Genomic DNA, 54,528 nt, shown 5'->3' on the forward strand with positions numbered 1-54,528 from the left:
GGCCGACGCGGCCAGGGTTGAAATCAAACGCCGCATTCTGGCTGCCGGTCGGCTTGCGACACGTGAATCGTCGCGCGCAAGTGGGCGAAGCACCATCTTCGCGTCCGCCATTGCCACGCCATTGGTAGCCTTCGCTCTGTATTCTCAAATCGGCTCGCCACAGATCGAAAGCCAGCCTCTGGCGTCTCGCGCATCTGAAACCCAGGAAGCCGCAAACCTCTCAGAGTTGACCCAGAGACTAAAAACCCGGCTTGAAGCAGACGAGTCTGGTGGACCAAGTGATGGTTGGGTTCTGCTCGGTCAGACCTATATGCGTATGGCTCGTTACGATGATGCCGCCGATGCATTCGAACGCGTCACTGTCCGCGACAATGCAGATATCTCAACCCTATTGCTATATGCCGAGGCCTTGATCGCAGCCGAGAACGGGATCGTGACGCCGCAAGCGGAAAGCGTGATCGAACGCGCATCGGAGATGGCCCCCGATGATCCAGGCCCAATTTTCTATAGAGCCCGGATCCTCGAACAGGACGGGGTTCCAGATGAAGCGAGGACGCTTTTGATCGAGCGCCTCAAGAGAGCGGATCGCGCCTATCCGTGGATGGAACTTTTCCTGTCTGTCGCCAACCGATTGGGGGAACAGGTTGGAGAGAGCCCTGTCACCCTAGCTGATTTCTTTCCGGACTCTCGGGACGCGCGTAGCCCCGGTGCGGCCGATATCGAGGCCGCTCAGGACATGTCGGTCGAGGAACGCAGCGCTTTCGTCCGCTCCATGGTTGACCGCTTGGCGGCGCGATTGTTGGATGACCAAGACAATCTTGAAGGATGGCTTCGGCTTGCGGAGGCGTACAGTGTATTGGGTGACTTTGATGCTGCCCAGAACGCCGCCGACAATGCGCGCACCTTGGCCGAAAGCCTTCCGGAAACCGACCCTATGCGTGCCGCCGCCACGGCCCGATTGGATCGGATCAACAAATAAATTGGGGCCGCGTGGTCTCAGATACATAACAGCTTTCCTTTCACCTGAAACTAAACCACTGTAGGTTCTGCCTCCCTTGAGCAATGCAACGGCACTATGTCATCGTTTTCGGACAGCGCTGAGATTGGCAGCCGACAGTGCTTCGAGAACGGCATCCGCAGATAGTAGTTCAGATAAAATGATACCTTCAGGAGCATCTGGACCGTAGACGATGTTGAGCGGAATTGCGTATCTGCCGTGCGCCTCGAGATAGGATTGGATTTTCGCGTCCGGTCGCGTCCAATCCGCGCGCATCGCAATCACGCCTTCCTCGCCAAGTGCTCCCAAAACTGGTTCACGATCCAGGACCAGGGTTTTGTTTGCTTTACAAGTGATGCACCAATCCGCAGTAACGTCCACGAAGACAGTTTTGCCCTGCGACACTTCACGCGCGATCCGGGACCGGTCGAACTCGACCCAGTAAGAAGTGATCGAGGCTGTTACATCATCGGAGCTTTTTGGCAGCAGTGCAGGGGCCGCCAACGTCATGCCCAAAACCGCAGTCATTCCCCACAGCAAACCGTTACGAGGCTGAACCTGATAGGCTCTCGCCGCCAGTACGATGAGCCCAAGACCCAGCAGCACCAGGCCTGTGAGAGTTGGCGACGTCACACCAATCAAGACCCAGCATAGCCATGCAACGGTTCCGGCAAGCAGCAATCCGAGAACGATCTTCACGCTTATCATCCAGGGTCCCGGTTTGGGCAGTCGAGACAGGAAACCAGGCCAAGCGGCAACCAGAATATATGGCAGTGCAAGCCCAATCCCCATCGCTGTGAAAACCGCAAGTATATCGCCTGTCGTGCCAGAAAGGGCGAAGGCAATGGCTGTCCCCAGCAACGGGGCTGAACAAGGCGTTGCAAGTATCGCAGCCAGAGCGCCGGTGGAGAAGTCTTCGGCATACCCCCGCCCAAAGCGGCCAGATAGCCTAACCATCCAGCTGCTGGGCAAAGAAATTTCAAAAACTCCAAACAAATTTGCCGCAAAGAGTCCGACAACGAGAATGAGTGCAATTAGGAAATATGCATTCTGAAACTGCACACCCCATCCAACGGCATATCCGAGCGTCTGCAGCGCTATGACCGCCAAGGCCAGCACCCACATAAAAGCAACAGTTCCCACAGCCGTAGCGAGAAATCCCGCGCGCAATTGTGAAAGGGAGCGATTCTTCATTCGGAGCGCCGACCCGAACTTAATCGATAGAACTGGCAAGACGCATGGCATTGCGTTCAGTATCAACCCTCCCAGGAAGGACAGCAAGAGAATCGGGAAAAACTGACCCCTATCTTGGCTGGTCTCGGATGCGTAAGGTGGCGCAGGTACAACGTCGGTAGTGTTCACATCATCGAATGTAACCGCGACACCCTCGTCTACGACCGTAATTCGAAGGGAGGTTTGTTCCTCGCTTAACGCGAGAATCGGGATACTTGCCCAGAGACCGGTGCGATCACTTGTAAGGCGGATGTCGGGTGCGCCGAATGCAGAGCCTGCACCAAACTCTGGAAAAAGATCGGGATTGTTCCAGCCAGAAGGCCGCGTCATTTGAACAACCAATGCCTGATCCTGCTTCAGCGATGCGCCCGAGACCGCTATTGCACTTTCTGGCCCTGCAACAGGTACGCGAGCGGCCCATGTCGCGATATCGGTCGCGGCTTTCGCATCGACGCCCGTTCCCAATGGCACAGGGAGTGTCAATTCAAACCTTTCCGGAATGCACACATTGGAGCAGATCAGCAGATCGACGAGTCCCTTCAGCTCGGCCGCTCTATCAGAGTTCGCAAGCCGCAACTGCAATGGAAATATTACTTGTTTGGCATAGCCGAAATTTTCAATTCCGAAGGCGCGGAAACGCGTGGGTGCGGGCCAAAGCATGTCGACGGATTCAAGGTTTGTGGACCCCTCCCAATCGATCTCTGGCGGCAGGCCAACCTCGCCTGGCGACCGCCAGTACGCTTTCCATCCTTCCTCCAGTTCAATCTTCAAACCCGCCGAAAGGAACTGCGATCCTGGGGCGATTCCTGCTTCCGCGACGATCAAACGTGCCGTCAGAACTTCGGAACGATACGCATTGGATTCCAAGGCGCGAACAGGGCTTGCCACAAAAACAAGAAAGAGTGCGAGACTGATAAGCAATCCCTGATACCCTGCCAAGGTTGTACGCATATTCTGACCTCTTTTTCTTCGCGCTCAGTCTCGGGAAGTTACAGCAACGTGCTAGTCCCGAACGCCTTTGTGACGGCGTCGACCCCTCAAACAGTGGGCAGAGCCAAGACTCCGACCAACTAGGCGACAGCGATGCTCGTCTGGGCTTCCTACAAAACAGTCGTTTTTCCGCGTCGAACGCAAGCTGGACCCGCTCTCCATGGTGTCGCGCTCTCAGGCTAGCGCCGTTTCAAGGTTAGTCCTTTTTTGTCTGTTCACGATACTTACGATAGTGCGCCCGTCGAGACCCGATGCTGGGCGACAAAATAGTCGCACCACAACAACGACCAGATGAAAACGAGCGCCGCCACACCCGCCAAAACCCGTAGTACTTTCTGAAGACCTGATAGCCGCACGCCGCTCCGCCCGAATTTGATTCTATATTTTAGGCGCGTTTACACCCTCTAGCTACTGTAGGTTCAAGACCTATTCTGGATGAAAGAGCGATGTTCACTGACCTGTGAGATGCCGAGCGGAACTTGTGCAAAAAAACGCTTAAAGCTACACGGGCTGTAGATAGTTTGGAGAGGTGATATGCTCACAATCGGCACTTTGGCAAAAAGGACCGGGACGAAGGTGCAGACGATCCGCTATTACGAGCAGATCGGACTCCTGCCCGAGCCCGGGCGATCGGCTGGCGGTCAGCGGCGCTATGGAGATAGTGAGCTTGACCGCTTGTCTTTCGTCCGGCATGCGCGGCAACTCGGGTTCTCGCTGGACGCAATCCGTGAGCTTCTTGATCTGAGCGATCATCCAGACAAGTCGTGCGCGGAGGCCGATGCCATCGCTCGCCGACAACTCAAGCAGGTTGAGCAACGTATGGCCCGACTTGAAGCCCTTCGGACAGAATTGCAGAGGATGGTGCACGAATGCAGCGGCGGGCACACGGCCGATTGCCGTGTGCTGGAGGTGTTGCGCGACCATTCCGAGTGCCTGACGGACCACGACGAGATCGGCGCCTGAGATGACCGCAGTGCTCGTCTATCCGCTCGCGGCCTTGGCTGAGATCGCCGGATGCTTTGCCATCTGGGCATGGTGGCGTCTTGGCGCGTCCCCACTTTGGCTTGTCCCCGGTGTGGCGGCGCTGGTGGCGTTCGGCTGGCTTCTGGCTCAGGTCGACACTGTGGCTGCGGGACGCGCCTTTGCCGCCTATGGTGGGATCTATATTGCCGCGTCCATTCTCTGGATGTGGCTCGCCGAAGGGCACCGGCCGGACAGGTGGGATCTGCTCGGCACCACTGTATGCTTGTTGGGTGCTGCCATCATCCTCGCGGCACCCCGCGGAGCGTAATAAAACGGCATTGCTCCTACAGTAGCTTTAGCTTTTACAACGGTGCGCGTTTCACAGGCTAAAGCAAGGCAGGAATTGAATGTTCGAAATCTCAGGTGTTGGAATCGTCGCGGCTTTTCTGGGTGGCGCTATATCCTTTCTGTCGCCTTGCGTCTTGCCTCTTGCACCTGGCTACGTCTCTTACATCGCGGGACAGCCCGCCGCGAAATCCGGGGCGGCGCGCAGCATTGCCGAACGGGCGCGCAGCGTGGTCCTGAGTTTGTGGTTCGTGCTCGGGTTTTCGACAGTCTTCGTGGCGCTCGGGGCCGGGGCAAGTCTTTTGGGCGGGATGCTCTTGCGCTGGAAATACGAACTCGGGCTTGCGGGTGGCTTCTTGATCGTCTTGTTCGGACTTGTCATGATGGGCGCGATCAAGATCCCCGCAATGATGCGTGACACGAGGCCCGACGTAAAAGTTGACGGCGGCAGCGCCGTTGGAGCCTACCTTTTGGGTCTTGCCTTTGCCTTTGGCTGGACGCCCTGCATAGGCCCTGTGCTTGGGTCGATCCTGGCAGTAAGCGCGACATCTGGAGCGGACGGGATGGCCTTGCTGGCAATCTACTCCGCAGGGCTTGGACTGCCGTTTCTAATCATAGCGCTCTTCACCAACGAGATTGCAGGCAGGCTAAAGCGGATCGGTGCGGCTGGTCGATGGCTCTATCGTATATCGGGCGGACTGATGGTGCTGATGGGTATCGGCGTGATGACAGGTCAGATCAGCCGCCTTGCCTTCTGGCTGCTCGAAACCTTCCCGGCCCTTGGCACTATCGGATAGAGCTGTGATCGAAAGTAACATTTGAGAAAAGGCTTGTCTCTCTAGTCACTGTAGAGATTAAGACTCCTCGTGAACGATTCGAGGAGAGACCCTGTGGCACCCACCGATTCCTATTTAACCGCAACAAGACTGCTGGATTTTGACTCGCCCTCAATCTCGAACCTGGTACGAGATCGTGGCTGGCATGACCTTGCCCGTGTCGACCGGATTGGCGCGGTTTATGACTTTGTCCGGAACGTGATTGCGTTCGGCTACAACCGCGTCGACGACATTCCCGCCTCTGCGGTGCTGACCGACGGCTACGGGCAGTGCAACACGAAAGGGACGCTTCTCATGGCACTGCTGCGCAGCGTAGGCATCCGCTGCCGACTGCACGGCTTCACCATCCACAAGGCCCTGCAGCGTGGCGTGGTGCCCGAATTGGTCTACCCCCTCGCACCGTCCGAAATTCTGCACTCGTGGGTCGAAGTCGAAACAGAAGAGGGCTGGATCAATCTCGAAGGCTTCATTCTGGACGCCCCCTTCCTGCAGTCGCTTCAGAAGGAATTCAGCGAAACAGAAAGCCTTTGCGGCTACGGCGCTGGAACGGATTGCCTGAGTGCGCCACCAGTCAGTTGGAACGGCGGCAGCACTTATATTCAGAAAACCGGTATCGTTCGTGATTTTGGAACCTTTGATGCGCCCGATGACTTTTATTTGAAATATAGTCAGAACTTCGGATTTGCGCGTGACTTTCTCTATCGCCACGTCATCCGTCACTGGATGAATGCCCGGGTTCGCCGCATCCGTCGTGGAATGTTGCCAAAGGTCCCTGGTCTCAGTCGACCGAACCACAGCCATGAGGAGAACAACCGTGCCGCATGATCATGGCCATACCCACATTGATCCTGAATCAGGTGATCGTAGGGTCTCCATCGCAATCTGGGCCAACGGGCTTCTGACCGTCGCGCAGATCGTTGGCGGCATCCTTTCCGGCAGCCTGGCGCTGATCGCAGATGCCCTACACAATTTTTCGGACATGGCGTCACTGGTGATCGCGTTCGTTGCGCGCAAAATCGCCAGACGACCCGCCGATGAACGCATGACATTCGGCTATGGTCGGATTGAAATCGTCGCGGCACTCATCAACTACACGACCCTGATCCTGATCGGTTTCTACCTGATCTATGAGGGTGGCATGCGGATGATCGACCCGCCCGAGGTCGCTGGTTGGACGGTGGTGATCCTGGGCGGTGTGGCACTCGTCGTCGACACGTTGACGGCGCTGCTCACCTATTCGATGCAGAAAGGCAGTGTGAACATCCGTGCGCTTTTCCTGCACAACCTGTCGGACGCTTTGGCCTCTGTGGCAGTCATCATTGGAGGGTCCCTGATCATCCTCTACGACATGCGATGGGTCGATCCCGCAATCACCATCGGCATTGCCCTTTACATCCTCTATCTGGCTTTCACTGAGATTGGCGGTCCGATCAGAACCCTGATGCTCGGCAGCCCACCCGACATCGACAATGCAGCCGTCGTTGAGGCGCTGCGGAGCGTCGATGGTGTAGCGGACGTTCACCACGTGCATCTGTGGCAGATGGAGGAGCACAAGGCGGCGCTGGACTGCCACGTGGTGCTGACAGCGGGCGGCTGGGGTAAAATCGAAAAGATCAAGGCAGCGATCAAGGACCGGCTGAAGGAGGACTTCAACATCGCCCATTCCAGCCTGGAGTTCGAACACGAAGACCGCGCACACGAAAACGCCGACCTCTACGGTCACGGCAAGCCTGAAGAGGAGGAGAACCGTTTTCACTGAGCTTGTGAGAGGTCATGAAGGTGTGATCGACGTCGATTGCGAGTGCAAGCTAAGCGACAGCGACCTGAAACGGGTGCACGGCCTGCTTCAAGCCAGCCTGGCCTGGTCCTCGAACTCACGAGGTTCGAAGCCTTCAAGGTTCCGTCTGCTTCTGAGCCGTTGCAGAACTGCTGAGAGCCCGAATGCGTCCTATTCGCCAAACAGATTTAGGTAGAACCGATTTAAGGGCAATTCGAGACTCATTTGACGATCGAGATGGCTCGGACGCTTTGACATGCCGTGGGATTGGCGCAGCGCGGAACGTGGCGGATGACGACGGGCGGCTCGGTCACCTCGCGATCTTGCTGACCGCCGCAACCGCAACACGCATCATCATTGTTGCAATAGTATATTTTCGTAGGTATGCTGGGTGAAGATTGTCAAGGGTCCTTGCCATGCGTTTCGAATTCAAAAACCTCCCTCTGGCGGCCTTTTTAGCTCTCGCCTTGACCGGCCCAACAGTTCCGACACAAGCACGCGCCCAAACCTATCAGATCGATTGTGCCATCCTGCTGTGTTTGTCCGGTGGATGGCCAGCTTCCGTGCCCTGCGCCCGCGCACGGGCCGAGTTCATCCGGCGCATAACTCCATGGCCGGTGGAGCCGCCGCTTCAGATTTGGCGCTGCCCGATGGGTGCGTCTTACGATGGACCTGCTAGATCGCGGCCCGCGGACCGGATCTTCGATGCCCTATATGGTGATTCAGGAACCCCTCCAAACTCTTCAACCCCGCTCTTCGATCAGGCAGCCAGGGCAGGCGGGATGCTTGGGCGCAAAGGCTCCAACGCGGCTTGGGACAACCTCGTAAGGGCTGATTACGCCCTCCAGCTCGTAAAAGACCGCGCCGACATCGATATCAGCGGGCCGGAATTCAACTTCGTGCGTTCCATCCGCGTCTTTGACGTTCGTTATGCCCGCCAGCACGAATCCGGGCGAGATGGCGACTGCAACCGCAGCGCCGCCGTTGTCCTCGGCACCTACGGGATCCAGGGCGATTTTTCTTGGAGGGTGTCGTCACCCGCAGCGCTTCCTGATGCGCATGCCGGTCTCGAGCGATGGGGCGAGCACTGCCCGAGCATTTATCACAGATCCGTCTTCGTTGAGTGGCGTGACTATAGCGGGAATTACGGTTTTGAGCAGGTCAATTACTGACTATTGAGCCGCAGCGAAGTCGCGCAGGGCCTTGTACGAAATCAAACCTGCAACGCAGGCACACTCACACAATCGAGGGCCATAAAGGCCATATTCTACCATGTCAGTCGTTGCGACAGGGCAGCTGCATGAGAGACGCGAAGTCAATTTCGGCTTTATCCGCATCGCAGAGCTCCGGGTAAATCTTTGAGACACGCTGCGGGCCATGGATGTCCCACCGGATTGCCAGAGCACCTGTGTTCCAGCGATATACCCAGCCGACAATGGTTTCTTCATCGGTTGCAATCAAATTGGCGATCGCGACGCCTTCGACCTCATTTTCGTTCACTGTTTACTGACTTCCTGCAATTTGGCGTTGCGGATAGCAGCTCAGATCCAAAGCGTTTGCTGCAACCGTGTGCCGGGCCTCGTTAAAATCGGTTACTGTTCGTCCTCGCGGTAACGAATTCACACCGGGAGAAGTCAGCTCCCGTGTTCTCGAAAGATGAAATGGATCAAATCCGGTGGTCGGGCTCCGTGGCGGCTTCAACGATCGCCAGAACCTTGAAGGGGTCAAAGCCAATGGCGCGCGCAAGGACGACCAGCTCGACGACGTCGACCCGGCGCTGGCCGCTTTCAATGCGCGCCACAAGTGATTGATGGCACTTGAGCTTGACCGCCAAGTCCTCCTGACCGAGGCCCGCCTTGATGCGGGCGTCGACCAATGCTTGGCAGAGTGCCACCTGTCCTGTGCTTCTGATTGTCTTTGCCACGCGTCACATACCTTTTGTGACGTCGCTAGCGGATGAAATCTGTTATCTAAAAAGTAGATATATGAGGGTGTTATCGGCGTCTGGTTTCCATGGGCTGCAAGTCTGATGCTCCCGAGGTTGCCCATCAATCCCCTGCCAATTGCAGAAATCGGCCATAGTCCTCGCTGACTTCGCGCGCTTCCTCGAAGGCGCGGGCGCGTTCGCTGTCGAGGCAACGGAAGTAGCTCTGGATATCCTGAATGTAATCTTCGAAATCGCCACGGATGATGTCTGCATAGTCCCGCGCTGCCTGCGAATCGCTTGGCAGGAAGGGACGGGCCGGGGCGAAGCAGGATTCCGCCAAAACTGGTCCGGGAACGCAGATCAGAAGGACCATAGCTTGCAATGGGAGCAGGCCTGTCAACCTTGGGTTTCTCAAACCTGTTATCTCCTTGATCGCAGACACTGGCCGTGACTAGTGTTTGCGTGACCAAACTACAGCTAAAGCACGATATTACATCTTGCGGTTGATAGTATACTATCGTAACTCTGGGCTTCAAGTGGGAATGCCTGGGGTCGCGCCATTGGAGAAAGCGTGAGCCGGGCCATGAACTGGGACATCGAAGCACCAAATGTGGTTACGGAAGCCAGGTTCCGCGAACTCGTGGAAAGCGGCTATAGCGCAGAAATCCTGTGCCAGGAGTCGGCACATAAGAAAGGCCCCAGCTATTACGGGGTCTGGATTATGCGCGTTGTCTCTGATGATGGCGTGGAAAAGCTCCTCGTCACCGCCCGCACGCGGACGACCTACAACGATATCAAGATCCGCGAGTTCAAGACGATCTCCGGCGTGGTGTCTTTCTTTATTGGCCTTGGCTTTGCACATGTCGACCTGCCGCTTGAGGCGGGGACAAGCCGTACGCATAAACTCGCCCCGCCAGACAAAGCGCCATCAGACAAGGGCGCTGGCAGCTAACCTCGTCTGTCTCTGGCTGGTCGCAGCACCTGCCTCAGCGCAAATGGTCCTGGTCATGGAGAGCGACGGCTCTCTGACCCCATCCCGGTCTCAGAGCAGTTTTGCCCGGAACTACAATGACGGCGTTGGTCAGGGATCGGCGTCCGATGGTTTGGCCATTCTTGGTGAGACTGAAGCAGCTTCCGAGCCTGAAGCGCTGAGGTTTGCAGCACTCTCTCGTCCCGCACCCTTGCCCCGCGCAGACGTTCTCTCGGGCATCGAGGCAACGGCCCTGCGTTATGCCGGCCATCCCGGTTTGCGCCGCGCAGGATTGTCCGTCACGGATTGGCTGGCTCTCTACCGGGCCCATATCGAAGTGGAGAGCGCCTACCGGCAGGATGCAATCTCGAGCGCGGGCGCCATCGGCCTCGGTCAATTGATGCCCGCAACCGCGCGCGACCTCGGCGTTGACCCGCGTGACCCGCTGCAAAACCTCGACGGTTCCGCCCGGTACCTCGCGATGATGCTGGAGCGCTTCGGCGATCCGCATCTGGCGCTGGCTGCCTACAACGCCGGTCCCGGCGCCGTGCGCCAACACGGTGGCATTCCCCCTTACCGAGAAACCCAGAACCACGTGGCCCGCGTCATGGCCGTCGTGAACCGATTGGAAGGATCAAATTCATGAGACAGATTTCAAACCTCTTTGTCGCCTCGCTGGCGCTATTCCTGCTGATTGCCGAACCCGCCCTTGCACAGAGCATTGATCTCTCCCCGATCCAGAGCCTGTTACAGGGCATCGTCGATGCGCTGACCGGCCCACTTGGCGTTGTCATCGCGACGCTAGCCGTTCTCGGCGTTTTCTTGAGCTGGTTCTTCAACATCATCGATCTGCGCCAGGCGCTATGGGTACTGGTCGGCATCGCTGGCGTCGCCGCCGCCCCCACCATCGTTGCCGCGGTCTTTGCCGGTGGCTGAGCGCTCGCCCCTCTTTCTCGGCCTCGTGCGCCCGCCCAAGCTTCTGGGCCTGCCCATCATGTATGCGATGGTCTGGCTCTTCGGTTCGGTGCTCTTGTTCGTCTGGGTCCAGCACATCGCGGTGCTGGGTTTCGCCGCCCTGCTCTATCCGGTGCTGTGGAAGGCCGCGGATTGGGACCCGCGCTTCATCGACGTGATGATGACAGCGCTGCAAGAAACGCCACCTACGCGGAACCGCAACATTCATGGCGGGGACAGCTATGCGCCCTAATGCAGCCATGGACGATACGCTGGATCCCCGCACCATGACGCCGGACTGGTATGCGCGCGAAACCCGGCTCGCGCATATGCTGCCCTATGTGAGCCTCGTTGACGACCAGACCGTGCGGACTCGGGTGAACGAACTCTTCCGCTGCATCCGGCTCGAGGGGATCAACAGCTACACGACCGACGATGCCTATCTCGACAAGGTGACGGCGCTTTGTGCCCGCATCGTCGCGCAGCTCGGGCCGGAATTCAGCTATTACGTCCACAAGGTCTCTAAGGCGATCAAACCGGATCTCGACCCGATCCGTGAGGACAGCTTCGCAGGAGAGGTCGATCGGCGCTGGCGCGCGAAACTCGAGACCAGCGGGCTGCGCGACAAAACACTTACGCTCACCGTCATTCACCGCCCGCCCCCGAAAAGCCTTGTGCCTTTCCTCAGCCGCAGCGCGCCGGACCGCCTGAGAGAGGAGACTCGCAAACGTCTACAGCGCCTTGGCGAGGCCGTGAATGTCTTCCTGTCCGGCCTCGCAGAGCTCAAACCGCGCCTCCTTTCTGCCGCATCGGGGGAGTTGGTGGGGTTTCTGGGCGCACTCAACACAGGAACCGAGCTGCCGCTCTACCCGGCCAACACCTACGGCTTTTTGTCCTTCAACGTCGCCAATACCCGCGTGACGTTTCACGGCGACCATTTCGAGCTTTCCGAAGGCGTCGTGGGCCATCGCTACGGCAAGAGTTTCACCATCGGGGAGTATTCCGAAGGCACCTCCTGCACCATGTTCGACATGCTGAACTTGCCGGTCGACATGATCGTGACGCAGTCCTTCACGCCGATCAATTCGAACCTCATGGCGGGCCGCATCAAGCGGCAAAAGCGCCAGATGCAGGCCAGCCAGGACGCAGCCCTCTCGCTCTTGGAAGCCCTCGACATCGCCGCCGATGATCTCGAGGCCAAGCGCCAAAGCTTCGGTGAGCATCATATGGTCGTGACGCTCTTCTGCGAAACGCTGGATGAGCTGCAGACGCTCAGCGCGGAGATCGTGAACGCCGCCGCGACCGAAGGCGTGAAGATGATCGGTGAACGGGTCGCCGCAAAGGCCCATTACCTCAGCCAGCACCCCGGCAACCAGCCCAAGCGCGTCCGCGCCAGTGCCGTCACCAATCGCAACTTTGCGGATTTCACGGCCTTCCACCGGACGCAACTTGGCAAACCCGCAGCACTTACCCCTTGGGGCCGGGTCATCACCTATCTGCCCACCCCGGAGCAGAGCACCTATCGGTTTTCCTATCACGAGCAAGGCTCGCCCGACAAAGAACCCACCAGCGGCCATACCCTGATCATGGGACGACCCGGGTCGGGCAAATCGGTGCTGTCCGCCTTCCTGATGACCCAAGCCCGTCGAGCAGGGGCGCGGATCTTCGTCTTCGATTACCGTCTTGGTATGGAGATGGCGGTCCGCGCCAATGACGGGCGCTACGTGTCCCTGAACGCCGGCCAGCCCACGGGTCTCAATCCGCTCTGGACCGAGACCGATGCGCGCGGCACCGCCTGGCTCTCGGACTGGCTCACAACGCTGCTCCACCGCGCCGACAAACCCCTGACCCCGGCGCAGACCAATCGCATCCAGGAAGTGGTGCGCCAGAACGCACAGGCCTCCAATCCGGCCCTGCGGAACTGGCGGGATTTCGCATCGCTCTTCGTGTCCACCGATGATGGCGGCGATCTGCACCAGCGCCTGCTCGAGTGGTCTGAGGACGGCCGCTATGGCTGGATCTTCGGGCAGAGCCTCGAGGACACGTTCTCGCTCAAAGGCGATGTGGTGGGCTTCGATCTGACCGGCATTCTCGACAGTGAGGCCGACAAGGAACGGATGGCGGTCCTGTCCTATCTTTTCCGTCGGGTCGAGCGCGAGATCGAGGATCGCCGCCCCACCATCATCGTGATCGACGAGGCCTGGAAGGCCCTCGACAACGCGTATTTCGCCGAGCGGCTGTCGAACTGGCTGGTGACCGCGCGCAAGCAGAACACGGTCGCGGTGATGATGACGCAATACGCAAGCCAGCTCGAGCGCACCCGGACCGGCAAGACCATCGTCGAGGCCGTGCCGACGCAGATCCTGCTGCCCAATATCCGCGCCAATGCATCGGATTACGCCATGCTGAACCTAACGGAGAAGGAACTCGACGTCCTTCTCAACACCGGCAGCAACAGCCGCTTGGCGCTGATCCGCGACGATCAGGGCTCGATCGTCGTCGATGCCGATCTGAGCGCCCTTGGGCCCAATCTCACGATCCTCGGCGGCATGGAGAAAGGCGAAACGCTCGTTGGCGCCGATTACCGCGGCCGCCCAGACTTCTGGAGGCTTTCATGATCCGTATTCTCTTGACCCTGACAGCGCTCAGCCTGCTGGCTTCCTGTGCGCAGTATCGCGAACCGCAGGCCAACTGCTTTTCCTTTCTCACCTCGATGGGCGCGACAGCCCAGGATTGCAACTTCGCGCCGGTCGGCACATCGGAGGGTGGCATTGAAGTCTAGGCTTTCCCAACTCCTCGCATTTTGCCTACTGCCGGGTCTCGTCGCCGCACAGGGCGTGCCCATTAATGACAGCGGGCTGACCGCGCGCGACATCGTCGAGACTGGCGACCGCGAGGCAGACCTGGCCCTGCAAGCGGACAAGCTTGCCGTTCATGAACTCATCTCCGAGATCGAGCAAGAGCAGCTCGAAACCCTGCAACGCATCCTCGATGCGCAGACAAGCTTCGGCGGTCAGGGCTTGCCGGCCATGGTCTCGGGTCTGGAAAGCGGCAGCGACCATACAGCCCGATCCGTCGAAGCGGTCTATGGCTCGGGTGAGATCGATCCCAACCCCGGTGGTGTGCAGATGTTCGGGGATGCGGCAGAAAACATCGAGCAGCTCATCATCCGCGTGGCCCAGGAGACCAGCGGCTTTGCGGGTGTCGGCCGCGCAGGGCTCTCCCCCGTCCAATGGCGCGCGCTGCTTCAAGCCCTGATCTGGCAGGAAAGCCGGTTTACGATTGGGGCACGGTCTCCCGTCGGCGCCTATGGTCTCACTCAGATCATGCCGGGCACCGCCAGCGATCTGGGCATCAACCCTGAATACTATGACAGCCCCTACCTGCAGGTGCATGGCGGCGCGCGCTATCTGGCCGCCCAGTTGGGCACCTTTGACGGCAATATCATCAACGCGCTCGCCGCCTACAACGCCGGACCCGGCCGGGTTTTCGAGTATGGCGGCGTGCCACCCTTCCGCGAGACCCAGCACTACGTTTCGGTCATCCCTGAACGCTACAATCTCTATCTGAGCCGTATCGGCGGAATCGATGCGCTTGGCACGATCGATCCGGCGCTTCTCGCCAATGCCAACCTCTCGCTCACGGGTCATAGGGCGGCCTTTTATGGCAGCAACTCACCAGCCGCGATCCGCCAAGCCGCCCTGCGCATCCGCGATATCGTCGAACGGATTTCCGAAACCGTGGATGTACAGGAGAGCGTCGCGCTCAACACCTATGCCCGCGCCGAGCTCGTGCGCCTCGTCGCCGCCCGCATCCGGCTTCAGGCCGCCCGCACCCAGTTGCTCTCCGCCGAAGAGCTGGCCCAGGCCAGCGCCCGCATGGCCGAAGGCGCGTTCATGGATTTTACGATCAGGGAGATTGAATGATGGGACATCTGCTCTTGAGAACAGCTTTGGCCACGACACTTAGCGTTGGCTTGCAGTTCAGCGCCCTACCCCCAGCCGCAGCACAGGCCGTGCCCGTCGTCGATACCCAGAACATCGCGCAAAACATCCAGCAGCTCCAGCAGATGATCGAGGACGAGATCCTGCAAAACGAGCAGCTGACGCAGCTTCGCGAACAGCTTGTTACACTCACGGACCAACTGGCGGAGTTGCAGCGCACCTATGAGGCGATCACTCGCATCGCCGACCTGCCAGAGATCATCCGCACGGAAATGGAAGACGAGTTGAACGGCCTTCTAGATCAGGAATTCGGCGACATCCTCGCCACTATTGAAGCAATAAAAACCGGGGACTTCTCCGGCCTGTCCGGCTCAGGTGCCAGCGAGATCGAAACCCAGATGGACCGGGTGCTAGCCGACCTCGGCTTTGACGAGGACACCCTCTCGGAAATGGCAACCAGCGGCAATCCCGGGGCCAACCGCGTCGCGACGCAAGCAACAACCGGCGCGCTCGTTTCAGCCGCTGCCCAGAACAGCTATGAAGATGCCGGCCAATCGCTCGAGCGGGTAGACCGCCTTGTCGGGCTCATCGACGACATGGAAGAGCTCAAGCAAAGCGTCGATCTCAACACGCGCGTGACAGCTGAATTGGCCATCGCCCTCGTGGCAATGTGGCAGCTGGAAGCGATTCAAACGGTGGGCGATGGCACGGGCGGCGTGATCGATGCCGCCACCATCGCTGAAGAGCAGCGCTTCATGGATTTCACCTTGCCGGACCTGCGGGCCGAGTGATCGCGGGGGCATGACAGGTGGCGACTGAACAAGAAATCATCGAGGAAGAACTGGTCTACGGTGCCCTGCGCCGCGAACGGCTCTGGCAACGCCTTGGCCTGATGGGCCTTGTCTTCGGTATCATCGGCTGTCTGAGTGCCGCGGCTGTCTCGATCCTCGATGTCGACCCGCCCCCCGTCGTTGTCCCCTATGATCCCGCCACCGGCTTTGCACTCCCCGAAGCCTCGGTGGGCGCCTCCTCGGTGACCGCCAACCAGGCGATCATCGAGGCGGAGGTGTTCCGCTATGTGACCGACCGGGAGGTCTATAACCAGCTGGACAACGATCTGCGCATCCGCAGCGTCCTGCGCCGCTCGGACGGAGCTGCCGAGAGCGGGCTGCGCCAGATCTGGAACAGCGCCAACGAGAATTACCCGCCGACGGTCTATGGCCCCAATGCTCGGCTCGACGTGGAAATCCTCAGCATCAACCGGATCGGCACCAACCGCGCGACGGTCCGCCTGCGCAAGCGCCTGACGTCCATTAACGGCACCCAGACCGGCCTCTTCACTGCGACGCTTCTCTTCGAGTTCCGCCCGGAGACCCGCCGCTCCATCGATGAGGTCTGGACCAATCCATTCGGCTTCACCGTCCTCGAATATTCCATCCGCTCCGACAGATTGGAGAACTGACGTTGTTGTTTATAAGATCGCTTATTTTTGTCATTGCCCTGTTGCCCGGCCTCGCCTCTGCCGAAGCCATCCCGCGTGGCGGTCCCAACGACAGCCGAGTGCGCTTGGCTACCTACCAGGAGGGTCAGGTCTACCGTCTCAACGTGTCGCTCACCCATGTCACCACAGTCGAATTCGGGGAGGGCGAAAGCATCCGTTCGATCATCGCGGGCGACACGGAAGGCTTCGAGATCGATGGCGTGCCCGGAGGCCAGGCCTTTGCAATCAAGCCCGTCGCGCGCGGCGTCCATACCAATGTGACCGTCTACACGAACAGGCGCAGCTACTATTTCAACGTCGAAGAGGTCCGAAGCCCGACCTTCTACGTCGTGCAGTTCCGCTATCCAGACGACGCTGCGCGCCCGACCCGGGCCATCGCGGCCCAAGCGCCGAACTACAATTACGGTGCCAGCGCGCGGACCGAGTTCACGCCAACCCGCATCTGGGATGACGGGACGTTCACGTATTTCGCCTTTCCAAGAAACGCGCCTGTGCCCGCGGTCTTCCGCTACGCGGGCGGCCGCGAGCGCACGGTCAACACGCAAACTCCTGAAGACGGCGTGATCCGCGTCAGCGGCGTGAACCGCCAATGGGTCCTGCGACTTGGCGGAGAGGTGGTCTGCATCGAGGCGATCCCGCCCGCGGAGGCCACCTCATGAGCGATACCGGGAACACCGAGCTGGAAAAACGCCTCGCCGCCCTTGAGAAAGGCAGTGCCCGCGCGCCCATAGCGGCGCAGCGCCGGTCGCCCCTTCTCGCACTGATCGTGGTGCTCGTGATCGGCGCGGGTGGTGCCCTGCTTTTTCTCCTCTCACAGCCCGACGAAGAGGAATCCTTGCCGACGGCCACCCCAGACGTCTTCCAAAACGAGGGGGACGGCTTTGGCGCTATCGAGACCTTGCCCCCGCCCGAGCCCGAGGTTGTGTTTGTCGGACCGGATCCAGTCGAGCCCAACGCGGAGCTTCTGGCGCAGATCACCGCGCTGCAGGCTCAGATCGAGGAATTACGCAACGCCCCCGAACCGGTCGTCGAGGAAGACACCGCCGCCGCAGAGGCGATCGACGCGCTGACCGCTCAGATCGCGGCACTACAAGCCGCCTCGGAAGCCGCACAGCAACGATTCCAGGACGAACTGACGGCGCGGGATCGCAGCCTTGAGCAATTACGCATGGATCTGGAACTGGCCCAACTCGAGGCCAGCCGACCCCAGCCCGCCCCAACGGGCCCCACGGAGGATGAGCTGCGCGCACGCGAACAAGAGCGACTGCGCCGCGAGGAAGAAGCCCGGCGCATGGCCGAGCTGGAGCGCCGCGCCGCGGAGGAACGCGCCTTCCAGGAGCGGCGTATCTCCTCGCCCACCATCGCGTTTGGCGGCACGTCCGGAGCGAATGAAACGGCTCTGACCGAACGCACCTTCGGCGAGGTGACGGATTTCGTGCTGAACGGTGCATTGCCCTCCACCGTGACGCAGACCGAGGTGATCGCCAATCCCTCCAACACGATTCTACAGGGCACCATGATCCAGGCCGTCATGGAGACCGCCCTCGACAGCTCGCTTCCCGGCCAGACCCGTGCCGTGGTGTCCGAAGATGTTTACAGCGTCGATGGCGCAAGGCTTTTGATCCCCCGCGGATCCCGTCTCATCGGGCGCTACCGCGCTGGCGTCGATATCGCACAGCGCCGCGTCACGATCGCGTGGGACCGGATCATCCTGCCCGACAACCAGACCGTCCAGATCAGCTCCTTCGGGGGCGATGAACTGGGCCGTTCTGGCGTCACCGGCCTCATAGACACGCGCTTCGTCGAGCGTTTCGGGTCGGCCGCCCTGATCTCGCTGATCTCCGCAGCACCCAGTGCCGCCGCCTCCGAGGTCCAGGATGAGACTGCCGCCGACGCTCTCGAAGACGTTGGCGATGATCTGGCAGATGCCACGGACAGCGTCATAGGCGATTACCTCTCCATCGGCCCCGTCATCTATGTCGACCAGGGCGCCCGCGTCACGGTCATGGTCGACCGCGATCTGGAGATATTCTGAGCCCATGTCGCTGAGCTATCTCGAAACCTCACTTGACCGGATCGAAGCCGCCGCCCGCGACGATGTCATCGAGATCTGCATCAACCCCGACGGGACCTGCTGGGGCGAATTCCAGGGCGATCACTTCATGCGCGCGCTGGACCAGAGGCTGACCGGCGTTCAGGTCAGGGACCTCGGCAACCAGATCGCCTCATCGGCCAATACCACGATGAGCAAGGACCGCCCCATCGTCTCGGTTTCGATCACCTACAAGGGTCGCCCGATCCGCGCACAGGTCATCACCCCGCCCGCCGTGCTCTCGGCCATGTCGATCAGCTTGCGGTTCTTCTCGAGCCTGCCACTCGAGGGCATTGCGCTCGATTTCCTCTACGGAAAAGAGCGCAAGCTCGAAGACCTGCGCGTGGAAAAGAAGCGTGCCTTGCGCGCCGTGGTGGCCGCGGGCTTGATCGATGATGCGCTTGCCTTCTGCGTCGAGAACAAACTCAACATGATCGTCTCGGGTGGCACCTCCACCGGCAAGACCGTGGCCGCGCGCAAGATCCTCTCTCACGTACCATCTGAAGAACGCATCGTCACCATCGAAGAAGCCGCCGAGCTTCTGCCGACCCAGCCAAATGCCGTGACCCTCATCGCCAATCGCGACGCAGAATTCCAAACCGCCGATGTGCTTCTCACCGCCACGCTGCGCATGCGCCCCGACCGGATCATCCTGGGCGAGGTGCGCGGCAAGGAGGCCATGACCTTTCTGGAAGCCATCAACACCGGTCATGGCGGCTCGATGACCACGCTCCATGCCGAAACCCCGCAATTGGCGGTGCAGCGCCTCGCGATCGCAGCACTCAAGACCGAAATCCCGATGACCTATACTGACATGATCCAGTACATCGAAAATTCCATCGATGTGATCATCCAGGCCGGTCGCCATGACGGCAAACGCGGCATCACGGAATTCTACCTCCCCGGCGCAACCGAGATTGGAACTTCCCCATGAAGACCTTTGAATATGATATCTTGTCCTTTCCGGTGAAGAAGCAAAAGGACTACGACGAGATGCGACGTGTCTTGAATCAGCGCGGCGCGGAAGGATGGGAGGTCATCACCGCCGAAGCCGGCGATTACGGCTACACCACTTTCTTGAAGCGTGAGACTGGTACAATGAAGGCGGCATCGGAATGACACAGATTATTGCAGTCGCTGGCCTGCTCTTGATCTTTGGCACAACTGCTGGCGTAGCAGAGCGGAACCTGATCCCGACGCTCGACAACCACCCAAATGTTTGTCCAGACCAACCACCCGAGCCGGAATGGATGCAGAACATCAATGTGCGCGAATCCTATAAGCGCCTTTTGATCCAACAGATATATCGGGCTCAAAGCATGGAGCGCGTCGTAGACTCGCAAAACTGCAACTGTCCCACACGGTATCCAACTTGGGAGAACGCCGTACGCTTCTACACCGAGCGCTATGCTTCATCTGAATACTGGGACGTTGTCGAAGCGACGTCCGAATACCGACGGCAGGCAAATGAACTGCGCCGCGCCGCCATGCCAATCTGCGAAGCAGCTGGCAACTGGTAGCAATCCATGAGTGTCGTCACCTACTTCGTGGAAACGGCCGAAGGGTATCTAGATACCGCTGCCGAAAGTCAGTTTGGTGCGGTCGCAGCAACGGTCGGCACGTTGCTGGTTCTGGGCACAACACTGGTTGTCATTCTGGTCTTCATCAACATGATCTACCAGTATCGCGCCATGGACGGCCGAACTGCCTTTTGGCTGGCCGTGAAGGTCGGACTGATAGGGGTCTTCGCGGCCAACTGGGTCCAGTTCAATGCGCTTGCCTCAGCAATACTGAACGGAATCGACAGCATTGCCGGGGCCCTTGTGGCTTCTGTCGGCGGCGGATCACCTGGCCCGTCCGGTACCTTTGCAGAGGAATTTGACGAATTGATTGCAGCGCTCGGGGACTATCTGAATGCTGCGGGGTCCGAGCTGAACTGGATGGCCGGTGCCTTGTTGGACACACTCGGGGTTCTGCTGCTCTCGATTCTTGGCGGGTTGGCGGCGTTCATTGTTGTGGCGTCCCGGCTCATGATCGCTCTGCTAATTGGCATTGCGCCAGTGATGATCTTCTTGACACTGTTCGAGGTGACCAAGGATTATTTCGCGCGCTGGTTATCCGCGCTCATTTCATTCGCGATGTATCCGATCGTAGTCGCCGGCGTGTTCGCGACGATCACGGGGATTTCTCGGGCGCTTCTTGCCGAGCTTGGCGACCCAGAGGGGGCCTCGAACATAGGGGCCCTTATCCCATTTTTCATGATGGTGTTGATGGCAAAGGGTTTCATCATAGCAACGCCTTTCTTGGTCCGGGCGATTTCTGGAAACATCATGATGCCGGCACTCTCGGCCGGGTTCGGGGGAAGCTATGCCTTCGCCAGAGGGGTTGCAGGTAGCCAACAAGTTTACAATCGCTATGCCATCGGTGGCGCAACTGGGGCTGAATACGCAGCCCTTCGAGCGCGACAATTCTTCGGCGTGCAAGCCTTGCCGAGCCGGCCAAATACTGCTGGAGGGCCAACTGCGGCTCGTCCGGGTGACGCAACCGGAACAGGCGCCCGAATGCTGGCACAGCTTTCAAGACTTGGTAGGTTGGGCAGGCGGTGACAGCCAGGTGCCAAAAACTTGCCAAAACTGCAAAGGTTTCGCCGCGGGTTTTTGTCATTGCTAAACGGTTGATCCCTCGCGACACAAGGCACGTGGCCAAACACGACCGTTTCTGCCACAGGCGGCATCGACAATTTTAGCACCGTGCCACGGCCCTGCGCATCGCCCGATTGCCAACTGGCTCAGGCTCTTCGCCGGGGTGTTGCCCTTCACCTTTCCAGTCGTCTGACCAAAGCCAATCTTCGAAATAATAGAGCCAAAGGTAAGTCCACGGAATGATGGTTTGGTCGATCCGCTTCCGCGCGTCCCATTCCCTGGCACCTGGAAGATAAAGACAAAGGCGCAGCGGATCTCTGTAGACGTGAGGCAAAGGACGCCCTGCCGCCAGCAACTCCAGATCCGGGTCGTCTATCTGAACACCGGGCGTTTGACCCGGCTGAAACGTGATAGTGGCAAGGTAGGAGCGCGCCAAGGCGGTCGGTTGTATAGGCTCTTGCCATGTCAATTTGTTTGCGCGGACCTGCCCCACACCACTGATAGCCGGGCTTGCCTTCAGGAACAGCAGCTGCTGCGACAAGGTCAGGTCGTATTGCCCGCTTCGTCCTATCATCAATCACCGAAGAACGTATTTGTGGGCACGGTCGTTGATGCTGCGACCTTCGATGTCGTCAGCCCGACCACAGGTGCGACAGAAAGCAGACCCGATTTGCGACCATCCGACACCGCATTGACGCGGTTGCCGAGAACCCGTCCGGTGACACCGGAACCAAACGAACGCTCCATGTTCAATGACACACGGTCCTGACCAACAGCATCGCGAAGGACTTCAAAGTCGGACAGAGCTTGTGCGTGCCACGCATAGAACGCTGGTGCCCGGCGTTCATCCTTGTTCCAATTGTCGGCGAAGTTTTCCCCGTTGGTTGTCTCGTTCAGGATGGCATAGCCCCGCCGTCCGTCCAGAATCGGGCGGTCGATGAAGTGCGGCATCATCCGGATCGTTTCGACCAACAGATCCATTTCGTCATGGAAGACGTGGTTGCGCACGCAATAGGCATAAGACTGCATCGCAAGGGTGGTAATGATAACGGAAATCGGGGCCACGTCTTGCGTGTTGTTCTGATAAAAAACGTCGCGGTGCCGTTTGAGCAATTGCACGATGCGGCGCAGGATGCCTTTCACTGCTTCTCGGACGGGGAACGGCTCCACCGTCGCCTCGTCCCGTTGCATGGCGATAAACTTGCCCACAAAGGTAGGCCGGAGTGCGGCGCGCTCATCGAACAGGGTCTTGTAGGCCCGCGGGTTTGTCGGATGCCATTCCTTCAGAGCCCGGTCGGGCACCAATTCGCCCCGGTTGCCGCAGACCGGGTTTGCTATCGTCGGGGATAGGTCGAGGTGGAAGTCCCCCGCATAGTTGAGACGCCAACAACGCTTTTTTTCTTCGAGAAGGCGCACATAGGTGGCGTGTTCCTTGAGCCGGTTTCCAACCGCCGCCTTCAGGGTCGCTGGTGAGATGCCGGACGCGATACCTGCACAAAAGCAGATCAGATCGACATCGAATTCCCGCCGCCCGATTGGCTTCACGGCCGTTCCAAGCGCATTGGACCCTTGGAGATAGACCAGAACACTGACGAGTAGGGGATCAGTTGAACCGGACAGCCAGTCTCCAACGGCACCATAGCTCTGGCGCGCACGATCAAACTGGGTTTCGGTGAGGTCCAGATCCTCGCCTATCTCGTCCAGGATGGTGAATATCTGCGTGCGCCGCCGAATATCACTGTCGGTCAGCAGCTGTCGCAACATCTGATTCATGCCGCTTTCTCCTTGAGTTGATAGACCGGCACGAAGGTATCGGCAGGCTGGGTGAAAAAGATCGGGGTCAGGTGGGGCTTTGCTTTTCGGGCTTCTGACATACCGAGGCCCTTGAGGCGGCCGATCTTCGTGGTGTCATCCAAGGTAAAAAACCCGCTCGGGACAGACGGCGAAATGCGGTAGATGCGATCCCCATCGTAAGGGTGTCCCGTCAGAAGTTTTGCCATGCCGAGGGCGCCATGTGATTGCCCATCCGCGTAAAGGTTGAGGACTTTGAGGCCGAGTCCGGCAAACCCTGGACTTTCGGGCAGCATGTAGACTTCGTCCAGACACCCCAGGCTCAGAATGCGCAGGTCTGACGGATGCCACCCCAGAAGAGTGATGGCTTCGACGACAGCAATGGCTGTGGGATTGTTGGCCCATGTCCCGCCATCGGTTAGGCCAATATCATCAGCAGTGCGATGTCGCTTGAAATACGTAGGTGCCGCTGCCGTAGCCAGGGCGGTATCCAGCGCAGTCTTGCGATAATCGGTTTGCAGGCGTGTGTGATGCGCGGTCTTGTAGATATAAGGGCTGCGGAGATCGGCATCCCACGCCGGGATCACCAACCGGGTCTGTGATTGCCCGATCAGATCGTTGTTGAGAACGGCCTTGAGTTCACGGGCAAGAATTGCCGCATCGTGCTTTGGACCGACTGCGTGTCGACCTGTGGCGGTGAGGTTGCGCCATGCCTGCCGTATCCTCCCCAGCGGTTCATCATCCGCATTGTCCTGACCGAAGATGACAGGCCCGCGACGCTCGTAAAGCTCGAGCAGTTCCTTTGCCGTGCGGCCGAGGCCAAGGCCGAGTGCGATGATGCCACCCGTCGATGTGCCCGCGATGAGATCGAAATAGCGCCCAATGGGCTGGCCCAGATCTTCCTCGAGCCCCGCGAGGAATGCAGCGGGCATCGTGCCCTTAATCCCGCCCCCGTCGATGGAGAGGATGCGACGTATCTGCCTGTTGTTCCCACCGTTGCTCATCCTGACATCCATTCCGCTTATGCCCTTCAGCCTTTCGGCGGATACGGGTCCTTGCCATAGGTGTTGCGCTCGCGGATGCGACCGTTCTCGCCGTGGATCAGCATCTCGCTGCCCTGACGAATGGCGGATTCCCGCGCGGCCGTGATGGCCTCGCGCTGCGTGCCGTGGACGGAAGACGCGCGGGAGTTACCCGCCCCCTTCACTGCCCAACCGCTTTCATGCGGCACAACATGCTGATTTTTCTTAGACATTTCAAGCCTCACATGTCGATTTCGGTTGACGATGCGACAACCTTGTGTTTAAATATACAGTAAGAAATGGCGTTTATCAACCACAACAATAACCGCCGGGAGAGGATCATGTTCGGACAAAGACTCAGACTTGCCCGCAAGCGGGCGGGTCTATCCATGCAAGCGCTCGCGGAGCGCGTAACCCCAAGCGTGTCAGCGCAGGCCATCAGCAAATACGAGGCGGACAAGATGATGCCGTCTTCGTCGGTGCTGGTCGGCCTCGGCAAGGCGCTCGGCGTGTCACTGGACTTCCTGCTCGGCGGTCAGGTCGAAGCTCTGGAAAGCGTCGAGTGGCGAAAGAACTCGACCGCCTCGGCGCAGGATCGCGCGATGGCGGAATCCATTGTGATCGAGAAGCTCGAAGACTATCTTGCCATCGAGGACATCCTCGACATGCACCCCGCTGAAGACCCCTTCGCCGTGCTGCGCGTGGACATGGTGGCCGATGAAGAGGCCATCGACGCCAAGGCGCGGGACGTGCGGCGCGAGTGGCAGCTTGGGATCGACCCGATCCCGAGTATGACCGCGCTGCTCGAAGACAAGGGACTCAAGGTCATCGAGGCCGATCTCCCGGAACGCATCAACGGGCTGGCCTGTCATGTCGAACGGGCGGAGGGCGCACCGACTGAGGTGATCGTCGTCTCGCGGCACACCAATGTCGAACGCAAGCGCTTTAACCTCGCCCACGAACTCGCGCACCGGATCATCACCGAAACCGGCAATGCCGCACTGAAAAAGGAACCCTCGATGCACCGCTTCGCGGGGGCGTTCCTCATTCCGCGTGAGCATCTGGAAGAGGAAGCTGGCCGAAACCGTCACGGCATGACCTGGATAGAGATCATGCGGCTCAAGCGCACCTATGGCGTCTCTGCCGCCGCGATGCTCGTGCGGCTCGGCCAGGTGGACATCCTATCGAAGAGTGCTGTGGAATATGCGTTCAAGACCTATGCGCGAAGCTGGCGGCGCGAGGAGCCGGAGCCTATCGGTCCAGGCGAGGGCTTCGCGGCTTTCGAGAAGCCGCAGCGCTTCGAGCGCCTCGTCTGGCGCGCGCTCGGCGAGGAGATGATTTCCCCCGTGCGGGCGGCGCAAATGCTCGGACTCCCCTTGAGCGTTGTCGAACGCGACATCAGGGGGCCTCGTGACCAGTGACCTGTGTTGTCGTCAATGATGCGTCCTGTCTTATCGACTTGAAGAAGGGAGAGTTGCTGCACGTCCTGCTGCGGCTGCCCTATCGCTTCATCGTGCCCCTGCCCATTCGTGAAGAGGAGCTTCTCGACTTCACGGCTCAGGAATGGCGGATGCTCGAAGATGGTGGCCTTGCCACCTATGACCTGCCAGCCGAGGAAGTCGCGCAGGTGGTTGCGCTCAAGCGTGAGCACAGCCGTCTGTCAGCCTATGACTGCTTCGCTCTGGTCACGACAACCTGCCAGGAAAACGGCATCCTCCTGACCGGCGACAATCTTCTGCGCAAAGTCGCCACCGCCCGCGCTGTGCGCGTTCATGGCGTCCTGTGGATCATAGACGAGTTGCACGCCGCCGAAGTCTGCGAGGTCGAGCTTCTTGTTTCCGCACTGCAAATCTGGCGGGCGGATGAGGCGGTCTTCCTGCCTCCTGCCGAGATCGACAAGCGGCTGCGCCGTCTGGGGGCATAATCTGAACAAGGTGGAGATGGCTGGACCCTGCCCACGACGTTCCCAGCGAGAGATCGAACGGTCGTGCAAGCCAAACCCTCTTTTTGGCAAAAAAACACCGTTTGTTACATTCAGCGTTACGGAAGCTACGGGCAGGTCGCCATGCCCGCCACCCTATCGAGCAACCAGCTTTTCACTACCCTCCTCCCGCAGCATCGTTTCCATTTCATCCAAGCCATCGACAGCAGAGCGCATTTGCGCCTCATCAACGACGCTCGCAGCTTCGGCATCCACGACCTGGCTGCCAAAATCCATCTCCATCTGACGCTGTTCCTCGGCGATGACGGCTTGAACGACGGGCGCCGTCTTCTTTGGAACAACATCAGATTGCCCTGAATGTTCAGCATCAGTAGGCTGGCCTGCTACGTCTACATCGGCCTCGGGTCCACTTGGCCCGTCCGGCGGCGGCGCCATCGGCATGGCGCGCACACTCAGCGGCAGCGTGCCTTGCGGTCCCCCTCCCCCCGGCTTCGGAAACGGCAACTCGCCTGATTGCGCCGCGTGGATCGCCTTGAACAGCCGATCGTCAAAATACTGGATCCGCTTTGCCCGGACCGGCATCTGGGCATCGATGACCATGACGATCTCGTCGAGCGGTAGGCGGCGCGCCTCATCTTCGGGCAGCAAAGAGCTTTCTTCGGTCCGGGTCGACTGGCTGCGCCCTTCAAAGGGGTTCTTGCCGATGGACTGGGATCGCGTGATGACGGTCTTCGTGGTCTTGCCAACCGCCTTGCTCAGCTCTTCGACGGTTTTTTCATCCGAAGGCGTGAGATAGAGTTTCACGCCCGCGTTGCCTTGCAGGGCGCGACGAGTGTTCTCGCCGTAGATTTCATCGAGGGCGGGGATGGTTTGCGTGACCACGGCCAAATGCCCGCGATAGGTGCGCAGGGTCTCGATGCTCTCGACCACGATGGGCATCTTGCCGAGGCGATTGAACTCGTCGAGCATGATCATCACGGGCCACGGCTCGTCTGGCCCGGGATCCTTTTCCTGCATGGCGGAGAGCAGATCGGAGAAGAAGAGTCGGATCAGCGGCGCGAGGGGTTTGACCATTAGCGGCTGGACCACGAGATAGACCGAAAAGGGCTTCTTGCGGATCGTCCGGAAATCAAAATCCGAGACTGCCGTCGCTTCATCGATGGCCGGGTTCTGCCATTGATCGAGCCCCGATGTCATCAGGAGCGAGACATAGGAGGTCAGCGTATCGTTGTTGGTTGAGGCCAGCCGCGTGAAGATCAACTTGGCGGCCCTGTTGTCGACCTCGTGGCCCCGCGCGAAATACTCCTTCTGCTTGTTCCCGCCCGAGGCGGCGATGCGGTAGATCTCGCCCAAGGTGGGGCGCTTGCGCTGGAAGGCCAAGAGCCCTGCCGCCACGAAGAGATCGATCCCGCCCTTGAGGAGGCCCTGCACCCGGTCATTGTCGCTTTGCAGGAAGAGCGTCGCGAGGAGCTGCAATTCCATCTGCTGGCGCGCGGGATCTTTCAGTTGATAGATGCGCAAGAGCGGGTTGTAGCGATGCGTGCGCTTGCCCTCCCACTCGGTGGGTGCAAAGCGATAGACCTTGTCGCCTTGGGCGGCGCGGTGCCGGGCCGTGGCCTCGAAACACTCGCCCTTCACATCGAGCGTCACAGCGGAGCCTTGCCAGGTCAGCAGGTTCGGAATGACAAAGCCCGTGGTCTTGCCACGGCCCGTGGGCGCCACGATCAGCGCATGGGGGAAGACCTTGGAGCAAATGTAATTGGCGCGGGAGCCGGGCGGCCCCAGCTTGCCGAGGATGAACCCCGTACCGGGCGCCCCGAAGAACCCGTTGGCCTTCATCTCGCGCGCGGTCTGCCAATGGGTCTGGCCAAAGCGTGTCAGAGCGGACCCTGAGAGGGCGAGGCTCAGCATCAGCCCGGCGGCGGCGAAGCTGCCGACGATCAGGTGAATAAGTTGGGCATCCTCTGGGCGGCGATCGAGGATCGCCAGATAGTTCTGCGCGATATAGGCAAAGTCGATCTCGGCGCCGAAGCCGAGATCCTGGTAGGTCAGCACCGCCGAGGCGATCGTATAGCCCATGGCGGCGGTCACCAGCGTCACCAGCAGGACGCCCGTGGCGATCCGCGCTTTTCCCATTGAGGCGCTCAATGGACCTGACCCCGCTCGGTCTCGCCATCCACCTCTGTGGCGCGGTGTTTTTCGTATTCGGTGTCGGCAAGATCATCGACCACCTGGCGCAAGGCCTCCGTGTTGGCCGTCGCTGCATCCGATTGCAGGTAGACCTTGGCGACATAGAGCCGGTCGAGGCGGTCCTCGAGAACCTTGTCCAGCGCATCGGCATCGCCAGATGTGAGCCGGTCGAGTTGGCGAACGTCCAGCACCCGCGCGATCTCGTCGCGGAAGGCGTCCCGCTCCGCCTCCGTCTCGAAGGGCGCGGACAATTCCCCGGCCCGCTCATGGTCCAGAACACGCGCAATCTCGTCTGCGAGGCGGTCGGCACGGTCAGACTGCGACGCAGTTTCATCGCGGGTTGCGAGGATGTCGTCGCGCGTGCCAGACCCGAGCCCGTCGCGCATCTCGTTTTCGCGGCGGACCTGATTGATGGCCTCCGTGTCGCGTATCTCGACGACGGCCGCATAGGTCGCACCGAGCCCGCGGGCAAGGTGGGACGGCATGTCCGGATAGCGCGCGCGCAAGTCATCCGTGACAGCATCTGCAACGGGCGTGCGGAGGTCGCGTCCCTCCATGATCCGATCGACCTCGCGGGTGATCTCGCTGGCGCGGGCCGCATCGGTGATGGTCTCCCTGTAGGGCTCAGACCGGTCGATCACATCGCCGGGACGTGCGAGCAGGTCCGGGTGTGCCTCGAGATATGCGCGCTGCTCCGTCTCGATCCGGCGCTCCGCCCGTGAGACAACCTCCCAGTCCCGGTCCTCGATCTGCTGCGCTGTCAGACCCTCGGCGCGCATCTCCTGACGGATTGTCCCTTCCATCGCCCGGACTGAATCCCGATGATAATGGAACCGCTCGCTGTCCGCTTCCGCTTCCATGACACCATCCCGGCGCAGTACGTTCTCCCGTTCCAAAAGCGTGCCAAGTTCGACATGTACATCGTTGAGAATGTCGCGCGCCTGTTCCAGATCGGCGCGGCGTTCAAGGTTCAGATCGCGCGCCTCAGCTACTTTGGAGAGATCATTGGCGATCCATTGATGCTCGAGCGCTGCATTTGAGGCGCCCGTCTCGATCCGGGTCACCACTTCCGATGTGCTGATCCCGGTGCCGTGTAGTGCCGCGTCAATGCGCGATCTCAGGTCGGGCTCGGCCAGTCGCTCGCGCTGGCTGGTGTCGATATTGGCTTCGGAATAGATCCCGCCCTCCGAGGGGGTCTCTGACAGCGTGCTCGAACGCAAGCCGAGAGGCTGCATGTGCTGGACCTGCGTCTGGATCTCGATGAGGCGTTTTTCCAGCACGGGACGTTCCGCGTCAGACTTCTCGGCGATCATGCCCTGCACCCGCGCGAGCTTCTCCGCATAGAGGCTTCTGAGATCCTCGAAACTTTGATCCTCGGCCATATACACATCTCCTGTTCGGTCCACCTGCCCGCCATGCGCCAGGACCTCGCCCGCGCGAAAGAGGGCTGCGGCAATATCCTCGTGGGCCCCGCGGACCTCGGAGGTCTCCCGGGAGGCCTCCACGGCAAGCGAGTGGTAGACAGTTCTGGTATTGGCGATCTCCGCCAGCGTCCGCGTCAGCTCCTGCCCCACGCGTTCCCGCTCGCGGGGTGCGCGACCCTCTTCCTTCGCGGCATAAACCTCGCTGGTGCGGGCGGGGTAATGCACGACGCCGCGATCGATCCGGCGCGTGGCTTCCAGCCGCACGCCGTACTTCTCCGCCTCCTCGACCATGGCGAGGCGGAAGTCGTCGTAGTTGAAGCGATGGTTGCGCCCGAGGAAGAAGAACTCGCCTTCCTGCGAGCGGCGGTTCAGCACCAGATGCGCATGGGGGTGATCGCGGTCCTCATGCACCGCGATGATGTAGTCGAAATGCCCCGCGTCGGTCTGGAAGAACCGCTCGGCCACATCCGTCGCGATGTCGCGCACATCCTCCCCGCGCGTGCCGATGGGGAACGACATGAGCATATGGGTCGTCTGGCCCAGCTTGGGCTTGAAGCCCGCATCCCACCGCTTGGCAAAGCGCTCGGTCAGGTCCTTGATGTCACCGGCCTCGAGCTTCGCCTTGCCGTCCAGAAACCCGCTCGAGTCGACGATATGGGTGGACTTGGTGGTGAGGTAATCGAGCTGGTTTGCGAGCTGCGATTTGGTATGCGTGCCCCCGCCCCGGATCGCCTTGAAGACCGCTGGCCGATGCCCTGCTGCCGCGCGCACAAGCTGGCTCTGCTTGGCGACATGCAGCCCCTGCATCGAGCCCCGGATCCGGCTCCAGCCGTCCCGGAAGACCTCGCCCGTGACAGCGTCGACGGCATCATTCAGCCGCATGGGCAAACTCCCTCAGCGCGTCCGTGGCCTCGAGCTGCATCGCATCGCGACGGCGGCGCAGGAGCAGGTCGATCTCGTCGGCGGAATCCAGAATGAACCGCGCCAGCCCACGCATCTGCGCAAGGCGCAATTCGGTGAACTCGGCATTCGTGCCCCCCACGGCCCCCTGCCCCCGCCGGTTGGCCCGCGTCATATGCTTGGCGATCTGCGCGACCCCATTGCCGACCTCATGCAGAGAGGCGCGGTAGCGCGCCATCTCTGCTGCCATCTGCGCGTCCGGAACGAACACCCCGCCTGCCGCCTGAATGAGCCGCCGCAGCCCTTCGGCCCGGCTCTCGATTCTGGCCTCGGCCAGCACCTCGTCGAGCGCCGCAAGCTCCGCAGCCGTGACCTTCACACTGACCGCTGAGACCGGGATCGCGGCATCCGTCTGTCGCTCGGCATCGGCTTTGAGCGTGTACTGGATCGCCCGGGCCGACACTCCAAACCGCTCGGCCAACACGGACGTCGACACACCTTCCGCAGCCTCGCGAACGATCTCCATGCGGTCTGCATCGGTGAGACGTTTTGAACGAGACATGCGAAGAAAGACCCCCTATTTCCTGCCACCTTCCACCAAGGCTGCCCCTACCTTACGATAATATACCTAGCTGTCAATTATATACTTACGTCGCATTCAGTCTCAGGCAGCCTTGGTGTCCGCTTCCCCCGCGGCCCGCAGGGACGCGGCTCTGCCGCCCTCACCACCGGGCGACCCACCTGTCCTAGGGGTCCCGTCCGCCAGCCCCGCCCGAGGGTCTGGCCGAACACGCATGTGTTCGGACGGAAACGCGGGCGGGCGCAAACCCCACCGACAGGGCGGACAGGCAGGGTCAAGGAGGGCCAGATTTGGGTCCCCAAATCTCTGCCGCAAAAACCGGGAGGCCCTGGCCGATAGGTTTTTGTGGATGGCCCCCTTGAGGCTGACTGGCCGGTCTGTCGCGGCCAGACTATTCCGAGCGGCGATCGTCCTTTGAGCGCGCAGGGACCGGCACCAAGGGGAGGTCGCTGTCGGCGATCACCCGCGCCGGAACCGGCATCCCTGGAACAGGGATCGGGCCGCCCCAAGATCGTCCTGGGGCGGCCCATCCTCGTCAGAGGATTTAGTCCTGGGGATCTTTCGCGCTCGGTGGGAACATCACCAGCTCCGAGACCGCGACCGGGAAGTCGAGCTTGAGGCTGAAGAACTCCGATCCGTCCCCGTTGCGGGTGTTGCGGAACATCGCGCCCACGCGCTGGAAGCGGGTGCGCTCCTGGCCATCGGTATCGGTGAACTTGACGGGGACGGTGGCGACGTAGTGGTTGGTCATTTGGGTTACTCCTTGTTGCGATGGGGATCATCCAGCACGGGGGCAAGAGGCCCGGTCGCAAGCGCAAATGCGGAGGGTCCGCGGCCAGCCGTGGAAGCCGTATTTGTGCTTGCCGAAGCGGGAGCGGAGGGCACGGACGGGCCGACCCCGTGCGATCCACATCTATGAGCAAAAAGGAGTGATCCGGATGACCCTTGCCATCACGCAGCCGCCACCATCCGCGTCCGCGTCCCGCCGAGCCTGGCCGGGGTGCTGACGGAGCCCGCCCGCGTGGATGCGATGTTCCGAAACACGCCCCGAGGGACGTGCAGGTCTTCAGCCTCATGTGCGACGTCCCGACCCCTCGCGTCTTGCGCTGCTGACGATGTGCGTGAGGTGCGCACCATCCCCATCCCGTACCGATGCGGATGGGCCGCACTCTGACGGACTGGGTAGAGGGATGGCAGTGCCGGCCGCTGCAGACTGCCGATCACGCATGACCGATCGCACGCGCCATGAGACATGACGAAAGGGCCGCGCCAAGCGCGGCCCCCTCTCTTCAATCCTGCGACGCCTTCTTCGCCGGGTCCGCAACCCGCATGACCGTCAGGCCTTTCGCTTCCGCCTTCTGCCCGAGGTTCAGTGCGACCCCGTTGCCGCCGAAGAGTACAACCCCCGTCGCCGCGAACTTGTCGTCCAGCATCTCATCGTTGCACTTGAACGGTGCCGCCCGCCCGTGCGCGGACCAGCGCGGATCGAAGCGCGCCTGCGCGACCCCGCGTGCCCGGGCCCACCGAGCCGCAATCATCTCCGCCCCGTGCTTGCCACCCTTGTGGCAGAGGAAGATCTCCTGGTTGCGGTTCTGCTTGATGCGTTCGCGAACCTTGTCGAGCGTGTTGAAGATCACATCGACATCGGTCCAGTCGGTGGCGCCTGAGACGATCAGGGGAACCCCCTCGACTTTCGATTTCTCGGCAGTCTCGCGGTCGTGCTGCTCCAGGAGCTGCCGTGCCTCGAAGACCGCCCCGGTCTCTTGCGCCCGGACGCTTGCGCGGGAGCCTGCCGCCGGGATGAAGGCGTGGCCCGTTTCAATCTCGTAGCATTCCGCCGCCGCCTCGCTCATCACCTCAATGGCGCTGACGATCTCGCGCAGCTGCACGAAGCGGGCCTGCGCCTCTTCGAGCGCGGTCTCGGCGATCTCCGATCCGTCGTGGGATTTTGCCAGCGCGCCGATCTTGTCGGCGGTGCGGTCGACCTCCTTGCCGAGCGCCACCTTGCGGCGCTGCAGGATCGTCGCGAGCCCATGGGCCAGCGGTTCGATTTCGGCTTCAAGCCCGGTCCCGCGCAGCTGCCCGAGCAATGACTCGAAGCTTTCGCGGATGATGTGGTCGCTCAGGACGTGATCTTCCGGGATCGGCAGCTGCGCGTCCTTCTCGGTCAGTCCGAAAAGTTCGATGGTCTCGTAGGTGTTTGCGGTGTCGTAAGCCATGTTTGGTCTCCAGTGTTCGGTTCCAAGGCCACCACGTGAGTGTGGGGGCATGGCCGAATGCCTGGTTTCCGAATCTGCCCGGGTCAGGGACGGCGCAGCCGCCGGCTTGCCGGGCGCAAAAGTTTTCCACGCGCAGCACCCGACACACGCGAACCCTCACGCACGGGACCGCCCCGCCCCACAGGCCCCGCCCTCGCCGAAAAGTTTTGCGATCCTTGACGCGGGCTGATTTGGGGGCCATCCGGAGGATATGCTTCCACGCTCATGTGTGTGTGTTTTGACGGTAGGTTTGCCCGACCCGAGCAGGCAAACGGCCCGACCGGACGCGGGAGACGGATGAAGCGGCGGGATCGTTTTGCTCTCAAGCAAAACAGACCAGAGCGCAATCCGGCGGAGCGGCCGGGGAGGGACGTGCTCGCGAGGCGGGCAAACCGGGGGCCTGGGTGCGACGCCGCGGTGAGGCCGCATGGCCGAATGCGCGACGGACCGAAGGGCCGTTCTCCCCTGCGACACGCGAAGCCGAGCAGGGGAGGCCGCAAGGCATAAGCGAAGAAGAGCTTCGCAACAATTTCCCTCCAGCAAGCCGAATAAACAATCTAGTATCTCGCAAGGCGCCTATTGATTTCCCTAATGGGAAGTCTGCATCTCGGGTGATCACGAACCGCCTCGAGGCCCGACTTGAGGAGGACGGTCGAACAAACCTCGTGATGTTCCATCTCATCGAACACCCACAAAACACCATGCATCGCGAGTTCTTGGCGCTCCGCCTCAGCCCTGAGCGCACCGTCTCCGGTTAGTAGAACCCAATCCCTTCCCGCCGCCAGACAAAACGCAAAGACATCAGGCGTCGACAACATAGCTTTTGCCCGCTTCAGCTCTGTTGCACGTGCGGTTTCTTCTGGCGTGAGCTCTTCTACTCTCAGCCCCAGGTCAATCAGATCTGGCCCCATCCAGTCGAGGAGTTCTGCTTGATAGAGAACATCCGGAACAACAAAATCATAGGGCAGGTCAAAGAGCCTCGCGGTCAGCGAGGCTCTTTCAATGTCAATCAGGACAGAGGTATCAGAAACAAGAATTTGCACATAGGCACTATGCCATGTGGTCCAACCGCTCTTCCAGTTCTTTAACCCGTATTTCGAGAAGTTCTGCCGCGCGAGACAACCCTATCAACCCCTCGGAGAGGGCACGAAAACACAAACGTTGAAAGCGGTCCGGTTCTTCTCGTTCCCAAGGAATGGAATTTGGCTCCTCGAACGGCTCATCGCGCCAACCTCGTTGCTTATAGACCTTGAACAGACGCGCAAATGTTGCCTGGTTGATGATGTCCAAATCCTTGCATCGATAGGTCAGCGCTTGAATGCTGACGCCAAACCGATCCTTCAGACTAATGAGCTCACCAATGCTTATGTCCGTTCTGCGGGCACCAATCTCCTGCCGTAGCACTTCTGCCGGAACGAGGAATGCACCAGCAAATCGATTTGCGGCGCGTTCTGAATCACACCCTTCGGCGACTTTAAGAACCATGTGGCCCAATTCGTGAGCTAAACTGAAGCGCTTCCGCTCAGACCAGGTCTTCTTCTTGATCATGATAACACGGGCGGAGTGGTGCTCTTTTCGACGCACTTTCGCCGCAAGCCCGTCAATCCGATCAACATCCAAAGACAGCACTTTGATCCCGTGCTCCTCGAGGAGTTCGGCAAGCATTGGAATCGGGTCATGACCCAACTGCCAAGAAGCACGCATGTTGCGAGCCGCGTCCTCGGCATCACGAACATCGGCCACCCAATAGGGTGCTTCGTGCGGGGCATCCCATTCCTGGCTCGAAAGATTCAGCAAGCTTTCGATAGCTAGGTACTTTTCAACCATATTGAGCGTTTTGGCTTCGATCGTCGCGATCTCCTTGGCTGACGAGCTGGCTGACTTGCGAAACTCCACGCCCTCCAACTCAAGCTCGTCATCGCTGAGCAGGAAATCCACAGAGACGTCGAGTGCTCGGGCAAGACTTAGCAGCACGCCCGATCCGGGCATGTCTTCATTGCGCTCGTACTTGCCTACGGCTTGAGCGGATACCTTGTTCTCCATGGCATCGGAAAGTGCACGAAGCGAGAGGCCAGATGCCGCCCGGGCTCCTTTGAGTCGCTTGCCAATCATAACGTCCTCCCAGTGGGTGGTTTACATTTCACCCATATTATTGATATTTTGTAAACTTCAACGCTTGAAAGCGCGGCAGATTGTCCCTAAACTGTAACACGAAGCCAAAGCGAAGGCAAATTTGTAAACCGCCAAGCCGCCTGAAGAGGCGCTGAACAGGCAAAGAACCGAGGAAGCAGCCATGAACGCAACGTTTGCTGGCGACCTGCCAAAAGGAATTCAGAAGATCACGGCACTGCCGGACCCGAGTCTGGCAGAACTCTGGGACTCAATCATCGTCGAGGCCGAGATGAAGGAGCGCCTGCTTTCTCAGGCGGTGCTGAATTTCACAATGCGACCAAAGATGAGCCGAACCGTGTTGCCGCTCCATGGTGTCATCCTGTTGGTTGGCGCACCCGGGACGGGCAAAACGTCGCTCGCGCGAGGGTTGGCCAACCGAACAGCAGCGGCTTTCAAGGGGGGAAACTTCCAACTGGTCGAGGTTGAAGCGCATAGCTTGACGAGTTCCGCCATGGGGAAAACGCAGCGGGCGGTTACTGACCTCTTCGCGCAGACACTTTCAGAACTTGCCAATGCAGGCCCGACGATTGTGCTGCTAGATGAAGTGGAAACACTTGCGGTCGACCGATCCAGACTCAGCCTCGATGCCAACCCTGTCGACATTCATCGAGCCACGGACGCTGTTCTGGTTCAGCTCGACCTGCTGGCAGAATCTCACAAGAACCTGCTGTTTGTGGCGACCAGTAACTATCCAGAAGCGGTGGACGATGCCTTCGTTTCCCGATGCGATCTGGTGCTTGAAGTACCCCTTCCCGGAAAGGAAGCCTGCAAGACCATATTGCGGGAGTGCCTGTTGGGGCTAAGCAGCACCTATCCTGAGATTGAAGGGCTGACTAGGGACCGTGGCTTCGATACCTGTGCTGGCGAATTCGTCGGTCTTGACGGAAGGACTATCCGAAAAACCGTTGCAAACGCGCTCGCCTCAAACACTCAGGTGGCACTGAACCCCGGCTCGGTAACACTGTCCCAATTGGCAGCAGCCGCGAAGTCCGCCCAAACCAACAAAAAAGCAAATCGGGGGAAGTGATGGCAACTGTAACCCGCAGAACATTCCGAAGCTCTCCGCATCGCGACGCCTTAGCTACATGGGCCGCCATCAGCGACTTGCTCACCCGGACAAATACCGGTGCGCAACAAGAACTCGGCAGTGTCGCCGGCATTGCAAGCAGCATAATCGCGGACAAAGCCTGCGAAAACTCACCAATCATTGTCAGCTGTGCGGGACCGCAAACGCGCATCTACTGTTTATACGATGACGATGCGATCGATGGGTCGGACGCTAACGAAGACGTGCTCGCGTTTGACCCGCTGAAAGGTGATTGGTCGATTTCACTGCCGTGTGAATCCGATGATCTCGGTTGGGTCCAATCTGCCCTGCAACAAAAAAGCAACCGCATCACGGCCCGCGACAAAACCGAAGCCAAGAAGCAAGATACCGCGAACAATTCGCAAGGTGCTACGCTCGAAATTGATCTCGAGGGGTTGTTGAAACCATGACAACGGTCATCACATATTCCCGCACCCAGTCTGTCACCTATGTGGCTGATAACATCCTCAAGAGCCTCAAAGACATTATTCGTCTGAGTGGCATGGACCCGACGAATTTCGTGAACAACACGGAAATCAACATGCGCGGAATCAAGGCATGGTTGGAGAGCGAAGACCTCGAGAAGATTACGCTCGAGATATACGATCCGGCAACCAACGAACTGATCCTGCGTTGGGACATCGACGTGAACTACAGTTGGTCTGCTGGAGATGGAAACTTCTGGACGGACACCGATCAACTTCGTTGGGCAATTCGCAAAGCTGGCGTTGCACCATCAAGCGCCAAGTATGACCTCCTTCTACGTACAAAGCCTGGACGACCTGATGTCCCGGGTTGGTACCGGACGACCGCCCGTTCTACAGACGGCATGGTTCGCCAAAGCCTTGGCTCCACCATCGAACACAATGGTCTGGGAGCGACGGCATCGTATTGGAGGCAGGCATCATGATTTCACTCCCGGACGCATTCAAGAAGTTCAAAAGCCGAATGGAGTTGAACGAAAGTGAGCGGCAGAACGCATCCAAGCGGCAGAAGGAAGTTCGCGAGCACTTGGACAAAGCCCTTCAGATCGACCGTAGCTTTTTGACAGGAAGCTACGCCCGCTGGACCAAGTCGAAACCACTCAAGGATGTCGATATCTTTTTCGTTCTTGGAAAGGACGAGGACCACTATCGAGACAAACACCCTGACAAGATACTGACCGCGTTCTACGACACGTTGGTTGACGTCTATGGAAGCAGCGCCGTCAAAAAACAGGCACGCTCCGTGGGCGTGGACTTTGGTGTCGTTGTCGATTCAGACGACAACACAGATTACCGGGTTGTAAGCGTGGATGCCGTGCCCGCATTCGCAAAGGGAGACGATTACGAGATCCCAAACAACACAACCGGGAAGTGGATGGGAACAAATCCCGAAATCCATGCACAGAAGGCTGTTGCGGCCCATCAAGCCTATGGCAATGAGTGGAAGGGCCTAGTGCGCATGGTGAAGTACTGGAACCAAAACAGCCGCCATGGAGAAAAACCAATCAAGCCCTCCTTTCTGATCGAGGTCATGGCGATGGAGTGTCTACATGGTGGATGGGGCGGCTCACACGATCGCGAAATCCAAGCGTTCTTCGCTACGCTGCGCGACCGAATTCATGAGGATTGGCCAGATCCAGCCGGGCTCGGATCTCCTGTTAGCGATCGAATGGACGCGGCGATGGTAAAACGCGCCCAGACAATTCTGGATCAGGCAAACCGCGAAATCGCTGCCGCAATCCACTTGGCGCGCCAGGGCAAGAACGGAGACGCCCTGAAAGCGTGGCGCGCTTTCTTCGGACCAAAATTCCCGCTGTCTTAGAAGGAAAAAATCATTGGCTGAATGGTCGCTATCACAACTTTTATCGTCGTTGCATGAGGATATTCAGCACCGGTTGTCAACTGCGAGGAAGTCTTTCAAGCATCCAGGGACAAAAGGCGATGCGAGCGAAGCCATTTGGATCGATATGTTCGCCCAGTATCTTCCTGAGAGATACCAGGTTGCAAGCGCGCACGTGGTCGATAGTACAGGGAATTTCAGCGATCAGATTGATGCTGTCGTTTTTGACCGCCAATACTCGCCTTTCATTTTCACGTACGAAAACCAACTCATTGTCCCGGCTGAGAGCGTTTATGCTGTCTTCGAGGCGAAGCAGACGGCAGACGCCAATCTTGTCAAATACGCACAAGACAAGGTCGCATCAGTGCGAAGACTGCATCGGACCAGCCTACCAATCCCGCATGCTGGCGGCGTCTACCCACCAAAACAACTCATTCCCATCATCGGCGGGCTTTTGACTTTCGAGAGCGAGTGGAAACCTCCCTTGGGGGCATCGTTCGAAAAGGTCCTCGACGGAGGTGAAAATGATAGAAGGCTGGACATCGGCTGTGTCGCTTCTCATGGGCATTTTCTGTTCGACGAGGAAGGCGGGTATGACCTTGTTGAGGGATCGAAACCGGCAACGGCCTTCTTGTTTGCGCTGATCTCACGCCTCCAGTTCAGCGGCACGGTACCAATGATCGATATTGACGCTTACGGAGATTGGCTGACCAAATAGTAGCCGCAAAGTTCGTTTTCGTATTGCTATGCCGTCCAACGTCGAAAGACCCTTCTCATAGAGTAGAGCGATCTTAGACCCAAACAAACACGGCAAAAGGAGAACCGTGTTCCCACGGCTCCCCTTTCGGTGCGTATCGTCTAACCGCGTGCGCTGATCATGCGACCAACGACAGCCCCGTGCCTGCGTCCTGCGGCTGCTCACCGCTGTCGATGAACGGGATGATTGAGAAGGCCTGCCCGCCGCGCTGCTCTTCGTTCTGCACGGCGTTGACGCGCAGGTCGCCATCGGGCGTGTTGATCAGCAGCGACAGGTAGTCATTGCCCGTGCGGCTGCTTTTCGCCATCCAGGCCGAGCCGACGCGGATCGGTGTACCCCGGGGCGAGCTGACCTCGATCCGGTAATCCGGGTGGGTCTCCTCGGATTTGTAGCTGTTCTCGATCAGCATGAACTCCAGATCGAACATCATGTTGGCGATGTAGCCGGTGAAGGCGTTGTCAGCGTCCATGGCGGTGAGCTCGCCCGAGATCGAGCCGGATTTCATCAGGCCGTTCGAGACCAGAGGGATGATCTCGAATTCGCCGCTTTGGGCCGCGCGCGCCTCTTTTGTCTGCACCGCGTTGACCCGGAAGGGGCCCAAGCCGACATCGATCTGCATCGAGATGTAGGGGTTGCCGCTGGTATTGCCGGTCTCGTTCCAAGCCGTGCCGATGCGCACCTTGCGGCCTGATTTGTTGACTGCCGTCACGTCAAAATCCGGGCTGCGTTCGGACATCTTGGCCCGCGCCTCCAACTGGATGGCGATGTCAAAGCGCGTCGAATGGATCATGCCGGTGTATTCGGCGGCTGCGGTCTCGACATTGCGGGTGAGGGTTCCTGCGAACATGGGATGGTTCCTTTTGGATTGGCCGGTGCCTGACGTTCTTGCCAGCGCATCCGGGATTGCTTTCTCGACCCCTTGAGGGATCACAAATCAGAAAGCCTGCTTTCCTTTCAGCCCCGCCCACGGGTCAAAGCTGCCGTCCGAGTGGGAATGCCCCCGCGCCTCCGGGTGCTACGCCCCTCCCCTGCCCGTCTGGTCTTGATTGGTTGCCCGGATTTTCTGCGGCGTCCTTCGATTGCGCGACGAAGAACTCCGTTTCTTTTCCGTTCAACCGGTGCCCGCCCCGGTCGGTCAGACCGATGCAGCTACCATTCGGCACATAGGTGATGAGGTACTGACCGAGCCGGTCCTTGTGGACAACGTAGCCGGTATTCGCCCAATGCAAGGTCTGGCCGGCATCAACGGCCGCCTTGATTTCATCGAGTGTCATGCGAACCTCCTCAAGAAGAATGGTGGGGAAACGACGCAAGAAGCCCGGTCGTCCAACTGGGCTTCCATGCAGCATTTGTTTGGCCAACGGCCGAGAGCTGTCAGGCACCTTGCGTGGCTTGCGTCGCGCGCGCCGCCATCCAATCCTTCAGGCCAAGAACCGTTCTTCCGGCGGCGACCTCGGAGGCCCAGGCAACCCTTGGGTCGCCGCAGGGCTCATCGCCGGAATGCCGGTCGATGTGGCCATTGGCCATCCATGGCTCAGGCTGTATCCGTCGCAGCCAGTCCGCCATGCTCGGGATGCGGCCCTGGCAGTCTTCACGGATATGCTGCTCGCCGATCCAGCGCACGGGGATGTCGCGGCCCGCACTATTGGTCAGTGTCAGGCCAAAAACCCGTTCGGCCTCGAACAGGCCTTGCGCATGGTGACGCATGGCGCGGTGCGTGAAGAGCGCGAGGTGCTCTTTCGAGGCATCGAACCAATCGTGCACAGACTGATAGTCAGACGGCACCCCGCCGAATTTCCGGGCAGAGCTTTCAGCATGATGAAGCGGATGGGCCATCTCAAAGCCCCTCGTCATAGCTGTGCGAGCATTCGACATAGCGGTCCGCGTGATCGAGGATGATGCTGTCTAGTGCTATGTCCCAGGTCAGCGTGCCATAGCCGCCCTCGTTGTTTTCGAACCCCGGGTGATGGTGATAGGCGAGCGACCAGGCGAAGTCGCCAACCTCTGTGGCAAGCGGCTCAGGCAGTTGGACCTCTGCAGGCTGCACCGTCACATCCTCGACATTGCCGGAGTCGCCATAGCCTTCGTATTCGGCAGTGACCCCGCTGATGCCAAGCGCACGTAGTTGCGCGAGCAGCTCCGTGCGGGATGCCTTCAAGGTGGTTTCACGCTCTGCGCGCCACTGAGCCGCCATTGCGGCATAGTCGATCTGGGGATTGGTCATGGGTCTGTCCTCTCATCTGAAGTTGGGGGGCTGAGCGTGGCATTGGTCTGCCCGCGCCCCGAAAGCGCAGACCGGTGAAATCCAGATCCGCGACGCCCGACCGGAAGCCCGCTTTGACTTTTCAGGCGGCTTGTTCTGCCGCTCTTGCGGCTCGCTGCCCCACGATCCGGGCCAGAATGCTTCCCGTGTCGATCCCGTCCCCATGCGGCAGGAACACCCGCAGCTGGAAGGCGATGATCTCAGTAAAGCAGCCCATGGCCTTGAGACCTTCAATCATGCCCCTGTCTACGCCGCACAACTCAAGGCGCATCTCGCCTGCGACACGGCGACGGGTCAGGGTGAGACCGCGGCCCAGATCGACAGGCGCGGTGGTGCCGAGGGCGGCGGTTAACATCTCCTGCGGTGTTTGCGGGTTGGAAACGAGGAAGCGGGCGCGCAACGCGGCTGCCCCTTCCTCGCTCAGCGTGCGCCCGATCATGGCGGTCGCCCCGTCCGGCGTGACGCGGTAGATGCGCTCATTCGTAGTCGGAATATCCTTCCAGATCGGCAGCAGCAGCCCGGTCAGCAGGTAGAGCTTGGTCGTGGTGGTTTTTGGCAGGGACGCAGCCTCGTCATCCCAAAGCCCTGCAAACTCGGGCCTTCCGATGTCTTCCCAGGCCGAAGAGACGAACCGCGTCTCCTCCAAGTAGTTCGACCCGTTTGGCCGCACCGCCTTGCGCATCAGCGTGACAATATCCTCATCGTACATCTGCATGGGGCGCGCCGAGATCAGCGCCGCGCGACCGGAGGCGCGATTGACCATCGGCAGCTTGTCGGGATTGCGCGATATGGCCGCTTCGGCGCCCAGGACATACACTGGGTCCGTCACCTCAAGTCCGATGATCCGCGTCACGGCGCCGGATTTCGGGCAGGTCCAGAGATCCTCCGTGGAGACCTGCTCGATCCTTTCGCCGCGCAGGGTTTCCACGCCGAGATCGAGCGTGCCCGCCGCGCGCGCCCGTTCAGTCTGATCAGCGATCCGGCGCATGAACTCGGCAAAGAGCGCGTTCTGCATGTGGATGGGAAGGGCAAGCACCCGGTTCAGAAACCGCTGGATCGGGGGAAGCTCCTCGAGAAGCACACCGTCCTTGTCGATCAGCCGCAGGGCGGTCCAGTCGGTGAAGTTCTCGTAGCTCATCGCCTCAGCGCGCCCGGCGGCAAGATCGGCGAAATACCCACGCAGCGCCGCCCGCGCGATCGGACTTTCGAGATTGTCCTCCTCCCGGAACATGCCCTGCGAGCCGGTCTCGCGCTGACCCTTCGTCAAGGCCCCCAGCTGGTCGAGGCGTTTGGCTATAGTTGAGGTGAAGCGTTTCTCACCATGCACATCCGAGGTGCAGACCCGGAAGAAGGGCGCGCTGACCTGGGCAGAGCGATGCGTGCGGCCGAGCCCCTGGATGGCCGCATCGGCGCGCCAGCCGGGCTCCAGCAGGTAGTGCCGCCGCCGTTTCTGGTTCTTCGCCGTTTGGGCCGCATGGTAAGATCGGCCCGTGCCGCCCGCATCGGAGAAGATCAGGATATCCTTTTCGCCGTCCATGAAGGCTTGGGTCTCGGAGGAATTGCTGCTGGCGGCGCGCTTCTCGATGAAGAGATGGCCATCTTCGGCCTTGAGTGGCCGGATCGAACGGCCCGTGACCTCCGCGACAGCCTCGTCGCCAAAGGCCCAGAGGATTTGATCGAGGGCCGAGGGGATCGGCGCCAGCGTCATCAACTCCATCATGGCCGCGTCACGCAAAGCGAGCGCCTCGCGCGAGACGACCAGCGCGCCAGTCTCATCGCGCAACGGCTCGGCCACCATGTTGCCGTCGATCTCGACCAGCTTTTGCGCATGGATCGGGAAGGCCTGTTCGAGGTAGCCCAGAACATAATCACGCGGCGTCAAGGCACCCTCAACGAGTTCATCCTCCGGGTCCATCGTCTCAAGTCGGCGCTTCAACAGGCTCTCGCCTGTCGAGACCACCTGGATGACGCAAGCATAGCCCGCCACCAGATCCTGCTCGATGGCACGGATGATGGTTAGGGCTTTCATGCCCAACAGGAGATGGTTGAAAAACCGCTGCTTCGTGCTCTCGAAGCGGGACTTGGCCGAAGCGCGTGCGGCCGAGGCATTGGTCTCGCCCGAGGCGTCGTTGACCCCAGTCGCGGTCAGCGCCGCCTCGAGATTGTGGTGGATCGTCCGAAACGCACCCGCATAGGCGTCGTAGATCTCGATCTGGGCCGGGGTGAGCGCGTGTTCGAGCACGTCATACTCCACCCCATCAAAACTGAGGGCACGCGCCGTGTAGAGCCCGAGCGTCTTGAGATCGCGCGCGACCACCTCCATGGCAGCGACACCGCCGGCTTCCATCGCAGAAACGAAGCTCTCGCGGCTTGGGAAGGGGTATTCGGGGCCCTGCCCCCAGAGCCCCAGCCGCGCGGCATAGGCGAGGTTGTGGACGCTCGTCGCACCCGTGGCCGAGATGTAGAAGACGCGGGCGCGGGGTGCTGCCAGTTGCAGCCGGAGGCCAGCAAGGCCCTGCTGGGAGGGTTTGACCCCCCTGCCCTGCTCAGACCCTGCCGCGTTCTGCATGGCATGGGCCTCATCAAAAGCGAGGACGCCTTCAAAGTCTTCGCCCATCCAGTCGAGGATCTGGCTCAGTCGCGTGGTGCCGCATTTGCCCGCGGACCGCAGCGTGGCGTAGGTGACAAAAAGGATACCGTCGCCCTTCGGGATGGGCTGGTCCGGTTTCCATTTGGAGAGCGGCTGGATGTCGGCGGGCGAGCCGCCGAGATCGGTCCAGTCGCGGATGGCGTCCTCGATGAGCGTGGCGGATTTGGAGACCCAGATCGCCTTCCTGCGCCCGGAAAGCCAGTTCACGAGAACGAGCCCCGCGCATTCGCGGCCCTTGCCGCAACCGGTGCCGTCGCCGAGGAAATAGCCAAGGCGATAGGCCCGTGCATCCGGGTCATCATCGGCGCGCGTCAGCTTGGTCTGGTCGTCATCGATGGTGAACCTACGGGGCAGGTCGCGCCCATGGGCATCATGCGCCATGATGATGGTTTCCAGCTGCGCCTCGGAGAGATGTCCCTCCTCGATCAACCGGGCGGGCAGGCGCAAGTCATCACTGCCCGTGTTTGAGGGCATGGGCGGGGCAACCGAGGCCATGGCGATGCTCTCGACGAGCGGCGTAGGATGTTCTTGCGCACCCGCGATCTCGACCCGCTGCGGACGGTAGCGCGCATAGATGTCCGAGATGGGCGTGTTGTCGCGCGGGATATCAAGGCTCGTGAAAGTTAGCGGGCGGACGGCATTGGCCCGAGGCTTGGAGGCGGCGACAGGCGCAGCGGCGGTCTTGCGCGGAGCAGAGGATAGAACGGTCGGCCGCCTGTGAGGGATCGTCGCTGCCTGTTGTACAGGGCGCATCTCGGTCCGGGTTGAGGCCACAGCATCAACATATGCCAAGGCTTCATCCAGATCCCGCACAGGGACGCGGATCATTTCGCCGTCCTCCTGCACCTTGTCGAAGACCATCAGCTGGGTTTCGACAGAGGTGCCGAGCTTGCGGTAGACCTGCCCCGGCATCGTCAACGCCAAGCGCGGCGTCAGGAGACCGCAGGCGCGGGACCAATGCGCGGCATCGCGTTCGGGCGTGAATCCCGGCGGCATGATCGCCACAAGCCGCCCGCCGGGTGCCAGGCGCTTGGCAGCCGCGATGAGATGCTTGGCGGCGATGTGCTTGTCCCGGGAGCGATCGACCGAGGAGGCGAAGGGCGGGTTCATCACCACGACGTCGGGTAGAACCGGCGTCTGCAGCAGATCGTCGATATGCTCGCCGTCATGGCCCGTCACCTCGCCGCCGAAAACCGCGCGCAGGAGGTGCTGGCGAAAGGGGGCGATTTCATTGAGCACAAGCGTGGCACCGGCCCGGGCAGCGAAAGCGGCCAGGGCACCAGTGCCAGCCGAGGGTTCCAGCACGGTCTCGCCCTTGCGGATCGCCGCCGCCCGTAAGACCAGCGCCGCGAATGCCAGCGGCGTGGAAAACTGCTGGAGCCGGATTTGCTGCTCTGACCGGCGCGTTTCCGTCAGGAGCCGTGAGGCAAGCAGCTTTGCAGCGGCCATGTCACCTGCCGCGCCGTCCCCACGCAGCAGCACCTGGACAGCCGCGGCCTGCATCAGGTCATATGCCATGCGCCAGTCCCAGGCACCGCCGGCATCGCTGCCATGAAACGTCTCGCGCATGATGCGCGCGAGCGCTGAGCTGCGCAGGGGTTGGTGGTCGACCTCCGCGCCGATCTGCGCGATGGCAGAGACGAGATCAGTGTCGGAGATTGGGAATGCCGGGTTTGCCGGATTGGGCTTGGTCATGGGGGTTTCCTTTGGATCAGGGTCTGAGTTCCAAAGGACAAAAAGCCCGCTTTCGCTTTTCAGGGGATCCGGCCCAAAAGCTATTAAGAAGGGCGGGCCGTCAACGCAATCCGCCCTCCTCAGCAACAAAGAGAAAGCCACGCAGCAAAACCGCCGAACTTGTTGATCAATAAAGCCGACATTGAGGCGGCGCGCGGCGACCGGCCGCTAGGAGCCCACTTTGACCGATGCTGCACAAAGGATGTATGGCTGCTTTCGAGGGCGGTAGAAAACCTGCTTGATCGCTGCCGCGAGCGGAAGGAAAGCGCAGCCGATCTGTTGGAACGCGTGAAGCAGAAGGCGATCTAATCGAACGTTTCAGCGCTTCACCCCGTCTGCGGCCGCCTCTCTAATACTGCGCGGTGCCCAGAGAATAATACCTGCACCGACAAGGCAAATTACCGCTCCGATAACATCCAATTGATCAGGGCGATGGCCTTCCACACCCCATAGCCACAACAGGGACGATACGATGTAGATGCCCCCGTAAACAGCATAGGCGCGTCCCGCCTGGTCAGCCGGACTGAGGGTCAAAAGCCATGCAAAAGCCGCGAGGGACAGCATCCCCGGCACCACCCAGAACACGCTCTTGTCCAGCCGAAACCAAGCCCAGAAGGCAAAACATCCGGCGATTTCGGCCAGCGCGGCCACGAAGTAAATCAGAATTGTTTTCATTGGGTCAGACTTACGTATCCAAGCAATCGGGTCTATTCCTTAACATCCATTCGCGCGAGAATGATGGCTTGTCCAAATGCCGCTAACAGAGCAGTCGCGAAGACTATCCATGTTCCCAGTGCGGCGACGGCAAAGCCTCCGACGAGCGGGAGAACGAAAGCGGGTGCCGTAAGCGCGTTGAAATACCCGCTATAGGCTGGACGTTGGTCGTCCGGCGAGATCTCCATCAGCAGCCCGATGACGGCAATCGTCAGCCCATTCATTAATGCGCCGAGAACGAAGAATACGACAAGCAGGATTGGTACGAGTGCCTCCGCCGGAACGGGTATGAGCAAAAGAACCAGAAGGGCGATTGGCGGTGCGGTGCGGGCAACTGCGATCCCGCGCATCAGGCTCAGTTTGCCCCGGCTATCGCCCCACCAGCCCCAAAGTGGATTGCCCACGAGGGCCCCGATGGTCTGGGCACCGAGCAGAAGTGCTACGTTTTCAAACCCCACCCCAAGCTTGTCGGCGGCGACGATAAAGAACGGCGCTGCGATGAGAACTGCACCTCCGCACCATTGCGCAAAAACGAAGCGGCGGAACACTGGGTCTTCTCGGAAGGTCACAGCACCCTCACGCAGGTAGGCGGTAAAACTCCCGGCCACTTTGAGGGGTGTATTTCGCTCAGGCTCGCCCATCACGGTGAAGATGAAAGACGAAAGCAACATCAGGATCGCCGCGATCCCCAGCACGGCGGCATAGGATGCTGGAAATTCAAGCGTCCGCAACAGCCTGTCTGCCAACGCCGCGACGAAAAGCGCTATGACCCCTCCGCCGAAGAAGCGGATCGAAAGCATCCTGCTCCGGTGTTCTGACGGGACGGATCGGGCAACGATATCATTGTAAGGAACACCGACGATGCCGCTGAGGAAAGCGTAAAGAACCCAAAGTCCAAGGGTCGCGGCACCGAGTGTGACATGAGCCCAACCAGCGGTCGCGCCAATCCAGAGAACAATTGCGAGGATTGCAATGGCCGCCGTCCGTCCAAACGCACCGACGACATAGAATGGCATTGAAGACGCACCGCGACCGGCGAAGTAGCCAACGAAGAGTTGGGGCAGAAGCCAGCCGAGGCGCAAAATCGTAGACACCGCGCCTACGGCGACCGAACTTCCAGTAAGTTGATAAACCAGCGCCGACATCACCGTTGCGCTGTCCACCGCCGCCGATCCTGCCTGGAACGCGGTGCCTGCGCCAGCTACGTGCCAGAAGCGACGGCGAGGCGTCATATCCCGCTCCAATTGATGGGCTCGACAAACAGACCAAACCAAACAGACCAGATGCCAAGCCCGACGAAGATCGCGCCCAATAGCCAACGACGCGGTCGCAGCCAATCGGCAAGCCGATCAAGGGGCCTGGCAAGGCTGGGAACAATAGAGAGTGGCAACAACGGGAGCGACAGCGCGAAGGCGAAGACCGCCATCATCACAAACCCGGTCATGGCCGACCCGCTTACAGTTGCGGCACCCATCAATCCAAACAGGATTGGGGCTGCGCAGGCCGGAATGTTAAGTCCGAACGCCAACCCCTGAACGAGCGGGTTGGATGCCGCCTTCCAGCGCTCCGGCGCGAATCCAATGCGGCGGCGCATCGATTTGTCCCACCCCGCGAAGATCGCAAGACCAAGGCCGAGGTAAATTGCACCAAAAATGAGCCACGCGCCAGTCTGTACACCGATAAGGCGTTGGCCCAGCACGACGATCATCCCGCCAAATCCCCCCATCACGACGAGCCTGGCCAGAAGAAAGGTCATCGCCGCGCCGAACCGCTGCCCCATCGGGCGAGACCTCTGGCCTCCCAGAAACAACATGTGAGCGCCGATCGTGCAGGGTTCGATGAAACCGAGCAGGCCAAGGCCAAATGCAAGCAACAGGGCCTGATAGGTGAGATCCATAAATGTCTTTCATTGTATGATAAGTTTGATGATGGGCCTTCCACCAACCATAAGGTCAAGCGCTGTTCTTGATGCCAAGCAGGCATTTGTATTTGACCGCGCGTTCAGTGGGTTCCGCCAACTTTCAAATCAGAGCAGCGAGCCCAAATCCGATCCGACGCTGGGATAGACGGCGGTCATCGACTTGAGCTGCTTTGCGGTCAGTCCCAACTTCATCGCCAAGCCGAAAAAGTTGATCAACTCACCATATTCCGGTCCGAATAGGTGTGCGCCGAGCAACTTGCCGTCCGACCTATCCACCAACACCTTTGCGGCGGCGGATTTTTCTCCAATTCGGTAGTTGGAATACCAGCCGCCCGTATCAGTGAACCGGACATCGACATCATAACCGGCCTCTTTGGCTTCAGCCTCCAACATGCCGACGCGGGCCAGTTCGGGTACCGTAAACACTGCGGTCGGGATGCCGGAATAATCCGGCAAGATCTTCTGATCCTTGAGCATGTTCGAGGCCGCGACCTTACCTTCGATCACGGCAACGGGCGTCAGCGGCATTCCCTTGGTATCGGCGGAATCTCCAGCTGCAAAGACGGCGGCGTTCGTCGTACTTTGCAGATGCGGAGCCACAACGATGCCCTTGTCGCCATACGCGACATCGGCGGCCTCAAGGTTCAGATCGGCAAGAGCGGCGATGCGACCCGCGCCATGCACGACCAGATCGGTCTCAATGGTCGTTGTGTTGTCGCCTGTCTTCACTTCAACGGCAAAACCCGCACCGGAGGTTGTGATCGAGACGATTTCGGTTTCTCGTTGCAGGTCCACACCAACAGCGGCACTGCGCGCGATCAGCATCTCGACCAGATCAGGGTCAAAAGCGTTCAGCGGGCGGGCACCGCGATCTACGATGACAGGCTCGGCCCCAGCACGTGCGGCGATATGCGCAAACTCAAAAGATACGAAGCCGCCACCGACAAACAGGATACGCTTGGGCAAAGCCTCAAGATTGAGAAAATCCGTGCTGTCGATCATCAGATCGGCACCGGCGAAGGTGACAGGTCTCGGGATCGCTCCAGCGGCGATAAGGAAACGTTTCGATTGATAGGACTGCCCGTCAACTTCGAGCGCGTTGGCACCGGTGAACCGCGCGGCACCGTGCAACGTCTCGACGCCGTTTCCGGTCAGACCCTTTTCCATCTTGTCCGGCACCGGATCGGTAAAACCACGTTTGTGAGCCATCAGATCGGACCAGTTGATCTTTAGTCCGCTGGGATCGATCCCTTTGCCGTCCATCAACCGTGCGGCATCGACGATTTCAGCGCCACGCCGCAATATTTTCTTAGGATCGCAACCACGCAAGGCGCAGGTGCCGCCGTAGGGCAGCGCATCCACGATGGCCACGCGCCAGCCTGCCGCACCGCATTTGTTCGCCGCCGCAACCCCGGCCATGCCCGCCCCGATAACGATCAGGTCATACGTCTCACTCATATTTAGATCCTTCTTACGTGTCTTTATCCGGCGCAGCAGCTAAGTTTTGCCACGTCCATATCGAAAGTCTGCGCGGCCAATTTCAGGCCCTCGACCGTCGTCAGATAGGGAAAGATCGTTGCGCCCAAGTCTTTGGTCGTCATGCCGAACTTCAACGCCATGACCAGTGTCTGGATCGTGTCCGATCCTTCGGGTGCGATGATTTGGCCACCAAGCAGTTTGTCGGTTTTCTTATCCGCCACAAGCTTGATCAATCCACGTGTGTCGCGGGCGGCAAGAGCGCGCGGGACCTGATCGAGTGGCACGACCGAAGTCTTCACGTCGAACCCTGCGTCGCGAGCCTGTTGCTCGCTCAGCCCGACCCCGGCAATCTGTGGATCGGAGAACACGACCCAGGGCATGGCAGAATTGTCATAGCGCTGATCATCGCCCAGAACGGCGTTCTTCACAGCCAATTTTGCCCCGTAGGCTGCCATATAGACGAACTGGTCGCGGTCTGTCACGTCGCCCGCCGCATAGATGCCGGGCACCGACGTCTGCATGTCGTCGCCGATGACGATGGACCCGCGCGCGTCGGTTTTCACGCCGACCTCGTCCAAACCCATACTGTCGGTATTGGCACGCCGACCTGCGGTCGAAACAAGATGATCCGCCGTGACCTCGACAGGCTCGCCGCCCTGCATAACCCGCAAGGTCACGCCCGACGCGTCACGTCTGACGTTCTCATAACTCAGGCCGGTCAGCAGGGTGATCCCCTCGGCGGCAAAAGCGTCCGTCAAAGCCCCGGACACTTCCGGTTCGGCACCGGGAAGCAGGTGTGACCGTGTCACCAGCGTGACCTTCACGCCCATCCGGCTCATCATCTGCGCCAGTTCCGCCCCGATGTAGCCCGCCCCGATAAAAATCAGACTTTCCGGCAGGGTTTCAAGCTCCAGCAAGCTGGTGCTATCGAGTGCGCCGACCTCCTCGATTCCGTCAATCGTCGGCAGGACCGGATGACCACCGGTTGCAATGATCATTTTCATTGCGGTCAACGTGCGACCCCCGACGATGACGCCACCCTCGATCAGCCGCGCCGGACCAGTATCGATATAATCGACACCCGCGTATTCCGGCAGCAGGTCTGCGTATTTCTTCTGACGCAAGGTCGCGACCAGATCGTCTTTCGACTCGATCAGCGTGTGCCAGTCATCGAGTTGTGCGTGACCGGACAGGCCAGGAAACCGCTTGGCGGCATGTGCGCCATGGATCGCCTCAGCGGCGCGGATCATTGCCTTGGACGGCACACAGCCGACGTTCACGCAGGTGCCGCCGATGGTGCCATGCCCGACAAGTGCGACACGTTTTCCCGCGTCAGCAGCGGTGATTGAAGCGGAGAAACCCGCCGAGCCTGCGCCGATGACGATAAGGTCGTATCCGCCATTTCCATCATCATTCTTGTTGATATCTTTCATTTCAGCGCGCCTCGTGCAGATCAGAGTTTTTTCGTTTGGCAACGACCAGATAAATGATCGCACCAATGGCTATGAGCGGTGTCAGCATGCCAAGCATTCCGAAGAACATGCCAATCCCTGTGCAAGATCCCATCATCATTGTGTCGCTTCCTTGGATTTCATTTTATTGAGGTAGAAAGCGTAGACGCCGACAGCCACGAAAGCGCCGACCGTAATGCGCAGCGCGAAACGGAACTCGATCCAGATGATGAGGATCGACAGAGCAGCGGCAATCGCCGTCGCCCAGAGTTTCGGGTTCGGCCCCACGCGCCCGGCGCGCAGCCAGAGCGCTTGCGCCACGACGGCAAGGCAAAAGAACAAAAGCGGGAACAGCGCGTAGTCGAGCCAACCGGTCAAAGCCGACAGGCCGACACCGGCCACAACGACGACCAGGAGGGGTGTGAAGCAGCACAGGGCCGCAAAGAGTGCGCCACCCAGCCCCCATTTTAGCAAGCGGTCGGGGTTCTCAATGTTCTGGGTCAAGTAGCGCTCTTTCTTTCTGGAGAATGATTGGAAATCGAGGTGCGGCCATTGGCGGACCGCCGGAATTCACGAACGACAAGGAAGGCGAGCGCCACAACCAGTGCGACGGCTATCCAGCCAAGCCCCGACATCCACGCTGCGAGGCCGCCGAACGCCGCAGCAAGCAGAGCTGTGCCGCCACCGCAGCACACGATCACGACCGGAGTCGCAACTCCGAAACCCAGTAGCCCGCCCATAAGGTTGTCACGCATTGCAAATTTCCCCGTGGTTAGGACGCCGTGTCCGGCAGAGCCTGGGCGGGGTAGCCATTTGCCGCCACTGCATCGATGATGCTGTCCACGCTGGTCTCGGCATCATCGAAGGTGACACTGTAAACGCCCTGTCCATACTCGGGACCGTCAACGAAGTCGTCGATCTGGACCGATGGAACGCCGCGCATCGAACTGGCAACGATGAACGAACAGGAGGGGCAGGTCAGTTCGCCGACTGCAATCTCGACGGTGCGCTCTTCGGCAAAAGCCGCTGGGGCAAACGCAGCAATGGCCAGCGTTGACGATAACAGTACGTGTTTCATGATTTTGTTCCTTGTTTAGAATTTCAGAATGAAGGGCGTGATGTAGGGAAAGGCCATCGCTACCGCGACGATTGCGGCGGCGGCCCAAAGTGTCACCCGCATCACAGTCCGGTTGATTGGCCGGGCACAGGTGCCATCGGCGCAGGCGTCCGTATTCACCGGCTTGTATGCCTTGTAGAACCCGTATCCGAGAAACGCGGCACTTAGCGCGAAAGTGTACCATTTGTAGGCATAGAAAGCCCCGAGCTGCGCGATGAAGACGCCAGTCACGCCGAAACTCACCAGCACAAGCGGCAGAATACAGCACGAGGTCATCGCCAACGCACCGAGAACGCCGAAGCCGGTCGCACCCCAGCCTTTCGCGGTGTCATCGCCAACCTGACGCACGTGGCCGGATTTATGGTCTGAAATACTTTGCTCCATCGAATCGCCCTTGTTCTGTTCTTTCCATCGTTCTACGGTCTGTAGTTGATACAGGCTCAAGGGATTTCTGCGGATAATGGATAACAGAAGCGTGAAAGCACTCCGGCGGGTCGATCTAGCACGGGCCACGGGCTGCAATCTCGAAACCATCCGCTACTACGAGACGGTCGGTATCATGCCCGACCCACCGCGCACCGCAAAAGGGTATCGAAGCTATGATGATATTCATGTCAAACGGTTGAAGTTCGTCATGCGGTCCCGCGATCTCGGTTTCTCCCTGGAAGAAATTCGCGGGCTGCTCGGGTTGGTCGATGACCGGTCTCAAACCTGCGCTCAGGTCCAGACCGTTGCTGAGACGCATCTTGAAGATGTGCAGGCGAAAATAGCCGATCTCACGCGGATCGAACGTGTCCTGTCGGAAACCGTCGCTCGATGTACAGGCGACGCCGCACCAGAATGTGCGGTGATTGACGCACTTCTCGAAGGTTAGTCCACCCTGAAAAAAGGGAACAACGGACCTTCGTGCATCGCGCAGCGAAAGCCCGGAAAGTCCGCATCTTACCAGTTCGTACACGATGCAGCGAACGGCAGGTGTACGGATAGGGAGGGACTTCTGAGAATTTCATCGTACCAGCCATATGACACACCAATGTCGCCTCTTTCACTCGGCTCAAGGGTGACGGGAGATAATATCGCAGAACGAGCCCCTTACTGGCAGCCTTAGCGGGGGATTCTGCCCCCTCCGGAATTCGACCCCACTTACCGATCAGGCGCCGCTTCAAGGGACGTCTCGAACCGCTTGCCCGCCGCTGCAGCTTCTTTCAAGAGCGCGTCGAAATTGTCAGGTGGATTTCCATCTTCCAGCATCCCTTTGAACGTCGCATAGGCATCCGTCTTGCTGCCGTAGGCGCGCAGGGTCTTGTCGTCGTTCACCCAGGCCACCACGATGACCTTGGCATCGCTGTTGAAGCGGTAGAACAGCCGATACTGCTGGAAGAATTTCGCCCGGAACCAGTGCTTGCGGTGATCGCCGAGTGTGCCGCCTTGCCGGAAGGCGGCGGCACCCGGATCTGCCGGTATGGCCTCGGTGACCAGCTTGAAGATGGCGGCCAGCCGTTTCGTCGGGTTTTTCTTGCGCCAGGTCTTAGGATCGCGTGCCTTACGCGCCTCGACCTCTTCAATCAGCCCTTCGAGCTGATCCAGAAAGAGCGGATGCGCATAAATCGACCATCCGTTTACGACAAGGGGCGCTTGGGCGGGCACGCTATCGCCGCTCATTCATCCTCGAGCGATAGCGGCGCATCGAGATCGACGTCAACGTCTCCGACCAGTGCTGCAAGACGGTCATGCAAAGCCCCATCGAACGCCCGAATGCGGTCCGGATGCGCCTTGATATCGGCCTCGACAAAATCGAGAAAGGCTCCGAGCACGGGATCTTCCTCGTCGCTGCGCACGGGCTCGATATAGACCCTGCCACTCGGCTCGGTGCAGTAACGAATCTGGTCGCCCTTGCCCAGCTTGAGCTGTTTGCGCACACCCGCCGGCACGGTCGTCTGATACCGATCCGTGAGTTTCGAGACATCTTGTGCGAGGGCTGTCATGGCAGTCTCCTGAAGAAAAGGTTCTTTGCTGCCCGCGATAGGTAATGCATTTGCATTGCCTTGTCAAGACAAGCCGCAGCATCTGCTGTCGCCGGG

General features: G+C 59.9%; 63 protein-coding genes (1 of these 63 cut by a window edge). 31 read left to right on the top strand and 32 right to left on the bottom strand.

From position 1 onward, the window contains the following. Positions 1-979, top strand: partial view of a c-type cytochrome biogenesis protein CcmI gene (gene ccmI, locus ROSMUC_RS16905; RefSeq protein WP_008282977.1) — the 3' portion only. It extends 173 nt beyond the left edge of the window; only the last 979 of its 1,152 coding nucleotides appear in the window; its start codon lies beyond the left edge, outside the window; its stop codon occupies positions 977-979. A 99-nt stretch (positions 980-1,078) separates the two neighbouring features. Here the strand turns inward: ccmI and ROSMUC_RS16910 are convergent, their stop codons facing one another. Continuing rightward, positions 1,079-3,181, bottom strand: coding sequence for a protein-disulfide reductase DsbD family protein (locus ROSMUC_RS16910; RefSeq protein ID WP_008282976.1), 2,103 nt, complete (start codon positions 3,179-3,181; stop codon positions 1,079-1,081). 573 nt (positions 3,182-3,754) lie between these two features. On the opposite strand from ROSMUC_RS16910, the gene ROSMUC_RS16920 reads away from it, so the two are divergent. The 6 genes from ROSMUC_RS16920 (at position 3,755) to ROSMUC_RS16945 (ending at position 8,313) form a co-directional block, all read left to right on the top strand. After that, positions 3,755-4,183, top strand: coding sequence for a MerR family transcriptional regulator (locus ROSMUC_RS16920; protein ID WP_008282975.1), 429 nt, complete (start codon positions 3,755-3,757; stop codon positions 4,181-4,183). A gap of 1 nt (position 4,184) precedes the next feature. After that, positions 4,185-4,511 carry a YnfA family protein gene (locus tag ROSMUC_RS16925; RefSeq protein ID WP_008282974.1) on the top strand — a complete coding sequence of 109 codons (327 nt, stop codon included), beginning with the start codon at positions 4,185-4,187 and terminating at the stop codon, positions 4,509-4,511. Between the two features lie 79 nt (positions 4,512-4,590). Then, positions 4,591-5,325, top strand: a complete 735-nt coding sequence (locus tag ROSMUC_RS16930) for a cytochrome c biogenesis CcdA family protein (RefSeq protein WP_008282973.1) — start codon at positions 4,591-4,593, stop codon at positions 5,323-5,325. Between the two features lie 93 nt (positions 5,326-5,418). Further along, positions 5,419-6,189 carry a transglutaminase-like domain-containing protein gene (locus ROSMUC_RS16935; RefSeq protein WP_008282972.1) on the top strand — a complete coding sequence of 257 codons (771 nt, stop codon included), beginning with the start codon at positions 5,419-5,421 and terminating at the stop codon, positions 6,187-6,189. Beyond that, positions 6,179-7,123 carry a cation diffusion facilitator family transporter gene (locus tag ROSMUC_RS16940; protein WP_008282971.1) on the top strand — a complete coding sequence of 315 codons (945 nt, stop codon included), beginning with the start codon at positions 6,179-6,181 and terminating at the stop codon, positions 7,121-7,123. The genes ROSMUC_RS16935 and ROSMUC_RS16940 overlap by 11 nt, the downstream gene beginning before the upstream one ends. Positions 7,124-7,557: 434 nt before the next feature. Next, the gene (locus ROSMUC_RS16945) at positions 7,558-8,313 is read left to right on the top strand and encodes a hypothetical protein (protein ID WP_085976983.1); all 756 of its coding nucleotides are present in this window, start codon (positions 7,558-7,560) and stop codon (positions 8,311-8,313) included. A 103-nt stretch (positions 8,314-8,416) separates the two neighbouring features. Here the strand turns inward: ROSMUC_RS16945 and ROSMUC_RS16950 are convergent, their stop codons facing one another. The 3 genes from ROSMUC_RS16950 to ROSMUC_RS16960 form a co-directional block, all read right to left on the bottom strand. After that, positions 8,417-8,641 (bottom strand): hypothetical protein, encoded by a 225-nt coding sequence (locus ROSMUC_RS16950; protein ID WP_008282968.1) that lies wholly within the window; start codon positions 8,639-8,641, stop codon positions 8,417-8,419. A 166-nt stretch (positions 8,642-8,807) separates the two neighbouring features. Next, entirely contained in the window at positions 8,808-9,065 is a 258-nt protein-coding gene (locus ROSMUC_RS16955) for a helix-turn-helix domain-containing protein (protein WP_037275519.1), read from the bottom strand. Between the two features lie 124 nt (positions 9,066-9,189). Then, on the bottom strand, positions 9,190-9,441 hold the full coding sequence (locus ROSMUC_RS16960; protein ID WP_037275520.1) for a hypothetical protein: 252 nt from the start codon (positions 9,439-9,441) through the stop codon (positions 9,190-9,192). Positions 9,442-9,651: 210 nt separating this feature from the next. Between ROSMUC_RS16960 and ROSMUC_RS16965 the strand changes: the two genes are divergently transcribed. The 15 genes from ROSMUC_RS16965 to ROSMUC_RS17030 are packed head-to-tail and all read left to right on the top strand — an operon-like array spanning position 9,652 to position 21,135. Next, positions 9,652-10,020, top strand: a complete 369-nt coding sequence (locus tag ROSMUC_RS16965; RefSeq protein ID WP_009807505.1) for a hypothetical protein — start codon at positions 9,652-9,654, stop codon at positions 10,018-10,020. 43 nt (positions 10,021-10,063) lie between these two features. Next, positions 10,064-10,684, top strand: coding sequence for a lytic transglycosylase domain-containing protein (locus ROSMUC_RS16970; RefSeq protein WP_037275522.1), 621 nt, complete (start codon positions 10,064-10,066; stop codon positions 10,682-10,684). Next, positions 10,681-10,974: a TrbC/VirB2 family protein gene (locus ROSMUC_RS16975; RefSeq protein WP_012187323.1), complete on the top strand. Its 294-nt coding sequence runs from the start codon at positions 10,681-10,683 to the stop codon at positions 10,972-10,974. The genes ROSMUC_RS16970 and ROSMUC_RS16975 overlap by 4 nt, the downstream gene beginning before the upstream one ends. Next, entirely contained in the window at positions 10,967-11,245 is a 279-nt protein-coding gene (locus ROSMUC_RS16980; protein WP_037275523.1) for a VirB3 family type IV secretion system protein, read from the top strand. Before ROSMUC_RS16975 ends, ROSMUC_RS16980 begins: the two co-directional genes overlap by 8 nt. Positions 11,246-11,252: 7 nt before the next feature. Next, the gene (locus ROSMUC_RS16985) at positions 11,253-13,610 is read left to right on the top strand and encodes a VirB4 family type IV secretion/conjugal transfer ATPase (protein ID WP_245875217.1); all 2,358 of its coding nucleotides are present in this window, start codon (positions 11,253-11,255) and stop codon (positions 13,608-13,610) included. Next, entirely contained in the window at positions 13,607-13,774 is a 168-nt protein-coding gene (locus ROSMUC_RS21105; RefSeq protein WP_170062587.1) for a hypothetical protein, read from the top strand. The genes ROSMUC_RS16985 and ROSMUC_RS21105 overlap by 4 nt, the downstream gene beginning before the upstream one ends. Before the next feature lie 55 nt (positions 13,775-13,829). Then, positions 13,830-14,918, top strand: a complete 1,089-nt coding sequence (locus tag ROSMUC_RS16990) for a lytic transglycosylase domain-containing protein (RefSeq protein WP_037275526.1) — start codon at positions 13,830-13,832, stop codon at positions 14,916-14,918. Next, the gene (locus tag ROSMUC_RS16995) at positions 14,918-15,727 is read left to right on the top strand and encodes a type IV secretion system protein (protein WP_037275628.1); all 810 of its coding nucleotides are present in this window, start codon (positions 14,918-14,920) and stop codon (positions 15,725-15,727) included. Before ROSMUC_RS16990 ends, ROSMUC_RS16995 begins: the two co-directional genes overlap by 1 nt. A gap of 17 nt (positions 15,728-15,744) precedes the next feature. Beyond that, complete coding sequence (locus ROSMUC_RS17000) at positions 15,745-16,398, top strand: VirB8 family type IV secretion system protein (RefSeq protein WP_037275527.1); 654 nt, start codon at positions 15,745-15,747, stop codon at positions 16,396-16,398. A gap of 2 nt (positions 16,399-16,400) precedes the next feature. After that, positions 16,401-17,096 carry a TrbG/VirB9 family P-type conjugative transfer protein gene (locus ROSMUC_RS17005; protein ID WP_037275528.1) on the top strand — a complete coding sequence of 232 codons (696 nt, stop codon included), beginning with the start codon at positions 16,401-16,403 and terminating at the stop codon, positions 17,094-17,096. Beyond that, positions 17,093-18,472, top strand: a complete 1,380-nt coding sequence (locus ROSMUC_RS17010; RefSeq protein WP_037275530.1) for a TraB/TrbI/VirB10 family type IV secretion system protein — start codon at positions 17,093-17,095, stop codon at positions 18,470-18,472. Before ROSMUC_RS17005 ends, ROSMUC_RS17010 begins: the two co-directional genes overlap by 4 nt. Before the next feature lie 4 nt (positions 18,473-18,476). Beyond that, positions 18,477-19,463 carry an ATPase, T2SS/T4P/T4SS family gene (locus tag ROSMUC_RS17015; protein WP_037275532.1) on the top strand — a complete coding sequence of 329 codons (987 nt, stop codon included), beginning with the start codon at positions 18,477-18,479 and terminating at the stop codon, positions 19,461-19,463. Next, a complete protein-coding gene (locus tag ROSMUC_RS17020) occupies positions 19,460-19,648 on the top strand; it encodes a hypothetical protein (protein WP_037275536.1) in 189 nt (62 codons plus the stop codon). Before ROSMUC_RS17015 ends, ROSMUC_RS17020 begins: the two co-directional genes overlap by 4 nt. Beyond that, on the top strand, positions 19,645-20,049 hold the full coding sequence (locus tag ROSMUC_RS17025) for a hypothetical protein (protein ID WP_037275539.1): 405 nt from the start codon (positions 19,645-19,647) through the stop codon (positions 20,047-20,049). Before ROSMUC_RS17020 ends, ROSMUC_RS17025 begins: the two co-directional genes overlap by 4 nt. A 6-nt stretch (positions 20,050-20,055) precedes the next feature. Then, positions 20,056-21,135 (top strand): TrbL/VirB6 family protein, encoded by a 1,080-nt coding sequence (locus ROSMUC_RS17030; protein WP_037275541.1) that lies wholly within the window; start codon positions 20,056-20,058, stop codon positions 21,133-21,135. Positions 21,136-21,271: 136 nt separating this feature from the next. Here the strand turns inward: ROSMUC_RS17030 and ROSMUC_RS17035 are convergent, their stop codons facing one another. From ROSMUC_RS17035 to ROSMUC_RS17050, 4 genes are read right to left on the bottom strand one after another with little or no spacing between them, the layout of a single operon-like run. Next, on the bottom strand, positions 21,272-21,745 hold the full coding sequence (locus ROSMUC_RS17035) for a type II CBASS E2 protein (protein WP_037275544.1): 474 nt from the start codon (positions 21,743-21,745) through the stop codon (positions 21,272-21,274). Further along, positions 21,745-22,944 carry a nucleotidyltransferase domain-containing protein gene (locus ROSMUC_RS17040; protein WP_037275546.1) on the bottom strand — a complete coding sequence of 400 codons (1,200 nt, stop codon included), beginning with the start codon at positions 22,942-22,944 and terminating at the stop codon, positions 21,745-21,747. The genes ROSMUC_RS17035 and ROSMUC_RS17040 overlap by 1 nt, the downstream gene beginning before the upstream one ends. Continuing rightward, entirely contained in the window at positions 22,941-23,966 is a 1,026-nt protein-coding gene (locus ROSMUC_RS17045; protein ID WP_245875218.1) for a CBASS cGAMP-activated phospholipase, read from the bottom strand. Before ROSMUC_RS17045 ends, ROSMUC_RS17040 begins: the two co-directional genes overlap by 4 nt. Before the next feature lie 26 nt (positions 23,967-23,992). Next, positions 23,993-24,217, bottom strand: a complete 225-nt coding sequence (locus ROSMUC_RS17050) for a DUF2188 domain-containing protein (protein ID WP_009815559.1) — start codon at positions 24,215-24,217, stop codon at positions 23,993-23,995. Positions 24,218-24,283: 66 nt separating this feature from the next. Here ROSMUC_RS17050 and ROSMUC_RS17055 point away from each other — a divergent pair, with 66 nt between their 5' ends. Both ROSMUC_RS17055 and ROSMUC_RS17060 read left to right on the top strand, forming a co-directional pair. After that, entirely contained in the window at positions 24,284-25,405 is a 1,122-nt protein-coding gene (locus ROSMUC_RS17055; protein ID WP_037275550.1) for an XRE family transcriptional regulator, read from the top strand. Next, a complete protein-coding gene (locus ROSMUC_RS17060) occupies positions 25,402-25,908 on the top strand; it encodes a PIN domain-containing protein (RefSeq protein WP_037240062.1) in 507 nt (168 codons plus the stop codon). Before ROSMUC_RS17055 ends, ROSMUC_RS17060 begins: the two co-directional genes overlap by 4 nt. A 153-nt stretch (positions 25,909-26,061) precedes the next feature. Here the strand turns inward: ROSMUC_RS17060 and ROSMUC_RS17065 are convergent, their stop codons facing one another. The 7 genes from ROSMUC_RS17065 to ROSMUC_RS17100 all read right to left on the bottom strand — a co-directional run bounded on the left by ROSMUC_RS17065 (position 26,062) and on the right by ROSMUC_RS17100 (position 35,390). Then, complete coding sequence (locus tag ROSMUC_RS17065; RefSeq protein WP_037275551.1) at positions 26,062-28,062, bottom strand: type IV secretory system conjugative DNA transfer family protein; 2,001 nt, start codon at positions 28,060-28,062, stop codon at positions 26,062-26,064. 8 nt (positions 28,063-28,070) lie between these two features. After that, positions 28,071-30,422 carry a relaxase/mobilization nuclease domain-containing protein gene (locus ROSMUC_RS17070; RefSeq protein ID WP_037275553.1) on the bottom strand — a complete coding sequence of 784 codons (2,352 nt, stop codon included), beginning with the start codon at positions 30,420-30,422 and terminating at the stop codon, positions 28,071-28,073. Continuing rightward, positions 30,409-31,002, bottom strand: a complete 594-nt coding sequence (locus ROSMUC_RS17075) for a helix-turn-helix domain-containing protein (protein ID WP_037275554.1) — start codon at positions 31,000-31,002, stop codon at positions 30,409-30,411. Before ROSMUC_RS17075 ends, ROSMUC_RS17070 begins: the two co-directional genes overlap by 14 nt. Positions 31,003-31,564: 562 nt before the next feature. After that, positions 31,565-31,771: a hypothetical protein gene (locus ROSMUC_RS17080; protein ID WP_007120662.1), complete on the bottom strand. Its 207-nt coding sequence runs from the start codon at positions 31,769-31,771 to the stop codon at positions 31,565-31,567. A 538-nt stretch (positions 31,772-32,309) separates the two neighbouring features. Next, positions 32,310-33,239 carry a DUF2493 domain-containing protein gene (locus ROSMUC_RS17090; protein WP_037275556.1) on the bottom strand — a complete coding sequence of 310 codons (930 nt, stop codon included), beginning with the start codon at positions 33,237-33,239 and terminating at the stop codon, positions 32,310-32,312. Positions 33,240-33,835: 596 nt separating this feature from the next. Continuing rightward, the gene (locus tag ROSMUC_RS17095; RefSeq protein ID WP_037275558.1) at positions 33,836-34,321 is read right to left on the bottom strand and encodes a PIN domain-containing protein; all 486 of its coding nucleotides are present in this window, start codon (positions 34,319-34,321) and stop codon (positions 33,836-33,838) included. 7 nt (positions 34,322-34,328) lie between these two features. Continuing rightward, positions 34,329-35,390 (bottom strand): helix-turn-helix domain-containing protein, encoded by a 1,062-nt coding sequence (locus ROSMUC_RS17100; protein WP_037275560.1) that lies wholly within the window; start codon positions 35,388-35,390, stop codon positions 34,329-34,331. Between the two features lie 181 nt (positions 35,391-35,571). On the opposite strand from ROSMUC_RS17100, the gene ROSMUC_RS17105 reads away from it, so the two are divergent. The 5 genes from ROSMUC_RS17105 to ROSMUC_RS17125 are packed head-to-tail and all read left to right on the top strand — an operon-like array spanning position 35,572 to position 39,079. After that, positions 35,572-36,477, top strand: coding sequence for an AAA family ATPase (locus ROSMUC_RS17105; protein WP_037275562.1), 906 nt, complete (start codon positions 35,572-35,574; stop codon positions 36,475-36,477). Beyond that, positions 36,477-36,947: a hypothetical protein gene (locus ROSMUC_RS17110; RefSeq protein WP_037275564.1), complete on the top strand. Its 471-nt coding sequence runs from the start codon at positions 36,477-36,479 to the stop codon at positions 36,945-36,947. Before ROSMUC_RS17105 ends, ROSMUC_RS17110 begins: the two co-directional genes overlap by 1 nt. After that, positions 36,944-37,447: an HORMA domain containing protein gene (locus tag ROSMUC_RS17115; protein WP_037275566.1), complete on the top strand. Its 504-nt coding sequence runs from the start codon at positions 36,944-36,946 to the stop codon at positions 37,445-37,447. Before ROSMUC_RS17110 ends, ROSMUC_RS17115 begins: the two co-directional genes overlap by 4 nt. Next, on the top strand, positions 37,444-38,343 hold the full coding sequence (locus ROSMUC_RS17120; protein WP_037275568.1) for a CBASS oligonucleotide cyclase: 900 nt from the start codon (positions 37,444-37,446) through the stop codon (positions 38,341-38,343). The genes ROSMUC_RS17115 and ROSMUC_RS17120 overlap by 4 nt, the downstream gene beginning before the upstream one ends. A gap of 13 nt (positions 38,344-38,356) precedes the next feature. Further along, positions 38,357-39,079: a DUF6602 domain-containing protein gene (locus ROSMUC_RS17125; protein WP_037275570.1), complete on the top strand. Its 723-nt coding sequence runs from the start codon at positions 38,357-38,359 to the stop codon at positions 39,077-39,079. Positions 39,080-39,236: 157 nt separating this feature from the next. Here ROSMUC_RS17125 and ROSMUC_RS17130 read toward each other — a convergent pair whose 3' ends face one another. The 5 genes from ROSMUC_RS17130 to ROSMUC_RS17150 all read right to left on the bottom strand — a co-directional run bounded on the left by ROSMUC_RS17130 (position 39,237) and on the right by ROSMUC_RS17150 (position 45,726). Beyond that, positions 39,237-39,965 (bottom strand): DUF736 family protein, encoded by a 729-nt coding sequence (locus ROSMUC_RS17130; RefSeq protein ID WP_037275572.1) that lies wholly within the window; start codon positions 39,963-39,965, stop codon positions 39,237-39,239. Positions 39,966-40,089: 124 nt separating this feature from the next. After that, positions 40,090-40,392 carry a hypothetical protein gene (locus ROSMUC_RS17135; RefSeq protein WP_037275574.1) on the bottom strand — a complete coding sequence of 101 codons (303 nt, stop codon included), beginning with the start codon at positions 40,390-40,392 and terminating at the stop codon, positions 40,090-40,092. 100 nt (positions 40,393-40,492) lie between these two features. Further along, positions 40,493-40,954 carry a DUF6915 family protein gene (locus tag ROSMUC_RS17140; RefSeq protein WP_037275576.1) on the bottom strand — a complete coding sequence of 154 codons (462 nt, stop codon included), beginning with the start codon at positions 40,952-40,954 and terminating at the stop codon, positions 40,493-40,495. 1 nt (position 40,955) lies between these two features. After that, positions 40,956-41,342: a DUF6878 family protein gene (locus tag ROSMUC_RS17145; RefSeq protein ID WP_037275579.1), complete on the bottom strand. Its 387-nt coding sequence runs from the start codon at positions 41,340-41,342 to the stop codon at positions 40,956-40,958. Between the two features lie 121 nt (positions 41,343-41,463). Next, on the bottom strand, positions 41,464-45,726 hold the full coding sequence (locus ROSMUC_RS17150; protein WP_037275581.1) for a strawberry notch family protein: 4,263 nt from the start codon (positions 45,724-45,726) through the stop codon (positions 41,464-41,466). A 162-nt stretch (positions 45,727-45,888) separates the two neighbouring features. On the opposite strand from ROSMUC_RS17150, the gene ROSMUC_RS21230 reads away from it, so the two are divergent. Beyond that, complete coding sequence (locus ROSMUC_RS21230; RefSeq protein WP_172794923.1) at positions 45,889-46,074, top strand: hypothetical protein; 186 nt, start codon at positions 45,889-45,891, stop codon at positions 46,072-46,074. A gap of 9 nt (positions 46,075-46,083) precedes the next feature. On the opposite strand, the gene ROSMUC_RS17160 is transcribed toward ROSMUC_RS21230, so the two are convergent. From ROSMUC_RS17160 to ROSMUC_RS17195, 10 genes are all read right to left on the bottom strand, one after another. Then, the gene (locus ROSMUC_RS17160; RefSeq protein ID WP_037275584.1) at positions 46,084-46,440 is read right to left on the bottom strand and encodes a YnfA family protein; all 357 of its coding nucleotides are present in this window, start codon (positions 46,438-46,440) and stop codon (positions 46,084-46,086) included. A gap of 32 nt (positions 46,441-46,472) precedes the next feature. Further along, positions 46,473-47,711 (bottom strand): MFS transporter, encoded by a 1,239-nt coding sequence (locus tag ROSMUC_RS17165; RefSeq protein ID WP_037275586.1) that lies wholly within the window; start codon positions 47,709-47,711, stop codon positions 46,473-46,475. Continuing rightward, complete coding sequence (locus tag ROSMUC_RS17170) at positions 47,708-48,376, bottom strand: cytochrome c biogenesis protein CcdA (protein ID WP_037275588.1); 669 nt, start codon at positions 48,374-48,376, stop codon at positions 47,708-47,710. Before ROSMUC_RS17170 ends, ROSMUC_RS17165 begins: the two co-directional genes overlap by 4 nt. A 129-nt stretch (positions 48,377-48,505) precedes the next feature. Continuing rightward, a complete protein-coding gene (locus ROSMUC_RS17175) occupies positions 48,506-49,858 on the bottom strand; it encodes a dihydrolipoyl dehydrogenase family protein (protein ID WP_037275590.1) in 1,353 nt (450 codons plus the stop codon). 23 nt (positions 49,859-49,881) lie between these two features. Continuing rightward, positions 49,882-51,312, bottom strand: coding sequence for a mercury(II) reductase (gene merA / locus ROSMUC_RS17180; protein ID WP_037275592.1), 1,431 nt, complete (start codon positions 51,310-51,312; stop codon positions 49,882-49,884). Between the two features lies 1 nt (position 51,313). Further along, positions 51,314-51,451, bottom strand: a complete 138-nt coding sequence (locus ROSMUC_RS21110; RefSeq protein ID WP_157057501.1) for an SHOCT domain-containing protein — start codon at positions 51,449-51,451, stop codon at positions 51,314-51,316. Next, positions 51,448-51,834, bottom strand: a complete 387-nt coding sequence (gene merF, locus ROSMUC_RS17185; RefSeq protein WP_037275593.1) for a mercury resistance system transport protein MerF — start codon at positions 51,832-51,834, stop codon at positions 51,448-51,450. The genes ROSMUC_RS21110 and merF overlap by 4 nt, the downstream gene beginning before the upstream one ends. Next, entirely contained in the window at positions 51,831-52,085 is a 255-nt protein-coding gene (locus ROSMUC_RS20900) for a hypothetical protein (RefSeq protein ID WP_045685387.1), read from the bottom strand. Before ROSMUC_RS20900 ends, merF begins: the two co-directional genes overlap by 4 nt. Positions 52,086-52,102: 17 nt before the next feature. Continuing rightward, on the bottom strand, positions 52,103-52,408 hold the full coding sequence (locus ROSMUC_RS17190; protein WP_037275594.1) for a heavy-metal-associated domain-containing protein: 306 nt from the start codon (positions 52,406-52,408) through the stop codon (positions 52,103-52,105). A gap of 15 nt (positions 52,409-52,423) precedes the next feature. Continuing rightward, positions 52,424-52,831 (bottom strand): mercuric transporter MerT family protein, encoded by a 408-nt coding sequence (locus tag ROSMUC_RS17195; RefSeq protein ID WP_052115434.1) that lies wholly within the window; start codon positions 52,829-52,831, stop codon positions 52,424-52,426. A 76-nt stretch (positions 52,832-52,907) separates the two neighbouring features. Here ROSMUC_RS17195 and ROSMUC_RS17200 point away from each other — a divergent pair, with 76 nt between their 5' ends. Next, a complete protein-coding gene (locus ROSMUC_RS17200; protein ID WP_172794922.1) occupies positions 52,908-53,321 on the top strand; it encodes a MerR family transcriptional regulator in 414 nt (137 codons plus the stop codon). Positions 53,322-53,590: 269 nt separating this feature from the next. On the opposite strand, the gene ROSMUC_RS17205 is transcribed toward ROSMUC_RS17200, so the two are convergent. Together ROSMUC_RS17205 and ROSMUC_RS17210 are read right to left on the bottom strand one after the other, a co-directional pair. Then, on the bottom strand, positions 53,591-54,109 hold the full coding sequence (locus ROSMUC_RS17205; RefSeq protein WP_037275598.1) for a type II toxin-antitoxin system YhaV family toxin: 519 nt from the start codon (positions 54,107-54,109) through the stop codon (positions 53,591-53,593). Continuing rightward, on the bottom strand, positions 54,106-54,432 hold the full coding sequence (locus tag ROSMUC_RS17210; RefSeq protein WP_005668772.1) for a type II toxin-antitoxin system PrlF family antitoxin: 327 nt from the start codon (positions 54,430-54,432) through the stop codon (positions 54,106-54,108). Before ROSMUC_RS17210 ends, ROSMUC_RS17205 begins: the two co-directional genes overlap by 4 nt. Positions 54,433-54,528 lie beyond the last annotated feature (96 nt).

The organism is Roseovarius mucosus DSM 17069 (assembly GCF_000768555.3).
GTDB classification, from domain to species: Bacteria; Pseudomonadota; Alphaproteobacteria; order Rhodobacterales; family Rhodobacteraceae; genus Roseovarius; species Roseovarius mucosus.

What these genes read in the sequence shown, in the direction of transcription:
- ROSMUC_RS16910 (WP_008282976.1), bottom strand. Translation starts at nt 3,181, where the DNA reads ATGCGTACAACCTTGGCAGGGTATCAGGGATTGCTTATCAGTCTCGCA.
- ROSMUC_RS16920 (WP_008282975.1), top strand. Translation starts at nt 3,755, where the DNA reads ATGCTCACAATCGGCACTTTGGCAAAAAGGACCGGGACGAAGGTGCAG.
- ROSMUC_RS16925 (WP_008282974.1), top strand. Translation starts at nt 4,185, where the DNA reads ATGACCGCAGTGCTCGTCTATCCGCTCGCGGCCTTGGCTGAGATCGCC.
- ROSMUC_RS16930 (WP_008282973.1), top strand. Translation starts at nt 4,591, where the DNA reads ATGTTCGAAATCTCAGGTGTTGGAATCGTCGCGGCTTTTCTGGGTGGC.
- ROSMUC_RS16945 (WP_085976983.1), top strand. Translation starts at nt 7,558, where the DNA reads ATGCGTTTCGAATTCAAAAACCTCCCTCTGGCGGCCTTTTTAGCTCTC.
- ROSMUC_RS16960 (WP_037275520.1), bottom strand. Translation starts at nt 9,441, where the DNA reads ATGGTCCTTCTGATCTGCGTTCCCGGACCAGTTTTGGCGGAATCCTGC.
- ROSMUC_RS16965 (WP_009807505.1), top strand. Translation starts at nt 9,652, where the DNA reads ATGAACTGGGACATCGAAGCACCAAATGTGGTTACGGAAGCCAGGTTC.
- ROSMUC_RS16970 (WP_037275522.1), top strand. Translation starts at nt 10,064, where the DNA reads ATGGTCCTGGTCATGGAGAGCGACGGCTCTCTGACCCCATCCCGGTCT.
- ROSMUC_RS16975 (WP_012187323.1), top strand. Translation starts at nt 10,681, where the DNA reads ATGAGACAGATTTCAAACCTCTTTGTCGCCTCGCTGGCGCTATTCCTG.
- ROSMUC_RS16985 (WP_245875217.1), top strand. Translation starts at nt 11,253, where the DNA reads ATGGACGATACGCTGGATCCCCGCACCATGACGCCGGACTGGTATGCG.
- ROSMUC_RS21105 (WP_170062587.1), top strand. Translation starts at nt 13,607, where the DNA reads ATGATCCGTATTCTCTTGACCCTGACAGCGCTCAGCCTGCTGGCTTCC.
- ROSMUC_RS16995 (WP_037275628.1), top strand. Translation starts at nt 14,918, where the DNA reads ATGGGACATCTGCTCTTGAGAACAGCTTTGGCCACGACACTTAGCGTT.
- ROSMUC_RS17010 (WP_037275530.1), top strand. Translation starts at nt 17,093, where the DNA reads ATGAGCGATACCGGGAACACCGAGCTGGAAAAACGCCTCGCCGCCCTT.
- ROSMUC_RS17015 (WP_037275532.1), top strand. Translation starts at nt 18,477, where the DNA reads ATGTCGCTGAGCTATCTCGAAACCTCACTTGACCGGATCGAAGCCGCC.
- ROSMUC_RS17020 (WP_037275536.1), top strand. Translation starts at nt 19,460, where the DNA reads ATGAAGACCTTTGAATATGATATCTTGTCCTTTCCGGTGAAGAAGCAA.
- ROSMUC_RS17025 (WP_037275539.1), top strand. Translation starts at nt 19,645, where the DNA reads ATGACACAGATTATTGCAGTCGCTGGCCTGCTCTTGATCTTTGGCACA.
- ROSMUC_RS17030 (WP_037275541.1), top strand. Translation starts at nt 20,056, where the DNA reads ATGAGTGTCGTCACCTACTTCGTGGAAACGGCCGAAGGGTATCTAGAT.
- ROSMUC_RS17035 (WP_037275544.1), bottom strand. Translation starts at nt 21,745, where the DNA reads ATGATAGGACGAAGCGGGCAATACGACCTGACCTTGTCGCAGCAGCTG.
- ROSMUC_RS17040 (WP_037275546.1), bottom strand. Translation starts at nt 22,944, where the DNA reads ATGAATCAGATGTTGCGACAGCTGCTGACCGACAGTGATATTCGGCGG.
- ROSMUC_RS17045 (WP_245875218.1), bottom strand. Translation starts at nt 23,966, where the DNA reads ATGAGCAACGGTGGGAACAACAGGCAGATACGTCGCATCCTCTCCATC.
- ROSMUC_RS17050 (WP_009815559.1), bottom strand. Translation starts at nt 24,217, where the DNA reads ATGTCTAAGAAAAATCAGCATGTTGTGCCGCATGAAAGCGGTTGGGCA.
- ROSMUC_RS17055 (WP_037275550.1), top strand. Translation starts at nt 24,284, where the DNA reads ATGGCGTTTATCAACCACAACAATAACCGCCGGGAGAGGATCATGTTC.
- ROSMUC_RS17065 (WP_037275551.1), bottom strand. Translation starts at nt 28,062, where the DNA reads ATGGGAAAAGCGCGGATCGCCACGGGCGTCCTGCTGGTGACGCTGGTG.
- ROSMUC_RS17070 (WP_037275553.1), bottom strand. Translation starts at nt 30,422, where the DNA reads ATGCGGCTGAATGATGCCGTCGACGCTGTCACGGGCGAGGTCTTCCGG.
- ROSMUC_RS17075 (WP_037275554.1), bottom strand. Translation starts at nt 31,002, where the DNA reads ATGTCTCGTTCAAAACGTCTCACCGATGCAGACCGCATGGAGATCGTT.
- ROSMUC_RS17080 (WP_007120662.1), bottom strand. Translation starts at nt 31,771, where the DNA reads ATGACCAACCACTACGTCGCCACCGTCCCCGTCAAGTTCACCGATACC.
- ROSMUC_RS17090 (WP_037275556.1), bottom strand. Translation starts at nt 33,239, where the DNA reads ATGGCTTACGACACCGCAAACACCTACGAGACCATCGAACTTTTCGGA.
- ROSMUC_RS17100 (WP_037275560.1), bottom strand. Translation starts at nt 35,390, where the DNA reads ATGATTGGCAAGCGACTCAAAGGAGCCCGGGCGGCATCTGGCCTCTCG.
- ROSMUC_RS17105 (WP_037275562.1), top strand. Translation starts at nt 35,572, where the DNA reads ATGAACGCAACGTTTGCTGGCGACCTGCCAAAAGGAATTCAGAAGATC.
- ROSMUC_RS17110 (WP_037275564.1), top strand. Translation starts at nt 36,477, where the DNA reads ATGGCAACTGTAACCCGCAGAACATTCCGAAGCTCTCCGCATCGCGAC.
- ROSMUC_RS17115 (WP_037275566.1), top strand. Translation starts at nt 36,944, where the DNA reads ATGACAACGGTCATCACATATTCCCGCACCCAGTCTGTCACCTATGTG.
- ROSMUC_RS17120 (WP_037275568.1), top strand. Translation starts at nt 37,444, where the DNA reads ATGATTTCACTCCCGGACGCATTCAAGAAGTTCAAAAGCCGAATGGAG.
- ROSMUC_RS17130 (WP_037275572.1), bottom strand. Translation starts at nt 39,965, where the DNA reads ATGTTCGCAGGAACCCTCACCCGCAATGTCGAGACCGCAGCCGCCGAA.
- ROSMUC_RS17135 (WP_037275574.1), bottom strand. Translation starts at nt 40,392, where the DNA reads ATGACACTCGATGAAATCAAGGCGGCCGTTGATGCCGGCCAGACCTTG.
- ROSMUC_RS17140 (WP_037275576.1), bottom strand. Translation starts at nt 40,954, where the DNA reads ATGGCCCATCCGCTTCATCATGCTGAAAGCTCTGCCCGGAAATTCGGC.
- ROSMUC_RS17145 (WP_037275579.1), bottom strand. Translation starts at nt 41,342, where the DNA reads ATGACCAATCCCCAGATCGACTATGCCGCAATGGCGGCTCAGTGGCGC.
- ROSMUC_RS17150 (WP_037275581.1), bottom strand. Translation starts at nt 45,726, where the DNA reads ATGACCAAGCCCAATCCGGCAAACCCGGCATTCCCAATCTCCGACACT.
- ROSMUC_RS17160 (WP_037275584.1), bottom strand. Translation starts at nt 46,440, where the DNA reads ATGAAAACAATTCTGATTTACTTCGTGGCCGCGCTGGCCGAAATCGCC.
- ROSMUC_RS17165 (WP_037275586.1), bottom strand. Translation starts at nt 47,711, where the DNA reads ATGACGCCTCGCCGTCGCTTCTGGCACGTAGCTGGCGCAGGCACCGCG.
- ROSMUC_RS17170 (WP_037275588.1), bottom strand. Translation starts at nt 48,376, where the DNA reads ATGGATCTCACCTATCAGGCCCTGTTGCTTGCATTTGGCCTTGGCCTG.
- ROSMUC_RS17175 (WP_037275590.1), bottom strand. Translation starts at nt 49,858, where the DNA reads ATGAGTGAGACGTATGACCTGATCGTTATCGGGGCGGGCATGGCCGGG.
- merA (WP_037275592.1), bottom strand. Translation starts at nt 51,312, where the DNA reads ATGAAAGATATCAACAAGAATGATGATGGAAATGGCGGATACGACCTT.
- ROSMUC_RS21110 (WP_157057501.1), bottom strand. Translation starts at nt 51,451, where the DNA reads ATGATGATGGGATCTTGCACAGGGATTGGCATGTTCTTCGGAATGCTT.
- ROSMUC_RS20900 (WP_045685387.1), bottom strand. Translation starts at nt 52,085, where the DNA reads ATGCGTGACAACCTTATGGGCGGGCTACTGGGTTTCGGAGTTGCGACT.
- ROSMUC_RS17190 (WP_037275594.1), bottom strand. Translation starts at nt 52,408, where the DNA reads ATGAAACACGTACTGTTATCGTCAACGCTGGCCATTGCTGCGTTTGCC.
- ROSMUC_RS17195 (WP_052115434.1), bottom strand. Translation starts at nt 52,831, where the DNA reads ATGGAGCAAAGTATTTCAGACCATAAATCCGGCCACGTGCGTCAGGTT.
- ROSMUC_RS17200 (WP_172794922.1), top strand. Translation starts at nt 52,908, where the DNA reads ATGGATAACAGAAGCGTGAAAGCACTCCGGCGGGTCGATCTAGCACGG.
- ROSMUC_RS17205 (WP_037275598.1), bottom strand. Translation starts at nt 54,109, where the DNA reads ATGAGCGGCGATAGCGTGCCCGCCCAAGCGCCCCTTGTCGTAAACGGA.
- ROSMUC_RS17210 (WP_005668772.1), bottom strand. Translation starts at nt 54,432, where the DNA reads ATGACAGCCCTCGCACAAGATGTCTCGAAACTCACGGATCGGTATCAG.